Source organism: Mesorhizobium loti, assembly GCA_014189435.1.
GTDB classification, from domain to species: Bacteria; Pseudomonadota; Alphaproteobacteria; order Rhizobiales; family Rhizobiaceae; genus Mesorhizobium; species Mesorhizobium loti_G.
This window is the reverse complement of sequence record CP050293.1, coordinates 2300023-2356243: the sequence shown is the minus strand read 5'-3', so window position 1 is coordinate 2356243 and position 56221 is coordinate 2300023. Positions and strand designations below refer to the sequence as shown.

The window sequence follows — 56221 nt, the reverse complement described above, 5'->3', positions numbered from 1 at the left end:
GCGCGCGATCTCCGTGATGACGGTGAAGGCCATATCGACATCGGCGGCGGCCGCCTCGAACTGGCCGACCTGGAAACGGATCGCTATCAGTCCATCGACCTTCGTCTGCGTCAGGTAGATGCGGCCATCGTCGTTGATTGCATTGACCAGCAGCAGATTGTGCGCGTCTGCGTCAGTGCCAGTTGCGGTCTTGTGCCGGAAGGAAAACAGCGACAGCATCGGCTCGCTGACGATCTCGAAATCGGGCTCCCTTGCCAACCGCGCGGCAAGCCCTTCGCTCCACGCGACATGATTGCGGATCATCATGCGCAGGTTTTCCAGACCATGGGCGCGCAACAGAAACCACAATTTCAGGGCGCGGAAGCGCCTGCCGAGCGGCACCGACCATTCCGAATAGTTGATGATGCCGTCATGACCGTGCGTCTTCAGATAATCCGGCTTGATGGCCAGCGTCTTCACATGGCTTTCGGGGTCGCGCAGGAACTGGATCGAGCAGTCGAACTGGGCGCCCAGCCATTTGTGCGGGTTGAAGACGATCGAATCAGCGCCTTCGACGCCTGTCCAGAAATGCCGATACTCCGGACAGATCATCGCCGATCCCGCCCAGGCGGCATCGACGTGGAGATAGAGCCCATGCCGCCGCGCCACCTCTGCCACCGCGGCAATGTCGTCGGTGCCGCCGGTGCTGGTGCCGCCGACGCAAGCGATGATGCCCGCCGGCAGCATGCCGGCTTCCCGGTCGGCGACGATTGCCGCCTCGAGCGCCGCCGTATCCATGGCGCGAAAGCGGCCGTCGACAGGAATGCGCACGAGATTGTCCTCGCCGATGCCGGACACCCAGATGGCCCGGTCGATCGAGGTGTGCACCTGGTCGGAGGAATAGATGCGCAGCCGCGCCTGCCCCGCCAGGCCTTGTTTGTTGCCTTGCCACTCGAGTGCCCGCTCGCGCATGGTCAGCACCGCGGCCAGTGTCGCCGACGAGGCCGAATCCTGGATCACCCCGGAAAAACCTTCCGGCAGGCCGAGCGCCTGGCGCATCCAGTCGACGGTGCGCGTTTCCAGCTCGGTCGCCGCCGGCGACGTCTGCCAAAGCATGCACTGTGCGGCCATCGCCGAAACCAGATATTCCGCCACCACCGAAACCGGCGCCGCATTGGCCGGGAAATAGGCGAAAAAGCGCGGATGCTGCCAATGCGTCATCCCCGGCAAAATCTTCTCTTCGAAATCGGCGAAGATCCGGTCCATCGGTTCGGCGTCTTCGGGCGGCGAAGCCTCGATACTTTTGAAGATGTCACCGGGTTCGACCAGCGGTCGCACCGGACGGTCGCGCAGTGTGTCGCGGTAGTCGGCGCCCCAGTCGGCGGCGCGCCGCGACCATTGCCGGAAATCATCGTTGTTCATCCTGTCCTCCCGACGCGATCCATCATCGCCAACCGCTGGGCTGGCTTCTTAAGATCCAACACTATTTAACATGTGAAATATATGCAATCGCCAGCGAATGCGGCACGCGTCAGCCAGGGAAATCCGGCAGGCTGGCAAAAGCCGTCTTCAGCGCGTTCGACCAGCCGTCCGAGATCGTGCGATAATACTGGTCGTCCTGGCTGATCCGCTTCTTCAATCCGACCTTGAAGGCGTCCTTCTCCAGGAAGAGCAGATCGAGCGGCAGGCCGACGGACAGGTTCGACTTCAACGTCGAATCGAACGACACCAAAAGCAGCTTCACCGTCTCGGCGAGGCTCATCGTCTTTTCGTAGGCGCGGATGATGATCGGTTTGCCGTATTTGGTCTCGCCGATCTGGAAAAACGGCGTGTCATCGGTCGATTCGATGAAATTACCCTCGGGATAGATCATGAACAGGCGCGGTTCGCTGCCCTTGATCTGGCCGCCGAGGATGAAGGAAGCGTTGAAGTAGGAATCCGCCTTCTCGCCGGCAGGCGACGAGCTGGCGATGACCTCCTTGACCGTATCGCCGACCAGCCGCACCGTCTGATACATCGACGGCGTCTCCAGAAGCGTGGCGTGACGGTCGGCAATTGCCTTGGTGCGTTCGTCGAGCAGGCTGACCACGGCCTGCGTCGTCGCCAGATTGCCAGCCGACATCAAAACGATGACGCGCTCGCCCGGCTGCTCCCAGATATGCATCTTGCGGAAGGTGGAAATCGAATCCATGCCGGCATTGGTGCGGGTGTCCGACATGAACACGAGCCCGCGATCGATCTTCAGGCCAACGCAATAAGTCATGAAATCTCTTCTAGAGCAATTCCAGGAGAAGTGTGAAGCGGTTTTCCGTCCGGAATTGCGTTAAAACAAAGGGATAGAGCGGTTCGGCGTTTCCTTGAAACGATGAATCGCTCTGGCAGCAATCTTGCGAAGGATTACTGCTCCACCGTGACGGTGACCGCAAGCCGTTCTTCCGCCAGTCCCAGCCGAATTCCCGACACCGGCGTGGCGTCGCGGTAGTCGCGGCCGGTTGCCACCTTTACATAGCGCTCGTCGGGCGAAATGCCATTGGCGGCATCGAAGGCAACCCAGCCGAGACCAGATACATGCGCTTCGGCCCAGGCGTGACTTGCGGCCTGCTCGACTGTCGCATCCAGCATCAGGTAGCCGCTGACATAGCGGGCCGGAAAGCCCATGGCGCGCGCCGCGGCGGCAAAGATATGCGTGTGATCCTGGCAGACACCGGTCTTGAGCGCCAAGGCTTCCTCCGCAGGCGTCGCCGCATTGGTGGTGCCGGGCGTGTAGGCAACGCGCTCGCCGATGACAGCCATCAGCCGGTGAAGTCTTTCAATGTCGGTGCCCTTGCCGATCGATGCCGCAAGTTCGCGAACACCGCTGCCAATCGTCGTCAATGGTGTTTCATGGCTGTACAGCCAGAGCGGCGTAAAGCCCTGGTGTGGTCCCGAGACACCCGCGGTGTCGCGCGTCACCACTTCGCCCGATGCTTCCACCGTGATGAAGTCGCGCTCGCCCTCGACGCTCAGCAGCCTTGTGTCGTTGCCGAAATGGTCGACAAAGCGAACCTCTTCGCGCGCGCCTTCGATGGTCAACGCCCAGGACAGAACGGTCTGCGTCGATCCGCTGACCGGAAGCAGCCGCAGCCGCTGCAACAGATAGTGCACCGGCGCATCGTAGCGGTATTCGGTCCGGTGGGTGATCTTCAGTCGCATGCGCTATGTCTCGCTTGTGAGCATGATCTTGTCCCACTTTTCGGAGCCATTCTCAATTGAACCGGTAATCTTGCGCGATTTCTTCGCCAAGCTTGGTGTTGTCGCGGATGAAATTGGCCAGGAATTCATGCAGGCCGGTATCGAAAATATCCTTGATCGACCCGGCTCTCAGCATTGTCTGCGTCTTCTCGGCCGTTGCGTGGCAGGCATGGCGCTCGCCGTAGTCGTCGCCGAGGAACTTCAGATGCTCAGACAGGAAGCGATAGCAGAAGGTCAGCGAGCGCGGCATGCGGACATTGAGGATCAGATAGTCGGCGATGTTGGTCGGCTTGTAGTCGGCATCATAGACCCAGCGATAGGAGCGATGTGCCGACACAGAGCGCAGGATCGATTCCCACTGGTAATTGTCGAGTGTCGAGCCGACCCAGGAGATCGAGGGCAGGAGCACGTAGTATTTCACGTCGAGGATGCGCGCCGTGTTGTCGGCGCGCTCGACATAGGTACCGAGCTGCGAGAAATCGAAAATCTCGTTGCGCAGCATGGTGCCGTAGAATGAGCCGCGGATCAGCGCCGTCTCGCGCTTGATGGCGTCGAGCACGCTGGGCAGGTCGCGCTCGTCGATCGGCCTGGCCAGCATCCGCTTCAGCGCCATCCAGGCCTCGTTGATGCTTTCCCAGGTCTCGCGCGTCAGCGCCGTGCGCACCATGCGGGCGTTGTTGCGGGCCGTCTCGATCGACGCCATCGTGCTCGACGGGTTCGACGTGTCGCGCAACAGGAAGTCAGCGACATTGGCGGCGGTATAGTCAGAATATTTCTGGCTGAAAGTGACGTCGGAACCAGCGCTGAGCAGCACCGAATTCCACTCTTCCGAGGCGCTCTGGGTACGAGTCAGCGCCATGCGCAGGCCGGCATCGACCAGCCGCGCCATATTCTCGGCCCGCTCGATGTAGCGGTTCATCCAGTAGAGCCCGTTGGCGGTGCGGCCGAGAAGCATGTCAACGTGCCCCGATTTTGAGCGAGTAGCGAATAGGGAGTAGCGAATAGGGAAGAATGCGTCTCATGATTGCTGCGTCCCCCCTGCTCGTCTCAATCATCCAACACCCAAGTATCTTTCGTCCCGCCGCCCTGAGACGAGTTCACAACCAGCGAACCTTCCTTCAGCGCGACACGTGTGAGGCCCCCGGGCACGATCTGGATGCGGTCGGAGACCAGCACATAAGGCCTGAGATCGACATGGCGTGGCGCCAGCCCCTTTTCCGTCAGGATCGGGCATGTCGACAGAGCCAGCGTTGGCTGGGCGATGTAATTCGAGGGTTTTGCCGCCAGTTTCTTGGCAAACGTCTCGCATTCCTTCTTGGTTGCCGCCGGCCCGACCAGCATGCCGTAACCGCCGGAACCGTGCACTTCCTTGATCACCAGCTCGTCGATGTGTTCGAGCACATATTTCAGGCTGTCCGGCTCCGAGCAGCGCCAGGTCGGAATGTTGCCGAGGATCGCCTTGCGGCCGGTGTAGAATTCGATGATCTCGGGCATGTAGGAATAGATCGCCTTGTCGTCGGCGATGCCGGTGCCCGGCGCGTTGGCGATGGTGATGTTGCCGGCGCGGTAGACATCCATGATGCCGGGCACGCCAAGCGCCGAGTCGGGCCGGAACGTCAGCGGGTCCAGATACAGAATCGTCCACGCGCCGGTAGAGCACATCGATCTGCTTGTAGCCTTCGGTCGTGCGCATGGCGACATGGCCATCGACGACGCGCAGATCCTGGCCCTCGACCAGTTGCACGCCCATCTGGTCGGCAAGGAAGGCGTGTTCGAAATAGGCGGAGTTGTAACTGCCGGGCGTCAGCACCGCGATGGTCGGCGCGCCCTTGGTGCTTTGCGGCCGCACGGCGGCCAGCGACTGGCGCAGAAGCTGCGGGTAGTTCTCCACCGGCCGCACCTTGATCTTCTGGAACAGCTCGGGGAACAGCTGCATCATCGTCTCGCGGTTCTCCAGCATGTAGGAGACGCCCGACGGCGTGCGTGCATTGTCTTCCAGCACGTAGAATTCGTCCTCTGAGATGCGAACGATGTCGACGCCGATAATGTGGGTATAGACGCCGGCCGGCGGCCTGACCCCTATCATTTCCGGCAGGAATGCCTCGTTCCTGGCGATCAATTCCCTGGGAACGCGCCCTGCCCGCAGGATCTCCTGGCGATGGTAGATGTCGTCGAGGAAGGCGTTCAGCGCCTGCACACGCTGCTCGATGCCTTGCGTGAGGCGGCGCCATTCATTGCCTGAAATGATGCGGGGAACGATGTCGAACGGGATCAACCGCTCGGAGGCTTCCTGCTCGCCATAGACGGCGAAGGTGATGCCGGTCTTGCGGAAGACGCGTTCGGCGTCCTGCATTTTCTCGGTCAGCCTGGCCGGATCCTGCTCCTTCAGCCAGCGATCATAAGCCGAATACGGTCTTCTCAATCCGGAGACTTCCGGAAGCATTTCATCGAACGCTGCCAATCGCATACTCCCCTGTGACGCCATTTCACTGGCGTCGCCGGAGAAAATCAAGCGCAATCGGTGATTTGGGAGATACGGGCGATCAGTATGTTGCGCCTGCCTAAAATTGAGGCAGTCGAAATATGACAGTAATCAGGCTTTGCCTCGTGTCCGGGCAAGTGCGTTTTGGCGGCTGGGGCATGATCCCGAAAAGTGGAATCCGGTTTTCGGAGAAGATCATGCTCAAACAAACAGATAGAGCCCCATCCCGATTCTATCGGGATGGAACGGGCTCTAGAAAGCGCGGAACGTCACCACGGTGAACGTGTCCTTGATGCCGGGGAGAATCTGCACCTTCTCGTTGACGAAATGGCCGACATCTTCCTCGTCGTCGACATAGAATTTGGCGAGCAGATCGTAGTTGCCGGCAGTGGAGTAGATTTCCGAAGCGATCTCGGCATCGGCAAGCGCGCTGGCAACCTCATAGGATTTGCCGAGCTCGCATTTGATCTGCACGAAAAACGCCTTCATGGCTTCGTCCCGCTAAACGTCCAAGTCCAGCGGCCCTTCTGGCAGACTGGAGGCGGGCTTTCAAGCGCTGGAATGAATGCTCAGCCGGCTCGGACCTGGGCTACGACCTCGCGCAGCTCCGCCACCGACATGCCGCGCGATGCTCGGAATCCGTCGAGGCGAGACGAATATTCGCCATCGCTGAAACCGCGAAGCACCGCCAAGCGTATGTTAGAATGCCTCCTGGACGGCATTTTTTGGAGAGGCAGCCTTCGAGGGACAACGGAGACAGGCCATGCGCCGCATGTTTTTCGCGTTCGCGTTCGTTCCACTCATTATGGCGTCGTCGGCATTCGCCGGTGATGCCGAGATCAAGGCAGGGCAGTCCGTCATCGATGGCCAGTTGAAGGCCCTTATCGCCAATGACGGCGCCACCGCCTACAGCTTCGCCGCCCCGAATGTGAAACGGATTTTCCCGACCGTCGACGCCTTCATGAACATGGTGACAAACGGCTACCCGCCGGTGCGCAAGCCGCAAACCTATTCCTTCGGCAAGGTCGAGGAGACGGCTCCGGGTTCGATCGTCCAGCAGGTGCTGATCGTCGGCCCCGACGGCAAGGACTACGAAGCGGTCTATACGTTGCAGCAACAGCCCGACGGCACGTTCCAGATCACCGGCTGCAGCCTGCGCGCCTCGAATTCGCTCAGCACTTGAAGTCTCACAGCAACGGGATATCGCCCTTCGCCCAGCCCTCGGTGATTTCCGCGCCGCGCGCTTCGAAGGTGCCGGCCTCGATGGCGGCGCGGATGTCCTGCATCAGCTTTTGATAGTAGGAAAGGTTGTTCCACGTCAAAAGCATGGCGCCGAGCGCCTCCTGCGAGCGCACCAGATGGTGCAGGTAGGCGCGCGAATAGTCCCGCGCGGCCGGGCAGTCGCTTTCCTCGTCCAATGGACGCGGATCGTCGGCATGGCGGGCGTTGCGCAGATTGACCTTGCCGCGCCTTGTGTAGGCAAGGCCGTGCCGACCGGCCCGCGTCGGCATCACGCAGTCGAACATGTCGATGCCGCGCGCCACCGATTTCAGGATATCGTCAGGCGTGCCGACGCCCATCAGATAGCGAGGCTTGTCATCAGGCAATTCCGGACAGGTGATGTCGAGCATTTCGAGCATCACCGCTTGCGGCTCACCAACGGCCAGGCCGCCAACCGCATAGCCCTTCAGCTCCATGGCGCTCAGCGCCTGCGCCGAACGCACCCGCAACGCCGCGTTGTCGCCGCCCTGCACGATACCGAACATCGCCTTGCCCGGCTGGTCGCCAAACGCCGTCTTGCAGCGCTCGGCCCAGCGCAGCGACAGCTCCATGGCGCGCTCGATCTCCTTCACCTCGGCCGGCAGCGCCGTGCATTCGTCGAGCTGCATCTGGATATCGGAATCGAGCAGTCCTTGAATCTCGATCGAGCGCTCCGGCGACATCTCGTAGGCGGCGCCGTCGATATGCGAGCGGAAGGTGACGCCCTTTTCGGTCAGCTTTCTCAGCTTCGACAGCGACATCACCTGGAAACCGCCGCTATCGGTCAGGATCGGATGCGGCCAGCGGGCGAATTCATGCAAGCCGCCGAGCCGCGCCACACGCTCGGCGCCGGGCCGCAGCATCAGATGGTAGGTGTTGCCCAGGATGATGTCGGCGCCGACACCGCGCACCTGGTCCATATACATCGCCTTGACGGTGCCGCCGGTGCCGACCGGCATGAAGGCCGGCGTGCGGATTTCGCCGCGCGGCATGTCGATCACACCGCGCCGCGCCTTGCCGTCAGTCGCCAGAACCTTGAAGCTGAACGGCTTAGTCATTGAATTCCTTGTCGTGGACCGGAGTGCCCGGTGCCTGCTTGTCGAGCGACTGGCGGTATTGGATGCAGCCGCGCATGAATTTGGGCCAGGGCGGCACGGCGATCGATGGTTCGGTCTTCTCCGGCAAAAGGTCCCACAGATCGGGGTGGTGCCAGCACAGATCATGGCCGGTCGCATCGCGATGCTGGCGAATGCCGGCGCGCAGTTTTTTCACCTCCGCGATCAGGGCATCGCGGTCCAGGCTCTCGAGATCATCGTCCATCGCTCGTCTCCGCTCGGAAAAGCAGGCTTGCGTCGCCATAGGAATAGAATCTGTAGCGGTTCTCGATCGCATGCGCATAGGCCGCACGCATCGTGTCGAGGCCGCTGAAGGCCGAAACCAGCATGAACAGCGTCGAGCGCGGTAGATGGAAATTGGTCATCAGCATGTCGGCGGTGCGAAAACGATAGCCGGGCGTGATGAAGATATCGGTCGGGCCGGACCATTCGGCGAGCGTGCCATCTGTCAGGGCGGCACTCTCCAGCAGGCGCAGCGAGGTCGTGCCGACGGCAATGATGCGTCCGCCCCTCGCCTTGGCCGCATTGAGCGCGTCAGCGGTTGCCTGACTGACCGAACCGGTCTCGGCATGCATCTTGTGGTCGGCGGTGTCGTCCGCCTTCACCGGCAGGAACGTACCGGCGCCGACATGCAAGGTGACAAAGCGGCGTTCGATGCCCTTGGCGTCAAGCGCTGCAAAAAGCTCCGGCGTGAAATGCAGGCCCGCTGTCGGTGCCGCGACGGCGCCTTCCTCGCGGGCATAGATGGTCTGGTAGTCGGCCCGGTCGCGTTCGTCGTCGTCGCGCTTCGAGGCGATGTAGGGCGGCAGCGGAATGTGGCCTACCGCGTGCAGCGCCTCATCAAGGAAAGGCCCCGACAGGTCGAAGCCGAGCAGTGCTTCGCCGCCCTCGCCTTTCTCGATCACCGTGGCGTCGAGCTGGCCAAGGAAACAGGAATTGCCGTCATGGCCGAAATGGATGCGATCGCCGGCGGCAATGCGCTTGCCCGGCCGCATGAAGGCCAGCCAGCGGTCCGGCGCCATGCGCATGTGCAGCGTGGCTTCGACCTGCGCCGCCGCCTCGCCGCGTCGCCTGACGCCCTTGAGCTGCGCCGGAATGACCTTGGTGTCGTTGAACACCAGCACGTCGCCAGCCCTGAGCAAGGACGGCAGGTCGCCAACCCTGCGGTCGTCGAGCTCTTCGCCGGGTTCGACCACCAGCATTTTGGCACTGTCGCGCGGCTCTGCCGGGCGCAGTGCGATGCGCTCCTCCGGCAGGTCGAAGTCGAAAAGATCGACGCGCATCAGTAGAGCCGGACGAGCAGCGCTCCGGCCAGCAGCAGCACCGCGCCGGCGACGCGGCCGAGCGAGATTTCACGCACCGCAACGCCAAGGAAGCCGATGCGGTCGATGAGCATGCCGGCCAGCAACTGGCCAGCGACCAGAAATGCCATCAGCGCGGCAGCGCCGATGCGTGGCGTCAGAATCGTCGACAGCGTGACATAGAAGCCGCCGAGCATGCCGCCGGCCACGAACAGCCAGGGCGCCGGGGCCTTCCAGTCGAGCGAGATGCCTTGCAGCTTCACCACCGTGACGGAGATGATACCGAGCACGATCGCGCCCGACAGGAACGAAAACGCAGCCGCCGCGACCGGGAGACCCAGGCCGCGCGCCAGCTGCGAATTGATCGGCGCCTGAATGGCAATGAAGGCGCCGGACAGGATGCCGAGAAGCGACCAGACGACGCCCATCATTGTCGTTTACCCTTACTTGACGTCGGCCGCGACCTTCAGCGACACGATCTTGTCGGGGTCCTGCACCGGCTCGCCGCGCTTGATCTTGTCGACATTGTCCATGCCTTCGATGACCTGGCCCCAGACCGTATACTGACGGTTGAGGAAGGCGGCATCGTCGAAGCAGATGAAGAACTGCGAATTGGCCGAGTTCGGGTTCTGCGACCGGGCCATCGAGCAGGTGCCGCGGCCATGGTTGGCGTTGGAGAATTCGGCCTTCAGGTCGGGCTTTTCCGAACCGCCCATGCCCGCGCGCGACGGCGCGAAGGAGGGCTTGCTGGAATTGCCAAACTTGACGTCGCCGGTCTGCGCCATGAAGCCCTCGATGACGCGGTGGAAGACCACGCCGTCATAGGCGCCTTCCCTAGCCAGTTCCTTGATGCGGGCGACATGGCCGGGCGCCAGGTCGGGGAAAAGTTCGATGACGACCTTGCCCTTGGTCGTTTCCAGAATGAGCGCGTTCTCGCGATCCTTGATCTCAGCCATGTCAGATATCCTTTTTCAGAAAAACAGAGTTATTTGACAATTTTACTTGTCTGCGGCGATGCGCACCTTGATCATCCGGTCGGGGTCGCTGACCGTGCCGTTGTCCGCCTGGTCGCCCTTCTTGATGTGGTCCACCAGTTCCATGCCGCTGACGACATTGCCGACGATGGTGTACTGGCCATCGAGCGGCGGCGCCGGCGCGAACATGATGAAGAACTGCGAATTGGCGGAGTTGGGGTCCTGCGAGCGGGCCATGCCGACCACCCCGCGCTTGTAGTGTTCGGTCTGCGAGAATTCAGCCGGCAGGTCGGGCAGGTCGGAACCGCCGGTGCCGACGGCCTCGGCGCTGAAACCCTTTTTCATATTGCCGAACTTGACGTCGCCGGTCTGCGCCATGAAACCGTCGATGACGCGATGGAAGGCGACATTGTCATAGGCGCCCTGGCGCACCAGCTTCTTGATCTGCTCGACATGCTTGGGCGCCAGATCGGGCCTCAGCGCAATGGTGACGTCGCCGTCCTTCAGCGTGATGATCATGGTGTTTTCCGGGTCGGCGGCGAAAGCCGAGACCGATGCGGTCACAAGACCGGCAAGCACAATGAGGAACGAGGCGAGCTTTTTCAGCTGCATATCTGTCTCCGGGGTCTTATTTCGTGAATTTGGCGGTGAGCGCGCCAGCGACAGCCGCCGGCACGAAGGGGCGGATGTCGCCTCCCATCGAGGCAATCTGGCGGACAAGTGTGGCGGTAATGGTGCGCACGGAAGGGCTGGCGGGCAGAAAAACCGTCTGCAGTTCAGGCGCCATGGTCTCGTTCATGCCGGCCATCTGCATCTCATAGTCGAGGTCGGTGCCGTCGCGCAGGCCGCGGATCATGATCGAGGCGCCCTGCTTCCTGGCCGCGTCGATGACCAGCCCGTCGAAGGCGACGACCTTGATGCGGGCGCCGTCGCTGCCGAATTCCGCCTTCGTCGCCGTCTCGATCAGCTTCACCCGCTCCTCAAAGGAAAACAGCGGTTGCTTGCCTGGATGGATGCCGATCGCCGCATAGACGATGTCGGCCACGGCCAGCGACGCCTTCAGCACGTCGAGATGGCCATTGGTCAGCGGGTCGAAGGAGCCGGCATAGAGGGCGATGCGTTCAGTCATGGCAGGTGCTTCTAATGCATGATCCCAAAAAGTGGAAACCGGTTTTTGGAAAAGATCATGCTCAAATGAAAGCTAGAGCCTGTTCCATCTTCCGTCCATCAAGATGGGACAGGCTCTAGCGAGCCTCTCTCGCAAAGGCAAATCCGATCGGCGCGCCGGCCGTGAACCTTTTCCGGCACATGAACGACAGATGAACACGCTGATCACGAAGCCTTCACGCAGCGTTCACTAGGTTGCACCTTAATAAGATGAAACCAAAATCCCATCTACCCGTTGTTAGGCGCAGGAGAACACGCACATGCTGATCTACATGCTCGCCACCGCAATGACCGTCGCCATGCTGATCGCCACCGTATTTGGGCTGCACCAGGAGGCACAGCGCGTCCGCGTCAGGGCAAACACCAAGCGCTTCGAAGGCTTCGGCCCCCGCAAGCCGTATCGTCACTACTGATAAAGCCTGAACTTGCTGCCGCGCCGGCCGATGGGCCGGCGTTGCTATGTCAAAACCTGGGTGCCGGACTTAGTCCGCACCCTCCGGACCGGCGTCAGGCGCCGGAGCGGCATCAGCACCGCCCTCGACGGTCTCTTCGCTTTCTTCGTCCGATTGCGGTTCCGAGATCCGCTCGACCGAAACCACCTTTTCACCTTCAGCCGTGTTGAAGATGGTCACGCCCTTGGTGGCGCGGCTGGCGAAACGGATGCCGTTGACCGGAACCCGGATGACGGTGCCGCCATCCGAGACCAGCATGATCTGGTCGTCATTGCCGACCGGGAAGGTCGCCACCAGCCGGCCGATCTCGGCTACCTTCGACACGTCGGTGGCACGGATGCCCTTGCCGCCGCGTCCCGTCAGCCGGAAATCATAGGACGAAGAGCGCTTGCCGTAGCCGAATTCGGTCACCGTCAGCACGTACTTCTCATGCGCCTTGAGGAACTCGTAGCGTTCGTCGGAAAGCTCCGTCTCCTCGCCGACCTCTTCATTGGTCAGCGCGATCTCTTCCTCTTCGCCGGCAGCGATTCCGGCGGCAAGCCGCCGTTCGGCCGCCGCCCGCTTGAGATAGGCTGCGCGCTCGGCCGGCGGCGCATCGACATTCTCGATCACCGACATCGAGATGATGCGGTCGGTCTCAGCCATGGTGATGCCGCGCACGCCGACCGAATTGCGGCTCTGGAAGACGCGCACGTCGCCGACCGAGAAGCGGATGCACTGGCCGGAACTGGCGGTCAGAAGCACGTCGTCATTGTCGGTGCAGGTCTCGACGCCAAGAATCTCGTCGCCATCCTCCTCCAGCTTCATGGCGATCTTGCCGTTGCGGTTGACCTGGACGAAGTCGGAAAGCTTGTTGCGGCGCACGGTGCCACGCGTGGTGGCGAACATCACGTCGAGCTCGCCCCAGCTGGTCTCGTCCTCGGGCAGCGGCATGATGGTGGTAATGCGCTCGCCCTGCTCCAGCGGCAGCATGTTGATCAGCGCCTTGCCGCGCGACTGCGGATTGCCGATCGGCAGCCGCCAGACCTTTTCCTTGTAGACGATGCCGCGCGAGGAGAAGAACAGCACCGGCGTATGCGTGTTGGCCACGAACAGCCTTGTGACGAAATCCTCGTCCTTGGTCGACATGCCGGAGCGGCCCTTGCCGCCGCGGCGCTGCGCCCGGTAGAGCGACAGCGGCACGCGCTTGATGTATCCGGAATGGCTCACCGTCACGACCATGTCCTCGCGCTGGATCAGGTCCTCGTCTTCCATGTCCGACCCACCATCGGTGAGCTCGGTGCGGCGCGGCGTGCCGAACTCGTCGCGCACGGCGGCAAGCTCGTCCTTGACGATCTGCTGGACGCGCGCGCGGGACGACAAAATGTCCAGATAATCAATGATTTCGGCGCCGATCGTGTTCAACTCGTCGGCGATTTCGTCGCGGCCGAGCGCGGTCAGGCGCTGCAGGCGCAGTTCGAGGATGGCGCGCGCCTGCTCCTCGGACAGATTGTAGGTGCCGTCCTCGTTGATGCGATGGCGCGGATCGTCGATCAGAAGGATCAGCGATTCGACGTCGCCGGAGGGCCAGCGCCGTTCCATCAACTGTTCGCGTGCCGTCTGCGGATCCGGCGCGGTGCGGATCAGCTTGATGACCTCGTCGATGTTGGCGACAGCGATGGCGAGACCGACCAGCACATGGGCGCGGTCGCGCGCCTTGCGCAGCAGGAATTTCGTCCGCCGGGTGATCACCTCTTCACGGAAAGCGACGAACGCCTTCAGCATGTCGGTCAGGTTCATCACTTCCGGCTTGCCGCCGTTCAGTGCCACCATATTGGCGCCGAAAGAGGTCTGCAGCGGCGTGAAGCGATAGAGCTGGTTGAGGATGACGTCGGCAACGGCGTCGCGCTTCAACTCGATGACGACGCGGTAGCCCTGACGGTCGCTCTCATCGCGAATGTCGGAAATGCCCTCGATGCGCTTGTCGCGCACCAGTTCGGCCATCTTCTCGATCATCGACGACTTGTTCACCTGGTAGGGAACTTCGGTGATGATGATCGACTCGCGGTCATTGCCGCGCTGTTCGATGTTGACGCGCCCACGCATGACGATGGAGCCGCGGCCGGTCGAATAGGCGCTGTAGATGCCGGAACGGCCAAGCACGATGGCGCCGGTCGGGAAATCCGGTCCCGGAATGATCTCCATCAGCGCCGGCAGGTCGATCGCCGGATTGTCGATGATGGCGATCGCGCCATTGCAGATTTCGCCGAGATTGTGCGGCGGGATGTTGGTCGCCATGCCGACGGCGATGCCGCCCGAACCGTTGACCAGAAGGTTGGGGAATCGTGCCGGCAGAACCTTAGGTTCGCTGCCGGACGCATCGTAAGTGTCCTGGAAATCGACGGTGTCCTTGTCGATATCCTCCAGAAGCTCATGCGCGACCTTGGTCAGCCGCGCTTCGGTGTAGCGCATCGCTGCCGGCGGATCGCCGTCGATGGAGCCGAAATTGCCCTGCCCGTCGATCAGCGGCACGCGCAGCGACCAGTCCTGCGCCATGCGCACCAAGGCGTCATAGATGGAAGCGTCGCCATGCGGATGGTATTTACCCATCACGTCGGCGACCGGACGCGCCGACTTCACATATTTGCGGTTCCAGTGGTAGCCGCTCTCATGGGCAGCGAAGAGAATGCGGCGGTGCACCGGCTTGAGGCCGTCGCGCACGTCGGGCAGCGCGCGGCTGACGATCACGCTCATGGCGTAATCGAGATAGGAACGCTGCATCTCCTCGACGATGGATATCGGCTCGATGCCGCTGGGGCCGCCGTCGGCGCCGCGCGGTGTCTTCTGGTCGGTCAAATCGGATCACAATCTAATCAGGAATCACTTGGTGCTTATATAGGAAGCAAGGCTGAAACTCCAACATGTCAGGCACTTTTCCAGTGTCATTTTTGGTGGTAATTTCAAATGGATACCACTGATTGCGACGATATGGCCAAGGCGGTTTTCGCCGCACTGAGGCAAAAGCCTGCAATGGACCGTTTTCCCCTGCGAAAGCCACGAGCGCGATGAATTGGACCCCGTGGCTGCCTTTGCGAGCACTGAGCGGTTGGCGAGCGCGGGACCTCAACAGCGATCTGGTCGCGGGCGTGACACTGGCGGCGATCGCCATTCCCGAACAGATGGCAACGGCCCGGCTGGGCGGCTTTGCCCCAGAGATCGGTTTCTTCGCCTTTGTTGCTGGTTCGGTGGCATTTGCCCTGTTCGGGGCCAATCGGCATCTCTCGTCCGGTGCGGATTCGACCATCACGCCCTTGTTTGCCGGTGGCCTCGCGATGCTCGCGGCATCCGGGTCGCCGCATTATCTGGCGTTGGCAGCCATGCTGGCGCTGATGGTCGGGCTGATCGTAACCCTGAGCGGTGTCTTCCGCCTTGGCTGGATCGCCGACCTTTTGTCGGTGCCGGTCACGACGGGTTTCCTGGCCGGCATCGCCGTCCACATCATCGTTTCGCAATTGCCTGGACTGCTCGGCCTGCCCTCCGAGAGCGGCGGAACCTTGCGGCGCATCGGTGAGATCGCCGGCAATCTCCATCTGACCAACCCCTGGAGCCTCGGGCTTGGTCTCAGCGTGTTCGCGATCGTCTTCTGCGCCGACCGGATCAGCGCCCGCATCCCCGGCGCGCTGATCGGAATGGTGCTCGCCACATCAGCGGTTGCCGCCTTCGGCCTTAGGGATCGCGGCGTCGAGGTGCTCGGCGCCTTGCCCAACGGCCTGCCACGGGCCGGCCTGCCGCTTGCCAGCCTCGACGATGTGCAGGCGCTGTTTCCACTGGCATTGCTGATCGCCATCGTCGTCATGGTCCAGACGGCGGCCACCTCCCGCTCCTTCGCGCCGCAGCAGGGCGAGGCTCCCGACGTCAATCGCGATTTCGTCGGTGTTGGCGCCGGCAGCATCGCATCCAGCCTGTTCGGCGCCTTTGCCGTCAATGCCAGTCCGCCGCGCACCGCAATCGTCGCCCAGTCGGGCGGCCGCTCGCAATTGTCCGGCCTCATTGCCGCGGCCATCGTGCTGGCGCTCGGTGCTTTCGGCGGCGGCCTGCTTGCCGATGTTCCGCAAGCCGCCCTTGCCGGTGTTCTGTTGTTCGTGGCGCAACACATTCTGCGCTGGAAGGTATTCGCCAATGTCTATCGGCAGGCGCCGGTCGAATTCGCACTGATCCTCATCACCATGGCGGCCATCGTCGTGCTGCCGATCGAGACTGGCGTGGCGATCGGCATCGGGCTGTCACTGCTGCACGGAATCTGGAGCGCGACCCGCACGCTTCCGATCGAACTGGAACAGGTGCCGGGCACTTCGGTGTGGTGGCCGCCCGGCACCCCGGCTGTCGGCGAACAGCTCTCCGGCGTGTTGGTCGCGGCATTCCAGGCGCCGCTGTCCTTCGTCAACGCTGACCGCTTCAAGCGCGGCCTTTGCGATCTCATCGACGCCAGGAGCGAAACCGTGAAGCTGGTCGTGCTGGAGGCCAGCAATATCGTCGAGATCGACTATACCGCCGCGCAAGCCCTGATAGACACCATCACCCATTGCCGCCAGTCGGGCGCGATCTTTGCTATCGCGCGATTGGAATCGCTGCGTGCCCAGGCGGCGCTGGCACGATTTGGCATTGCTGAAATGGTCGGCACGCAACGCATATTCCACAGCGTCGACGCGGCGATTAAATCACTTGGTCCGGGGAAACAGCAGCAGCAAGAACAGGATGGAGTGCCATGATTGACCCCCGAGAACCCATTGTCACACCGGTTCCCGTCGAGGAACTGAGGCCGACGCAGATAACGGTCGGCATGAGAGAAGTTGCGTTGAAGCGCCAGATGATCCGGGCGCAAGACGCCAAGAAGAAGACCGGCACTTTTCTCGGCAAACACATGGTGCCGGTCGTATTGGGTCCCAAAAATCGCAACTACGTTACCGATCACCATCACCTCGCTCGCGCTCTGCTCGAGGAAGGCGTCAAGGACGTGCTTGTGACCGTGATCAGCGACCTGTCCGCGCTCGACAAGGACGCGTTTCTTTTCGTGCTCGATAACAGAGGCTGGATGCACCCGTTCGATGAGAACGGCCGGCGCCGCGATTACGCGGCAATTCCGAAGACAATCGGCGAGCTGATCGATGATCCCTACCGGAGCATGGCGGGCGAACTACGTCGGATGGGCGGCTTTGCTAAGGACACGACGCCGTTCAGCGAATTCATCTGGGCGGATTTCCTTCGTCGGCGCATCGACCGCGATGCGGTGGCGAAGAACTTCGACAAGGCGATGAAAGAGGCGTTGGCGCTCGCCAAGGGCAAGGACGCGGACTATCTGCCGGGCTGGTGCGGGCCGACATCGGACTAAGCTGCAATGATATTCAGGTGATGCCGGCCTGACCTGAATCTCAACGCAGCTTATGCTGCAAGCTTCAGCGGGCCGCCGCGCGACGGCTGCGATACTGGCCCGGCGTCTCCCCCATGATCCGCCGAAAACGACGATTGAAGGTCGACAGATCGTTGAAGCCGGCCTCGAAGGCGATCGCCGAGACCGCATCGTCAGACATGCGCAGCCGCACCGCGGCCCTGTGCAGCCGCGTCTTGAGCAGGAATTGGTAGGGCGTCATGCCCGCGACCTGCCGGAAAATGCGCAGGAAATGATAGGGGCTGGTCGCCGTTTCGCCGGCAAGCGCCGAAAGCGAGACCGATCCGTCGGCGTCCAGTTCGATCCGCCGCACGGCCTCGGCAACCCGTTTCTGGTCGCGGCGGCTCGGCGCGCGCCTGACATGCGTAGCGCCGGTGGCAGCCGTCACGGCAGCACCGGAAATGCGCAGGGAAAGTTCCTCGAAGGCGTCGGTGTCGGCCATGTCGCGTGCGGTTTCCGCCTCGGCCAGCAAGGGCGCCAGGACCGGCAAAGGCGGCAGGCGCGCCGCCTCGAAGGCCAGCGTCCTGGCGCCCGGCACGCCGGCCGCGATCCGTTCCATGTAGGACGGCCCGAAATGGAACGAGAGGCAACGGTCGCCGCTGCCATGCTCGTGCCCGCATTCGTAACAGGTGCCGGGATTGCCGAGCAGGAGCGCACCCGGCGCCAGCATCGCCGTGCCCTGTTGGGCGCGGTAGCGAAACGTGCCGCTGGTGACCGCAGCGATGCAGAAATCCTGATGCGCTTCCTCGAACGGTCGGTCGCCGGCGCCAGCCGTGCAGACCACATCCGTCACGTGCCAGCCGGGTCCGGATGCGAGCGTATGCGTGGTCGCTGTCATGGCCGGAATATAGCAATTTTTCCCAAGCCCAGAACCCCGTCACGGCCTACTCCTAATGGTCTCCTGACAAGAAGAGACCGCAAGCCATGTCCGACCCCTTTGCCGAAGCCCTGCACAGCCCCGGACCGGCAGAAGGGCTTGCCGAAAAACTGAGCCTTTACGGCCGCTTCGTCGGCGCCTGGACATTCGACGCCTCGCGCCATCTCGAGGACGGCACGGTGCTGACCGGGCGTGGTGAGGTGCATTTCGGCTGGGTGCTCGAAGGCCGGGCGATCCAGGATGTCTGGATCCTGCCCGCGCGAAACACTGGCTCCCAGCCTTCGCTCGGCAAATGGACTTTCTATGGCACGACGCTGCGCGTCTATGATCCCGGCGTGGATGCCTGGCACATCTTCTGGAGCGATCCGCGCAACCAGTATTTCAGCCGCCAGCTCGGCCGCGCCGAGGGCGACAGGATCGTGCAAGTGGGCGCCGACGGCACCGGTTCATCGGTGCGCTGGAGCTTTTCCCGCATCACCGAAGACAGCTTCCGCTGGCTTGGCGAGCGCTCGAACGACAATGGCGCGACATGGCGGCTGGAAGTCGAGTTCCTGGCGCGCAAAGCAACAACAAGCTGATGCCGCAAAACATTGTAACAATGGAGAAAATCATGTTCGATCATATCTCGATCGGTGTCCGCGATGCCGCTGCCTCCAAGCGTTTCTACGACGCTGCCCTGAAGCCGCTCGGCTACAGCTGTCTGAGCCAGTCACCGGGCTCGCTTGGTTATGGCGCTCAAAACGTCGTGTTATGGGTGAACGAAGCGGCTCGGCCTGTGCCGTCAGACGATAAATCAGGCCTGCATTTCTGCTTCGCCGCGCCAACGCGGGCCAGCGTCGACGCTTTCCATGCCGGCGCCTTGCGCGAAGGCGCCAGTGACAATGGCGCGCCGGGCCTGCGCGCCGACTATGGCGACAATTACTATGCCGCCTTTGTCGTCGACCCGGACGGCTATCGCATCGAGGCCTATTGCGGCGCTGCCGGATAAACCCGGTTTCGTTGTCCTGACAGTTCCCACCGACCGGGCTTTGCTCTACCAATATGCTGGTACGGGCTCGGCCCGGCGGGAGGGTCAGAGATGCCGAGTTTCGACAGCCTGTTCAACGCCTTCGTCACCATTCTCGTGACCATCGATCCGCCCGGCCTGGCGCCGCTGTTCCTCGCCGTGACGCGAGGCATGAACCGCGAGGAGCGCCAGCAGGTTTCCGTCCGCGCCTCGATCATCGGTTTCCTGGTGATGGCACTGTTTGCGGTTGCCGGCGCCTCGATCCTGTCGGTGTTCGGCATCACGCTGCCGGCCTTCCGCGTCGCCGGCGGTTTTCTCTTGTTCTTCATCGCCTTCGAAATGGTGTTCGAGCGTCGGCAGGACCGCAAGGAGAAGATCGGCGACGTCGCCATCACCAAGGACATGATCCACAACATCGCCGCCTTCCCGCTGGCGATCCCGCTGATTGCCGGACCCGGCGCCATTTCGGCGACGGTGCTGCTCTCCGGTTCGTTCCAGGGCTTTGCCGCGCAGGCCGCACTTGTCGGCATCATCTTCGTCTGCCTCGCCATCACCTATCTGGTGTTCGTGCTGTCGGAACGGATCGACCGCATCCTCGGCCAGACCGGCCGCTCGATCCTGACCCGGCTGCTCGGCGTCATCCTGGCGGCACTTGCCGTGCAGTTCGTGGCGGATGGCATCAAGGCGCTGATGGCCGGCTGACCGATAGTGCCTACTGCCTACTGCCTACTGCCTACTTCACCGTCGTGTCGATCACTTCAAAATCATGCGTGATCGTGGCGGTCTTGGCCAACATCGCCGAGGCCGAGCAATATTTTTCGATCGAGAGGTCGATTGCCCGTTTGACCTTGTCGGGCGAGAGCGCCCTGCCCTTGACGATGAAATGCATGTGGATGCGTGTAAAAACCCTGGGCTCGGTTTCGGCCCGGTCGGAGTCGAGTTCGACGACGCAGTCCTCGATCGCCTCACGCCCCTTTTCCAGGATATGGACGACATCATAGGCCGAACAGCCGCCGGTGCCGATCAGCACCAGCTCCATCGGGCTCGGTCCCGGCGTCTTGCCGTCCGGTCCGTGGGCGGTTCCGAGCACGACCTTGTGGCCGCTGCCGGACTCGCCGACGAAGGTGCGCTCCTCGACCCATTTTACGCGTGCTTTCATCGAACTCGTCCTTCGCCATATTTCGTTGATCGCCAAGTCAGGGTTCAATTCGACAATGCAAAACCCCGAAAGTCCATGACGGACTCTCGGGGCGCAATGTTTGACTTAAGCCAAAAATAACATCTGCTGTTGCGATCAGAACGGGATTTCGTCGTCCAGTTCGCGCGACGAGCCGCCACCGCCGCCGCCCCTCGGCGCGCTGCCGCCGCCACCACGATTGAAGCCTTCACTCGGGCTGGACTGGCCGAAATCGGAACCACGGCTGCTGCCGCCGCCGGCATAGCCGCCGACCTGACCGCCCTCACCCTGTCCGCGCGCGTCGAGCATCTGAAGCTCGCCGCGGAATTTCTGCAGCACGACTTCGGTCGTGTACTTGTCGGCGCCGGTCTGGTCCTGCCATTTGCGCGTCTGCAACTGGCCCTCGACATAGACCTTCATGCCCTTCTTCAGATACTGCTCGGCGACCTTGGCGATGCCCTCGTTGAAGATGACGACGTTGTGCCACTCGGTCTTTTCCTTGCGCTCGCCCGAATTCTTGTCGCGCCAGCTTTCCGACGTCGCAATACGGATGTTGACGACCGGCTCTCCCGAGTTCAGCCGGCGGATTTCAGGGTCCGCACCGAGGTTGCCGACCAGAATGACCTTGTTGACGCTACCCGCCATGATATTTCTCCGCGCTCATCCGAAACAAATTTTTGTCGCAGCACCTTACAGGCTGCAGACGTCAGCCGCCTGCCATGGCTGCCTTTACCCACAAGGTTTTTGTTCCCTGTTCGTTCTTATCCGCATCCCTGCATATTGTCAAGGAATGGCAGCAATGTCCGAAGCCCTCATATGGGTCCGAAAAGAACGCTTGCCAAATCAATAAGTGTAGACTTATGCTTTGGTCATGATCGAAGCAGAGATTTTCCGCGCCCTGGCCGACCCGACGCGTCGCGCCGTCTTTGAGCGGCTCGCCGCCGGCGAGATGAGCGTATCGGAATTGCGCACCGGCATGACGGTGTCGCAGCCGGCGGTGTCGCAGCATCTGGCGGTGCTGCGCGGCGCCGGCCTGGTGGTCGAGCGGCGTGCCGGCCGCAACGCCTTTTACCGCGCCGACCCGCAGGGGCTCGCCCCCTTGCTCTCCTGGATCGAACGCTACCGGACCTTCTGGCCGGAACGCATCGAAAGGCTGAAGACGGTTTTGAAGGACATGGATCAATGACCCACGAAGGCCCGAGCGAAATAAGCCCGGACGCACTCGAGTTCGAGTACGACCTTGCCGAGCCGCCGGAAAAGGTCTGGCGGGCCCTGACAGTGCCGGAGCTGCTCGCCGCCTGGATGATGCCGAACGACATCCGCCCCGAGATCGGCAACCATTTTGCCTTCGCCGGTCCGGATGCGCCGATCGAATGCGAAATCCTCGACGCCGAGCCCGAGAAGCTGCTGCGCTATTCTTGGCGGGAGCAGCCGGGCGACGCCGCGCGGCAAGATCCGCTCGACAGCACCGTCACCTTTACGCTTGCGCGCACCGTTTCCGGCGGGACGCATCTGCGCATCGTCCATGACGGCTTTGCCCGCAAGGCCATGCCTGCCGTCGCCATGGCAGGCGCCGGCTGCCGGCTTTCGCTCGATGCAAACAGGTCACCTAGGCCAATCGCCGCAAACACGCCTCGCCTCCTGCTGCGCGCGGCCTGAAAACAAAACAGACGGAGAGAGACAATGAGCGGTGTTGCCAATCTGGTGCCGATGGTGATCGAGCAATCGAGCCGCGGCGAACGTGCCTTCGACATCTTTTCTCGGCTGCTGCGCGAGCGCATCGTCTTCATCAACGGCGAGATCAACGACGACATCTCGGCGCTGGTCTGCGCGCAGCTGCTGTCGCTGGAATCCGACAACCCCGATAAGGAGATCTCGCTCTATATCAATTCGCCGGGCGGCGTGGTCACCAGTGGTTTCGCCATCTACGACACGATGCAATATATCAGCTGCCCGGTATCCACCGTGTGCATGGGCTTTGCCGCCTCGATGGGTTCGTTCCTGTTGATGGCCGGCACGCCGGGGCGTCGCATCTCGCTGCCGAACGCCACCATCCTGCTGCATCAGCCGCTGGGCGGGTTCCAGGGCCAGGCCTCCGACATCCAGCGCCATGCCGAGCGCATCGGCCAGACGAAACGGCATATGGCCGAACTCTACGCGCAGCATTGCGGCCGCAGCTATGAAGAGGTCGAGCGCACGCTGGACCGCGACCACTTCATGACGGCCAGAGAGGCCCAGGCATGGGGCATCGTCGACCATGTTTTCGACACCCGCAAAAAGGCGGCATAAAGCCAGGCCGGATAGGAATCCGGCTGGTTGCCGAAGATTTGACGATGCCGGTCTGGTTCCATCGGCGGCGCGCCACTATAATCAGGCGATGACCGACACTCATCCGTCCAGACCATTGCACCGCGTCATCGCCGTCGGGCTGCTCGCTTTTGCCGGCCTCGTGAGCGCCGCGGCTTTTGCAGAGGACAGTTCGCCGGCACAGAAAGGCGCCCTGCCCGGCGTGACCGGCGACTATCGCATCGCCAAGCCGGCTCCCAAGCCCGAACCCGACGACGCGTTTCCCAGCAACGGTAACGGCCAGTTCAAGATCGGCGATACGGATGTCAGGATTTCCGGCAGCATCACGGTTGATGTCGGGGTGGGCGCGATCAAGCCGTCCAATCGGTAGGGTTTGAACCTTACGAGCGTCGGCGCCGCCCCTCACCTGCCTGCCGGCATCCTCTCCCCGTATAGTGACGGGGAGAGGGACGCTATCATCGACGCTTTCGCCAATCGCCAGCGCTGCAAGAAGGGTACCAAGGTTGCGGCCAGCGTCTTTCTCCCCGTCACTATACGGGGAGAAATGCCCGACAGGGCAATGAGGGGCGGCGCCGACGCTCGCAATTGGCTGCCTCAATGAAATTTGATTACGCGATTGCTGCGCAGGCACGAGATGATCTCGAACATAAAAACGGCCCCGCCGTGCTTTGCGCAAACGGACGGGGCCTTTTGGATCTCAAATCCAATTTTGCCGGGAGTGTACTGCCGGCGTTTGATTTCGGATGCATCGCGGCATTCCGCCGTCGATCCGACTAGCAGTCTCTGATTTTTACGGGAGATGGCAGGTCACGGTTTGCCGGCTGGCGAAAACGCTAAACCCTGGCACTTATGCCTGCCGCGGCTCCAGTGACAACTGGAACCCTAGGGGACGATCCGGTGGCGTCATGGCTCCGCTCCTGTGTCCGTTGCGACGTTGTTGTCCCGAAGCACAAATCGCAAATGCCTGCGGCGTCTCGCAGGCCGCCTGTGGGCGGCGAGGCCATCGAAAGACGGCCGGCTTCGTTGACTGTTGGAGTCTGCTCCCCTGAGTCGGGGACGTCAACCATCAATAGCCGGTTACCGAAAAACGTGATCGCCGGGAGGTTACGTACAAGTCAAGTTTTTTGCACAGCTTTGTCAGGAGCGTGTTCGGCCTTTGTTCTTTCCGCTTGCCCGTGCACGCGAAAGACGGTTAAACGCTTTTGTCGGGAATTGTGGCGTCTCTCGACGTGGCGGCAAAACTACCTACATAGGGGATGGCCGGGAAAACCCGCCATTCCAGGAAATTCCAGATTCTGAGGCGGCGACCGGCTATGGCCGACCATAAATATCTTTCCATTCGCGGGGCGCGCGAACACAATCTGAAGAATGTCGATCTCGACCTGCCGCGTGACAGCCTGATTGTCATGACCGGCCTGTCGGGTTCCGGCAAATCGTCGCTTGCCTTCGACACCATCTACGCCGAAGGCCAGCGCCGCTATGTCGAAAGCCTGTCCGCCTATGCGCGGCAATTCCTCGAAATGATGCAGAAGCCTGATGTCGACCAGATCGACGGCCTGTCGCCTGCCATTTCCATCGAGCAGAAGACCACCTCGAAGAACCCGCGTTCGACCGTCGGCACCGTCACCGAGATCTACGACTACATGCGGCTTCTGTTCGCCCGCGTCGGCATTCCCTATTCGCCGGCCACCGGCCTGCCGATCGAGAGCCAGACGGTTTCCCAGATGGTCGACCGCGTGCTGGCGGTCGAGGAAGGCACGCGCCTGTTCATCCTGGCGCCGATGGTGCGCGGCCGCAAAGGCGAGTACCGCAAGGAATTGCTGGAACTGCAGAAGAAGGGCTTTCAGCGCGTCAAGGTTGACGGCGTCTTCTATGAGATCGCCGACGTGCCGGCGCTCGACAAGAAGTACAAGCATGACCTCGACGTCGTCGTCGACCGTATCGTCGTGCGCGGCGATCTGGCGACGCGGCTCGCCGATTCCATCGAGACGGCGCTGAAACTGGCCGATGGGCTGGCGGTCGCCGAATTCGCCGACAAGCCGCTCGATTCCAGCCAGACCGGCGAGGACTCGGTCAACAAATCGAAGAACGAGACGCATGAGCGCATCCTGTTCTCGGAAAAGTTCGCTTGCCCGGTCTCCGGCTTCACCATTCCGGAAATCGAACCCCGGCTGTTCTCGTTCAACAACCCGTTCGGCGCCTGCCCGACCTGCGACGGTCTCGGCAGCCAGCGCGCCATCGACGGCAATCTGATCGTGCCGGACGAAAACATCTCGCTGCGCGACGGCGCCGTCAGCCCGTGGGCGAAGTCGACCTCGCCCTACTACGCGCAGACGCTTGAAGCGCTGGGCAAGGCCTATGGCTTCAAGCTCGGCGACAAGTTCAAGGATCTGACCACGGAAGCGCAGGAGGCCATCCTGCGCGGCACCGGCGAGCGCGAGATCACCTTCCAGTATGATGACGGCCTGCGCTCCTACAAGACGACGAAAACCTTTGAAGGCGTCATCCCCAATCTCGAGCGGCGCTGGAAAGAGACCGAATCCGCCTGGATGCGCGAGGAGATCGAGCGCTTCATGTCGGCCACCCCATGCCCGGTCTGCAAGGGGTATCGGCTGAAGCCCGAGTCGCTGGCGGTGAAAATCGCCGGCAAGCACATCGGCGAAGTCACCGAGCTGTCCATCCGCAAGGCCGACCAGTGGTTCACCGACCTGCCCGCGTCGCTCAACGACAAGCAGAACGAGATCGCGGTGCGGGTCTTGAAGGAGATCCGTGAGCGGCTGCGCTTCCTCAACGATGTCGGGCTCGACTATCTGACGCTGTCGCGCAATTCCGGCACGCTGTCGGGCGGCGAGAGCCAACGCATCCGGCTGGCGTCGCAGATCGGCTCCGGCCTTACCGGCGTGCTCTATGTGCTGGACGAGCCGTCGATCGGCCTGCATCAGCGCGACAATGCCCGCCTGCTCGATACGCTCAAGCACCTGCGCGACATCGGCAACACGGTGATCGTCGTCGAGCACGACGAGGACGCCATCCTGCATGCCGACTATGTCGTCGACATGGGTCCGGCCGCCGGTATCCATGGCGGCGAGATCATCGCCCAGGGCACGCCGCAGCAGGTGATGGCCAATCCCAATTCGATCACCGGCAAATATCTGTCGGGCGCACTCGAAGTGGCGACGCCCGGCGTGCGGCGCGAAGCCAAGAAGAACCGGCGCCTGAAAATCGTCGGTGCGCGCGGCAACAATCTGAAGAACGTCACCGCCGAAATCCCGCTCGGCACCTTCACCGCCGTGACCGGCGTGTCGGGCGGCGGCAAGTCGACCTTCCTGATCGAGACGCTATTCAAGGCTGCGTCGCGCCGCATCATGGGTTCGCGCGAACATCCTGCCGATCATGACCGCATCGAGGGCCTCGAATTCCTCGACAAGGTCATCGACATCGACCAGTCGCCGATCGGGCGCACGCCGCGTTCGAACCCCGCCACCTATACCGGCGCCTTCACGCCAATCCGCGACTGGTTCGCTGGCCTGCCCGAAGCCAAGGCGCGCGGCTATCAGCCGGGACGCTTCTCGTTCAACGTCAAGGGCGGTCGCTGCGAGGCCTGCCAGGGCGACGGCGTCATCAAGATCGAGATGCATTTCCTCCCCGACGTCTACGTCACTTGCGACGTCTGTCACGGCAAGCGCTATAACAGAGAGACGCTCGATGTCGTGTTCAAGGGCAAGTCGATCGCCGACGTGCTCGACATGACGGTCGAGGAAGGCGTCGACTTCTTCGCCGCCGTGCCCGGCGTGCGCGACAAGCTCGAAACGCTGAAGCAGGTCGGCCTCGGCTACATCCACATCGGCCAGCAGGCGACGACGCTGTCGGGCGGCGAGGCGCAGCGCATCAAGCTGGCCAAGGAACTGTCGCGCAAGGCGACCGGCAAGACGCTGTACATCCTGGACGAGCCGACCACCGGCCTGCATTTCCACGACGTCGCCAAGCTGTTGGAAGTGCTGCATGAACTGGTCGACCAGGGCAACACGGTGGTCGTCATCGAGCACAATCTCGAGGTGATCAAGACCGCCGACTGGGTGCTCGACCTCGGCCCCGAAGGCGGCGACGGCGGCGGCGAACTGGTCGCACAGGGCACACCGGAAGCCATCGTGCGCGAAAAGCGCAGCTACACCGGCCAGTTCCTCAAGGAACTGCTGGAGCGGCGCCCCGGAGGCAAGCGCGAAGCGGCGGAGTGATGATCGGACCGGTTGGCGCCTGGAGAGCTTTTGAATGACAATCAGAAGAGCGCTTGCCGGTGATCTCCAAGCTATCGTCTCGCTGACGGAAGCGGCCTATGCGCCCTACACCGCCTTGTTCGGCGCGCCGCCGATCCCGGTCACCGAAGACTATGCGCCGCGCATCGAGGGCGGCGAAGTCTGGCTTCTCGAGGACGGCGACAGGTTAGCCGGACTGCTCACCCTGGAGCGGCACGACGACCACGCGATGATCTTCTCCATCGCGGTCTCCCCTGACTTTCAGGGCAAAGGCTTCGGCATTGCGTTGCTGAAACACGCGGACGAACAGACGCGGCTGTGGCGCCTGCCCGAGGTGCGGCTCTACACCAACGCCAGGATGGAGCGGAACATCGCGCTCTATCTGGCCTATGGTTTCCACGAAACGGGTCGCCGGCCCAATCCCTACCGGCCAGGATGGGTGCTCGTCGACATGGCCAAAACCGTCGATGAGATCACCGCGGCCTGATCTTTTTCAGCATTTGGGAGGATGACAATGAGCACATCGGGAACAATCCGCGCCGGCATGGGCGGCTGGACCTTCGAGCCCTGGGATACGTCCTTCTATCCCGACAAGCTTTCCAAGGCCAAGCAGCTGAACTACGCCACTCGCCAGGTGCCGAGCATCGAGGTCAACGGCACTTATTATTCCAGCTTCAAGGAGCCGACCTTCGTCAAATGGGCCAGCGAGGCGCCAGACGGTTTCGTCTATGCGCTGAAGGGCAACCGCTTCGTCACCAACCGGCGCGTGCTCGGCGAGGCCGGCGAATCGATGATGCGTTTCCTCGGCTCGGGCGTGGCCGCACTCGGCGAAAAGCTCGGGCCGATCCTGTGGCAGTTCGCGCCGACCAAGAAATTCGATCCCGACGATTTCGAAGCCTTCCTGAAACTCTTGCCGGAAAAGCAGGACGGCGTTGCGCTGCGCCATGCGCTTGAAGTACGCAACGACAGTTTCATCGTGCCGGAATTCGCTGCCCTGGCGCGCAAATACAAGACGGCAATCGTCTATGCCGACCATGCCAAATATCCTGATATTGCCGACATCACCGGCGATTTCGTTTATGCCCGGCTGCAGACCGGCAGCGACGACAATCCCGACTGCTACACTCCGAAGGGCCTCGATGAATGGGCCGCACGTGCGAAGGTCTGGGCGGAAGGCAAGGTTCCTGCGGACCTGCGGCGCGCCGATCCTTCGACCGAGGCGCCGGTCAAGCCGCGCGACGTGTTCGTCTACTTCATCACCGAGGGCAAGGTGCGCGCGCCGTTCGGCGCCATGGCGCTGATGAAGCGCGTGGCAGACTGACGAGCAAAGCGCGTCTCCTATGCGTTTTGCGCGTAGCAAAGCGCCTGATCGTGGCGCATTCAGCGCCATCGTAACCATATCGACACTTCCTTGCTGCATGAATCCGGCACGCCAAGTTGCAGAGCTGGAACCGCCGCCGGCAAGGAAACGAGGGGCATGTCGCTCGACTACACTTCACTTCTGCTGGCTGTCGGTTTTTCCGCCGCCTGCCTGAGCCTGACATTGTTTGGCATGTGGCTGACCGCTCGCACGGAGAAGTTCCTGCTGACATGGGCGATCAGCCTGGTGTTCGTGGTCGGCGATATTTTTGTCTATGACGCCTATATCGACATGCCCGGGCGCCTGCTGGGCATCGCCACGCTGGCTTTCCTTCTGCTCGGTTTTTCGACAATGCTGGGCGCCGCTTACCAGTTCAGAACCGGCGGCTCGCCAATGCCGCGACTGGTGCTTGTCAGCGTCATTTCACTGGTGGTGACGTTGCCTCCCATGGCTCTTGGCTATGACGGGCTGGGCTTCATGTTCGAAAACGCCTTCGCCGCATTGCTTCTGTTCGCAACGGCGCTCGAATACTGGAAAGGCCGCGACGAAGCCCCTGCCCTGACGATCGGCATCACCGCGCTCTATTCGGCCACGGCCACGTCCTTCGCTCTGTGCGCCATGGTTCTCGTCTGGGATGGAAAGCTGATCCTTGGCCATGCGCCCAGCAATTGGGCCGAGGAGCTGAGCCTCATCATCGTCATCGCCAGCATGACCGGTATCGGAGCGCTTTCCCTGGCGCTCAATCAGGGGCGCCTGGCCAGGCATCACCGCCACAATGCGCTGACCGACCCGCTGACCGGCCTGCTCAACCGCCGCGCCCTGTTCGACCTGCACGGCGGTGCCCCGGTCGGCGCCTTCACGGCCGTGGTCGTCTTCGACCTCGACAGCTTCAAGGCCATCAACGACGAATTCGGCCACGCCGCCGGTGATGAAGTGCTGAAGGTGTTCGCCAGGGAGCTCGCCGGCAATCTTCGCCCCGCCGACGTCGCAGCACGCATGGGCGGCGAGGAATTCGCGCTGGTGTTGAAGCGGACCTTGCCCGAAACGGTGGAAGCCGCCGCCGAGGCCATACGGGCAGCTTTTGCCGCGCGTCGCATCGAAACCGAGATGGGTTCACTGACATGCACGGTCAGTGCCGGATTTGCCTTCGGCACCAAGGAGGGTCTCAGCTTCGATAAGGTGCTCAGCGCCGCCGACAAGGCGCTCTATGCCGCCAAGCGCGGCGGCCGCAACCGCGTCACCGCTTCGGCATTCCGGCGCGCGGGCTAGTCCTGAGAAGAGAAGGCTGCCTTACGCCGCCATGACGATTTCATTGAAGGCATCCAGGTCGACATAGAAGACCTTGGTGATCTCCTCGATCAGGTCGTCGTAATCGCAGCCCTGTGACCTCAAGATGTTGATGGCAGCGATGATGTCGACGCGTTCGGTAAGCCGCCGCTTTTGGTAGTCCTCGACGTAACGTTCCATGGCTGTCCCTTAGCCTGTGTGCCCAAACGCGTTTGAACGACAGAGATCGCAGGAGGGAAGCTAGGAAGCCTTGCTTGCGTGAAACTTGCCCGGTGCTAGCCGCGCCCTCGATCTGCGATAACCAGACTGATACGGAAGCGGCCGACTCACAAAAGCCTTGGGAAAGACTAGCACGCAGCCCATGGTGCGCCAGTGACGCGGATGGCTGGATCGGAGAAATATTAGACTTGCCAAGGATTTCGGACCGTCAACTGAAGTCCAATGCCGATTCTAGACCGTCAGGAACTTCCTGACATCAGCACGGTCCAAATCTTCCGCCGGGCCGGTATGGACGATCAGACCCCGGTCCATGATGTTGACCTCGTCGGCGAGCTCGCGGCAGAAATCGAGATATTGTTCGACCAAAAGCACGGCGATGCCGGCCTGGTCGCGCAGATAGCGGATGGCGCGGCCGATATCCTTGATGATCGATGGCTGGATGCCTTCCGTCGGCTCGTCGAGCACCAGCAGCTTCGGCCGCATCACCAACGCCCTGCCGATGGCAAGCTGCTGCTGCTGCCCGCCGGAAAGATCGCCGCCACGGCGGCCGAGCATCTGCTTCAACACCGGAAACAGCTCGAAGACATGCGCCGGTATGTTGCGGTCGGCGCGCTTCAGCGGCGCAAAACCTGATTCCAGGTTCTCCCGCACGGTGAGCAGCGGAAAGATTTCCCTGCCCTGCGGCACGAATGCGATGCCCGACCGGGCGCGGTCATACGCCGCGCTCCGGTCGAGCGCCTTCCCCTCGAAGGCAACGCTTCCGCTCGTCAGCCGGTGGTGGCCGACGATCGATCTCATCAAACTGGTCTTGCCGACGCCGTTGCGGCCGAGCACGCAGGTGATCTTGCCGGCGCCGGCCTTCAGCGACACGCCGCGCAGCGCCTGGGCGGCGCCGTAGTGCAGCGTGGCATTGGAAACTTCGAGCATGTCAGCGCCTTCTCCAGAATCGGAGAAACGACAGATCGAAGCGATGGAATTGCACCCGCCAGACCATATTCATCTCCCCAGATAGACTTCGACGACGCGCTCGTCGGCCGATACGAAATCAAGTGTGCCTTCGCTAAGCACCGAGCCCTCATGGAGGCAGGTGACCTTGACGCCGAGCTCGCGCACGAAATGCATGTCGTGCTCGACGACGATGACCGAATGGTCGCGCGCGATATCCTTGAGCAGCCGTGCTGTTTCCTCGGTCTCTGCGTCGGTCATGCCTGCGACCGGTTCGTCGACCAGAAGCAGCTTCGGATCCTGCGCCAAGAGCATGCCGATCTCGAGCCACTGCTTTTGTCCATGGCTGAGATTGGCCGCCAATTCGGCACGTTTGTCGCCAAGCCGGATGATGCCGAGGATGTCGTCGATCTGCCGCGCCTCGGCGGCCGAGCGGCGATGAAACAGCGCCGGGAAGATCGAGCGCGGCCCCTTCAGCGCCAGCATCAGGTTTTCCTCGATCGTGTGGCTTTCGAACACGGTCGGCTTCTGGAACTTGCGGCCGATGCCCATCATGGCGATCTCGGCCTCGTCATGCTTGGTGAGATCGACATGGCCGTCGAAGAACACCTCGCCCTCGTCGGGCCGCGTCTTGCCGGTGACGATGTCCATCATCGTCGTCTTGCCGGCGCCGTTGGGGCCGATGATGGCGCGCATCTCACCCTTGTCGAGCACCAGCGACAGACTGTTGATGGCGCGAAAGCCATCGAAGGAGACCGAGACGCCGTCGAGATAGAGGATGGTGTTCGACTTTGACATGGCCGCTCACTCCGCCGGCTGCGGTTCGGGGCTGGATGCGGACCAGTCGCCGGGCTTTGTCGCCGCGCTGCGAACGATTTTCGCCGGCGGCGGGACGTCGGCATCGGTGCCGGTTTCCTCGGCAATCGAGGCTGCCCGCAACGCCCTGGCGTTGCCGCGCCAGGAATCCCACATGCCGATGATGCCCTTGGGCAGCAGAAGCGTGACGGCGACGAACAGCCCACCCAAGGCAAACAGCCAGAATTCCGGCAGCACGCCGGTGAACCAGGATTTGCCGGCATTGACCAGCAGCGCACCGATGATCGGCCCGACAATGGTGCCGCGTCCGCCGACGGCGGCCCACACGACGACCTCGATCGAATTGGCCGGCTCGAACTCGCCGGGGTTGATGATGCCGACCTGCGGCACGTAGAGCGCGCCGGCAATGCCGGCCATGACGGCCGAGACGGTGAAGGCGAACAGTTTTACATTCTCCGCCCGCCAGCCAAGGAAGCGCGTGCGGCTCTCGGCATCGCGCACCGCCATCAACAGCTTGCCGTATTTCGAGCCGACGATGGCCCAGGTGACGAAGACGGCGAGCGCGAGCATCACGGCGCTGGCCGCGAACAGCGCCGAACGCGTCGCGTCGGCCTGCACGTTGAAGCCAAGAATGTCCTTGAAATCGGTCAGGCCGTTGTTGCCACCGAAACCCATGTCGTTGCGGAAAAAGGCAAGCAACAGCGCATAGGTCATCGCCTGGGTGATGATCGAAAGATAGACGCCGGTCACGCGGCTGCGGAAGGCGAACCAGCCGAAGACGAAAGCGAGCAGCCCAGGCACCGCCAGCACCATGATCGCCGCAAACCAGAAATGGTCGAAACCGGTCCAGAACCACGGCAGTTCCTTGTAGTTCAGGAACACCATGAAGTCGGGCAGGATGGGGTTGCCATAGACGCCGCGCGAGCCGATCTGGCGCATCAGATACATGCCCATCGCATAGCCGCCGAGCGCGAAGAAGGCGCCGTGCCCGAGCGAGAGAATGCCGCAATAGCCCCAGACGAGATCGAGCGCCAAGGCGAGCAGCGCATAGCAGAGATATTTGCCGGTCAGCGCGACGATGTAGGATGGTACGTAGAACGCGCTGGTCGGCGAAACAGCCAGGTTCAGCAGCGGCACGATGACGGCCACCGCCAGCAGGATGAAGATCGTGATGGCGATGCGGCGGTCCGCGCCGGCGGCGAAGAAGCGTCCCGTGATCATGCTTCCACCGCCCTGCCCTTGAGCGCGAACAGGCCGCGCGGGCGCTTCTGGATGAACAGGATGATCAGCACCAGCACGACGATCTTGCCGAGCACCGCGCCGGCATAGGGCTCGAGGAACTTGTTGACGATGCCGAGCGAGAACGCGCCGACCAGCGTGCCCCACAGATTGCCGACACCGCCGAAGACGACGACCATGAAACTGTCGATGATGTAGCCGCGGCCGAGATTGGGCGAGACATTGTCGATCTGGCTGAGCGCGACGCCGGCAATGCCGGCAATGCCAGAGCCAAGCGCGAAGGTCAGCGCGTCGACCCATGGCGTTTTGATGCCCATGGAAGCCGCCATGCGCCGGTTGGCGGTGACGGCGCGCATCTGCAGGCCCCAGGGCGTGCGCTTCATCACATAGAGCAGCACCGCGAACACGGTAAGCGCGAAAACCAGGATCCACAGCCGGTTCCAGGTGATCGCCAGTTGCCCGATATTGAACGAGCCCGACATCCAGGAGGGGTTGCCGACCTCCTGGTTGGTCGGCCCGAAGATCGAGCGCACTGCTTGCTGCAGGATCAGCGAAACGCCCCATGTCGCCAGCAGAGTTTCCAGCGGCCGCCCGTAGAGGAAGCGGATGACGCCGCGCTCGATGATCAGGCCAACCAGAGCCGAGACGAGGAAAGCCAGCGGCAGCGCGATGACCAGCGACCAGTCGAACAGGTCGGGAAAGGACGTGCGGATCACTTGCTGGACGACGAAGGTCGTGTAGGCGCCCAGCATGACCATCTCGCCATGCGCCATGTTGATGACGCCCATGACGCCGAAGGTGATGGCAAGGCCGATCGCCGCCAGCAACAGCACCGAGCCCAACGAAATGCCGTACCAGATGTTCTGCCCGGCATCCCAGAAGGCCAGTGTCGAATTGATGTTGGCGATCGCGGCCGTGGCAGCTTCCTTGACCGCGTCAGTGGAATTCGCCTCGACAGACGTGAGCAGCGAAACCGCATCGCGGTCGCCGCGCGCACCGATCAGCGCGATGGCAGCCAGCTTGTCGGCATCCGGGCGGTCGGAAACCAGTACGGAGGCGGCACGGGCCTGTTCGAGCAGCGCCTTGACGCTGGCCACGGTCTCGTTGGCAATGGCCGCGTCGAGCGGTCCGATGTTTGCGGCATCGGGTGTCTTGAACATGGTGTCGGCGGCGGCAATGCGCACCGCCGGGTCCTTGGCGCCAAGCGTCAGCGTGCCCAACGCGTCGCGGATGACGCGACGCAGCGTGTTGTTGACCTTGATCTTGGTGATGTCGTCCTTGGCCGCCTCGCCCGAGGCCTCGCCGCTCAACGGGTCGGAGAGCTGAACGCTCTCGCCCGCTTCCTTGCCGGTAAACACCAGGGAATCGGCCTTGCGGACATAGAGGTTGCCGTCGGCGAGCGCCGCAAGCGGCCGTTCCACCGCCGGATCGCCTGTAGCCGCCAGTTCATGGACGACGGCTCCGATCTCCGAAAAACCCTTGGCCGTCGCGAATTTGGCGATGATGCCGCGCAGATCGGCTTCGCCAGCGCCCGATGACGACAGCGTCGCCAGCAGGAACAGCAGCGTCAAGCCTGCGCGGATAAAGGTCATCGGCTTCTATTAGCCCCTTGAAGGTTTGAATGGGCGTCCGGACGACGGGAAAAGCCGTCCGGACGCGCGCGGTCATGGGCATGGACCTGAAGGTCCAGCCCGGGGAGGATCAGTTCGTTCCCTTGCCGCCGCACTTGCCGGTGGCAACGTTGAAGTTGCCGCACGACAGAGGCGCACGCCAATCGGAGATCAGGTCCTTGGAATCCGGCAAATAGTCGGACCATTCGTCGCCCATCACCAGACCCGGCGTCCGCGACACGGTTTCGAACTGGCCGTCGGCCTGGATTTCACCGATCAGCACCGGCTTGGTGATGTGGTGGTTCGGCATCATCGTCGAATAGCCGCCGGTCAGGTTCGGCACCGACACACCGATCATGGCGTCGATGACCTTGTCCGGATCGGTGGTGCCGGCCTTTTCGACCGCCTTCACCCACATGTTGAAGCCGATATAGTGGGCTTCCATCGGGTCGTTGGTGGTGCGCTTGTCGTTCTTGATGAACTTGTGCCAGTCGGCGATGAACTTCTTGTTCTCGGGCGTGTCGATGCTCTCAAAGTAGTTCCAGGCGGCGAGATGGCCGACCAGCGGCGCGGTGTCGAGACCGGCAAGCTCTTCCTCGCCAACCGAGAAGGCCATGACCGGAATGTCCTCGGCCTTGATGCCCTGGTTGCCGAGTTCCTTGTAGAACGGCACGTTGGCGTCGCCGTTGACGGTCGAGACGACGGCGGTCTTCTTGCCGGCCGAACCGAACTTCTTGATCGCGGACACTTCGGTCTGCCAGTCGGAGAAGCCGAACGGCGTGTAATTGACCATGATGTCTTCCGCCGCGACGCCCTTGGCCTTCAGATAGGCCTCGAGGATCTTGTTGGTGGTGCGCGGATAGACGTAGTCGGTGCCTTCGAGCACCCAGCGCTTCACCGAACCGCCATCCTCGCTCATCAGGTAGTCGACCGCCGGGATGGCCTGCTGGTTCGGCGCCGCACCCGTGTAGAACACGTTGCGCTCGCTCTCCTCGCCCTCATACTGGACGGGATAGAACAGGATGTTGTCGAGCTCGGAGAACACCGGCAGCACCGACTTGCGCGACACCGAGGTCCAGCAGCCGAACACCGCCGCGACCTTGTCCTTGGAGATCAACTCGCGCGCCTTTTCGGCAAACAGTGGCCAGTTGGAAGCAGGATCGACGACGACCGCCTCGAGCTTCTTGCCGAGCAGGCCGCCTTTGGCGTTCTGCTCGTCGATGAGCATCAGCATGGCGTCCTTCAGCGTCGTCTCCGAAATCGCCATAGTCCCCGACAGCGAATGGAGAATGCCGACCTTGATCGTATCGTCGGCCGCCCTGGCCGGAGCGGCCATCAACAGGCCGGCGGCAACCACGCTCGCCGAAAACATTTTTGTTATGGTCGAGAAATTACCCCTCATATTACAGACTCCCAAGCTGGTTGATTGCACCGCAACACTACAATGCAACCCCCATGCCAATCGCTTGGCGACGCCAAAGGAGGGCCAATAAATCCAGTATTATCAGCGGCTTGAAATATCAGGTTTATAAAAGCAAAGAGAGCTGGTTAAAAATTGATTGAGAGAAATTTGCGCAGTGCACGTGCCTTTTGCCTAATTTTAGCCCATTTTTGCAAAATGCCTAGATTTTGACCTTCGCAGACGGATCACCGACGACCGATGTTGCGGCACGGCGCAAAAATAGGGCAAGCTCGTTCCTCAAACGAGCGACGTCATGGCTTCAGGCACTTCACGCATCTTTATCGGCATACTGCTTCTGGCGACAGCAACCGGGGCCGCACGAGCCGACTTCAGCGACGGCAAGATGCCCGATGGCACCTATCACTGCGAGGTCTACCTGCTCGGCATGTTCCTCAGCCTCGGCGACATCACCATCAAGGGGAGCCTCTACAGCGGCCCGGTCTACACCAGCCTCGGCACCTTCGGGACCGCGCAGCAGGGGTACAATTATCAAATGGATGCGAACGGCGTGATCTCATGGCTGGGACCACTGGGCGGCTACACCGCCGGCGGCAACGCGCTGTCGCTGACCCAGGCAACGCTGGACGGCCAGAGCACGCCCTCCTTCGACATCATCATGAAGCAACCCGACGGCGCCTTCACCGCCTCGACCTGCACCAGAGGAAACCAGTAGGCGATTCCCTGGGCAACAGCCGCTGCCTCAGCGGCCTGCCCTTCTCTCATGTCATCTGGATGTTGCTGAAGCTGGATAGGCAGCGGTGCGCCGTCCCATCCACCTTGAGAGGCAGACACCATGGCCAATTCCCCGTCTTCATCTTCCCCTGTCATTCGCGACGTCATCGCCGAGCGTGTCTCGCGCCGGGATCTCCTGAAAGGCAGCCTTGCATCCGGTGCGCTGATTGCCGGCGGCAGCTTCGTCGGTTCATTGTTTGCCGGCGAAACCCATGCCGCGGCAGCGCTTTCCACGCTCGGCTTTCCCGAACTGAAGCGCGTCTACGATAAGACCCACGCCGCCGCCGAGGGCTATGAGACCACGATCGTCGCACGCTGGGGCGACCCGATCGTCGCCGGCCTTCCGGATTTCGACGGCAGCAAGGTCGTCGCCGACGAGCAGGAAAAGCGTTTCGGCTACAATTGCGACTACATCGCCTTCCTGCCACTGCCGAAAGGCACGGTGAATTCCGACCACGGCCTGCTTTGCGTCAACAACGAGTACATTTCGCCCAATGTCATGTTTCCCGGCATGACCGAGGACGACGCCGGCAAGACGATGAGCAAGGAACAGGTCGACCTCGGCATGGCCGCCATGGGTCATTCGATCGTCGAAGTGCTGCTGAAGGACGGCAAATGGGCAATCGTCGAGGACAGCCCGCTCAACCGCCGCATCACGGCAAACACCGAAATGACCGTTTCCGGCCCCGTTGCCGGCCACGCACTGATGAAGACATCTGCCGACGCGACCGGCACGAAGGTGCTCGGCACCAGCTACAATTGCAGCGGCGGCTTCACCCCTTGGGGCACGGTGCTGACCTGCGAGGAAGGCGTTTCCGACCTGTTCGGCGGCGACCCGAAGAAGGCGCCGGCCGCTGACATTCTTGACCGCTATGGCTTCGACGGTTCCGACATCTATGGCCGCGGTCGCTTTCATGACCGCTTCAACATCGACAAGGAGCCGAATGAACCAAACCGCTTCGACTGGGTGGTCGAGATCGACCCCTACGATCCGGCTTCGAAGCCGGTGAAGCGCACGGCGCTTGGTCGCATGTCGCACGAAGCATCCACGGTCGTCCTCAACAAGGATGGCCGGGTCGTGGTCTATATGGGTGACGACGACTATTTCGAATACATGTACCGCTTCGTCTCGAACAAGGCCTACGATCCAGCCAAACCAGCCTCCGGCAACGGCCTGCTGGATGACGGCGTGCTGTCGGTCGCCCGTTACGATGCCGATGGCTCCATGACCTGGCTGCCGCTGGTTCACGGCCAGGGCAAGCTCACCGCAGAAAACGGCTTTGCCGACCAGGCGGAAGTGCTGCTGAAGACACGGCTGGCGGCGGACGCACTGGGCGCCACGCCGATGGACCGCCCCGAGGACATCGAGACCAATCCGGTGACCGGCCGCGTCTACGCGGTTATGACCAAGAACAAGAAGCGCGACCAGTCGAAGGTCAATCCGGCCAACACGCGTCCGGAAAACCTCTGGGGCCACATTGTCGAGCTGATCCCGCCCGGCGGCCGCGGCGCAGACGCCGACCACACGGCCGACAAATATGCCTGGGACCTGTTCGTGCTGTGCGGCAACCCGAAGGACGCCAAAGTCGGCGCCACCTTCCACCCGGACACATCGGACAATGGCTGGTTCGTCTGCCCCGACAACATCACCTTCGATCCGGCCGGCCGGCTCTGGGTGGCGACCGACGGCGCCAATGATTTCGACCTGCCGGACGGCGTCTATGGCGTCGACACCGAAGGCCCGGCGCGTGGCCTGCCGAAACTGCTGTTCACCTGCCCGCATGGCGCGGAGGCCACCGGCCCCTGTTTCACGCCGGACGGCACGACCTTGTTCCTGTCGGTCCAGCACCCGGCCGAAGACGCCGAGATGCTCGACAAGGTACAAACGCTGTGGCCCGACTTCAGGGATGGCCAGTTGCCTCGCCCGTCCGTGGTCGCCATCCGCCGCAAGGACGGGCAGCCGGTCGGCGCCTAGCCTTGCCCCCACAAAAAGGCGGAACGCGCGTTACGCGTTCCGCCTGGCGGTCCGGGAGGACGCTGGAATTCCACACCACCCCGGTCACCGGGGTGGTGTTTTGTCGGCTCAGATCGTCTTGGCCGACATCTGCGCGGCGATGTAGTCGGCCTGGCGGATCGCCAGCGACACGATCGTCAGGGTCGGATTTTCCGCCGCACCGGTCGTGAACTGGCTGCCATCCGACACGAACAGGTTCTTGATGTCGTGCGCCTGGCCGTGCTTGTTGACGACGCCGTCTTCCGCCTTCTCGCTCATCCGGTTGGTGCCGAGATTGTGGGTCGACGGATAGGGCGGCGTCGGGAAGGTGCGCGTGGCGCCAACCGCATCGTACAGTGCCGTGGCCTGCTTGTAGGCGTGGTTGCGCATCGCCGTGTCGTTCGGATGGTCGTCGAAATGCACGTCGGCGATCGGCATGCCGTGCGCGTCCTTCTCGTCGACATGCAGCGCGATGCGGTTCTCCGCGCGCGGCATGTCCTCGCCGACGATCCACAGGCCGGCCATGTGGTCGTAGTGGTCGAGTGCGGTGGTGAACGAGCGGCCCCAGGCGCCGGGATCGAGGAAGGCCGCCATGAACGGCAGGCCGAGTGACAGCGTCTCGAACTCGTAGCCGCCGACGAACCCGCGTGACGGATCATGGCGCGCCTCGTCGCGGATGATGCCGGCCATGGTGGTGCCGCGATACATGTGCACCGGCTTTTCGAAGATGGCGTAGACCGAGCCGGTGGTGTGGCGCATGTAGTTCTTTCCCACCTGCCCCGACGAGTTGGCTAGACCATTGGGGAATTTGCCCGACGCTGAATTGAGCAGCAGCCGCGGGCTCTCGATCGAGTTGCCGGCAACGGCGACGATGCGGGCCTTCTGCTCCTGCAGCTTGCCGTCCTTGTCGGCATAGACGACGCCCGTCACCTTTCCGCTGGCGTCATGGTTGATCTTGATCGCCATGGCGTTCGGCCTGACTTCGAGATGGCCTGTCGCCTCGCCCTTGGGGATCTCGGTGTAGAGCGTCGACCATTTGGCGCCCCATTTGCAGCCCTGGAAGCAGAAGCCGGTCTGCTGGCAGGAATTACGATCGTCGCGCTCGACCGAATTGATCGCCATGTTGCCGGTGTGGCATTCCTTGTAGCCGAGCTTGTCGGCGCCGGCCTTCAACACCTTGAAATTGTTGTTGCCCGGCAGCCGCGGCCAGTCATTGGTGCCGGTGACGCCCAGCTTGGCTTCGGCCTTGGCGTAATAAGGCTCCATCTCGGCCAGCGTGATCGGCCAGTCGAGCAGGTTGGCGCCTTCCAGTTTGCCATAGGTCGACAGCGTCTTGAACTCGTGCTCCTGGAAGCGCAGCGAGGCTCCCGCCCAATGCGTGGTGGAACCGCCGACCGACTTGACGATCCAGGCCGGCAGGTTCGGAAAATCCTTGGCCACACGCCAGTCGCCGGAGGTGGTGCGCTTGTCCGTCCAGGCGAGCTGGGCGAACGAGCCCCACTCGTCATTGATGAAATCCTCATATTCGTGGCGCGCGCCGGCTTCCAGGATGACGACGTCGACACCCTTCTGGGCGAGTTCGTTTCCGAGCGTGCCGCCGCCGGCGCCCGAGCCGATGATGACGACCACGCCGTCGTTGTTCAGATCAAATGAAGCTGCCATGGTTTCCTCCCATGATTTCTGTTTGCGGGTTCGGGAACGACGGGGCTCAGAGCCACTCGATGTCGTCGAAACCGCGCGCGATGTAGCCGCCCTTGGAGTAGGACTCGCCCTCGTAGCCGAAGATCGGCCACACCTCTTTCTGGTTGTAGAGGCTGACGACGAGGCCACCACGGATGGCCTGGAAGAACGGCGTCGCCTCGATCTGCTTCAGCACGCCGACGCGCTGGTCCTCCCAGCCGAGGCCGCGGTAGCCGCCGTCACCGGACTTCTTGTCGAGGTCGGCGATGCCGTCTTCGATCGTCGCCTTGTAGGCGGCGTCCTTGCCGGCCTGCTCGTCATGGCCTTTCACGGCAATGGCGTAATATTTGTCGGGAACCTGATCGTGCGGATAGATGTCGCGCGCCATCTGGATCAGCGTCGCCATGGTTTCGGGCTTGAGCGTCGATGTCTCGAGCCCCCAGGCATGTTCGGGGCTGATGACGGCGCTGCCGGAGATGACGAGCAGCGCGCCGATGCCACCACGTTTGAGAAGCTCGCGACGTGAAAGCCCGGGCTTCGCGTCATAGATCGTGACCATTTTATTCCTCCCTGCTTGCTATGTGCACTTTTGAGAGTGCCGTTGCTGGCGCCGCACCTGCCGGTGCGGTGGCTATGTCTCCTATTGGAAGCGACCTGCGCGTTGCAGAACCTCGATCTTGTAGCCGTCCGGATCCTCGATGAAGAAAAAGCGAGCGATCAGCGACCCGTCGCGGTTGAACTCGACGATCTTCTTCGGGCTGAGGCCGAGCGCGCCGAGACGGTCATGTTCGCTGTCGAGATCGACGACCGAGACCGCAAGGTGGCCGTAGCCATCGCCGAGCCCGTAAGGTCCCTGCCGATCCTTGTTCACGGTCAGTTCGAGTTCGAATCCGGTTTCGGCATTGCTGAGGTAAATGAGCGTGAATGTCTCGAAGTCCAGCCTATCGGCGATATCGAGCCCGAAGGCATTTCTGTAGAAATCGACGGATCGGGCCTCATCGAGAACCCGGATCATGGAATGGATCGCCTTTGCCAAATCAGTCTCCGCTCTGGTGTGTGGAAACGATTATGGGCAGCGCGGGAAAAAGGTGGTGGCAGCCGGTTACCACGCTCAAGGCTCGTGAATTGTCCTGCTTCGGCGACGCGGACGAAAGTCCGATTGCCGTTCCACCAATTTTGCCCGACAATGCATGTGGGGACAGGTTGAGCAGTGTCAGGCTGAACGCCCGTCCACCCAAGACCAACAATCATGGGAGGTTTGTCGGATGTGCAGGGTTTTTGCGGGCCAGGATCCCGAAGGCTATCGCCAGATCAACCGGTCGATTCGCATCGACGGCCACTCGACCAGCATCCAGCTTGAAGCGACATTCTGGGCTTTGCTGGACGAAATCGCCGAAAACCAGGGTTTGACGACGCCAAAATTCATCTCGAAACTTTACGACGAAGCCATCGAGATCAACGGCGCCATTCCAAACTTTGCGTCGATGCTGCGCACCACCTGCGCACTCTACCTGCGCGGCCACCGGCCGGGGATGGATGAGCAGATGGTGCCGAAGCGCGAAGCCGCCTAGAGCAATTCTAGGAAAAGTGTAAAGCGGTTTTCCGTCCAGAATTGCGTCAAACAAAGAGTTAGAGCAGCTCGCCGTTTCCGTGAAACGGTGAAATGCTCTAGCCCGCTTCCACAGCGACAGCGAGCGCCAGACGGCTCATGTCGGTGAAAAGCGCCTGGCGCTCGGAATAATCGGTCAGTTCACCGGTCTCGATGTTGTCGACCACGACACACATCGACAGCGCACGAGCCCCGAAATGCTCTGATATGCGATAGAGTGCGCTGGTCTCCATATCCACGGCCAGAGCTCCGGCCGCCTGCGCGTCGGCAAAGCGGCCGCGTCCGTCAGGGTGATAGAAGATGTCGCTGCAAACCGTCAGGCCGGCATGATGGTCGATGCCAAGCTCTGCTGCCTTGGCCAGCGCGCAGGCGAGAAGCGCCGGATCCGGGCCGGCGGCTCCATAAAGGCCGAAAACCTGACCGCTCTGGGCGCTCTCCGCCTGTGCCGATTGCGAGATGACAAGGCTGCGCAGTTTTGCCGTGGCGGTCAGGCTGCCGCAGGTGCCGGTGCGGATCAATGTTCGCGCACCAAAATGCTCCAGCAATTCATGCGCATAGATCAGAAACGATGAAACGCCGATGCCCGTCGCCTGAATGCTGACGGGTTTGCCGCCAAACAGCCCGGTGAAGCCAAGCGCGCCGCGTCGGCGATTGATGCAGCGCGGCGCCTCCAGAAACGTTTGCGCCATCCACTGGGCGCGCTGCGGATCACCCGGCAACAACACTGTGTCGGCGTAGTCGTCCTTGTCCGCTTCATTGTGTGGCGTCACCAGTTGCTCCCCCAAGCCGCCTGCCGTTTCACCCGCAATCATGGCGTTGTCGCGGCGCAGCGCAAGGAAAGAACTGAAGGAAGTTCTAGGACTCCAGCACGTCCTTGACGATCGTCGCCAGTTGCTTGAGCGAGAACGGCTTCGGCAGGAAGCCGAAATGCGCGTCGGCCGGCAGGTTTCTGGCGAACGCGTCCTCGGCATAACCGGACACGAAAACGAACTTGATATCCGGCTGGCGCTTGCGCAATTCACCAAGCAGCGTCGGTCCGTCCATTTCCGGCATCACCACATCGGAAACGACGATGTCGACCTTGCCGCCCAGCGCCTCGAACACTTCCAGCGCCTCGACGCCCGACGACGCCTCGTGCACGGTGTAGCCGCGCGAGGTCAGCGCCCGCATGCCGCCCATGCGCACGGCATCCTCGTCTTCGACGAGCAGCACCGTGGCCGAGCCGGACAGATCCTTGGCCGCATCGGCGATCTTTGCCGGGGCCGCCGGCACATCGCCGGGCTCTCCTGCTTTTTTCGCTTCCGCAATATGACGCGGCAGGAAAATGCGGAAAGTCGAGCCTTTGCCGACTTCGGAATCGCAGAAGATGAAGCCGCCGGTCTGCTTGATGATGCCGTAGACCATAGACAGGCCAAGGCCGGTGCCCTTGCCGACTTCCTTCGTCGTGAAGAAGGGCTCGAAAATCTTCTTCAGCACGTCAGGCGCGATACCGCTGCCGGTGTCCTCGACTTCGACCACGACATAGTCCGCCGGGGTGAGTTCGCGGTAGGAAAAGGCCTTGCACTCGTCGGCGGTCACATTGCGGGTGCGCACGGTGAGATCGCCACCCGCCGGCATTGCGTCGCGCGCGTTGACCGCAAGGTTGACCACCACCTGTTCGAACTGCCCGATATCGACCTTGACCGGCCACAGGTCGCGGCCATGGTCGACCTTCAGCTTGATGTCGTTACCCACAAGACGGGCCAGCAGCATCCTGAGATCGGCGAGCACGTCGGTCAGGTTGAGCACTTCCGGCCGCAATGTCTGCTTGCGCGAGAAGGCGAGCAGCTGCCGCACCAGCGAAGCCGCCCGGTTGGCGTTCTGCTTGATGTTCATGATGTCGGGGAAGGACGGGTCGGATGGACGGTGGTTGGTCAACAAAGGTCCGACGCCATGATGATGGCGGTCAGAACATTGTTGAAATCATGCGCGATGCCGCCGGCAAGCTGGCCGACCGCCTGCATCTTCTGGCTTTGCGCCATCTGCCCTTCGAGCGCCTTCTGCTCCGTCGTCTCGACGGCGTAGACGATGGCCGACTCCTCGGCACCCTCGCCGCCGGTGCCGTCGGCGACCGCGTTGACGTAGAAACGGATGTGCCGGTCGTCGTTGCCGGGCAGAAGCGTGTCGATCGGCTCGATATCGGCCTGCCGCTGCTGCGCCTTTTCGAAGGCAGCCGCGAAGGCCGGCCGGTCGCGTTCATGGATCACCGTGTCGAGCCGCACACGGCGATCGACGGCGTCGCGATCGACGACGGATGAAAACAGCGACAGGAACGGCGCGTTGGTGCGCAGGATGCGCCCGTTGTGGTCGACGCCCGCTATCGCCATCGGTGTCGAGTTGAAGAAGCGGGTGAAGCGCACTTCCGAGGCCCGCAAATCGGCCGAGGAGTCCTCGCCTTGCGTACGGTTGAGCACGATCGTGCGCGTCGGCCCGTTGAGGCCTTCGCGGCTGGCCGAAACGCGATGCATGAAGCGCACCGGCAGCGCCTCGCCCGTCATCGTCGTCAAATCGAGATCGATCACCGCGTTGCGTGTCGTGCCGGGATCGGCCTTGACCGAGCGGACCAGCGCCATGCCGTCGCCGGCGACGATCTCCGAAAGAGAGACGGCGCCGGGCGTGAAGCTGGTGAGGTCGATGCCCAGCCATTCGGCGAGCGTGGCGTTGATGTAGGTGACGCGGCCCTCCTGGTCGGCCGAAAAGAAGCCGGCAGGCGCGTGGTCGAGATGGTCGATCGCCTTTTGCAAATCGAGGAAGAAACGCTCCTGCTCGGCCCGCTCCTGCGAGATGTCGGCCAATTGCCAGGCCAGCATCGGCAGCCGCTGGCCCGGAACGCTGAAGGTGCGCGCCCGCGCCCTGTACCAGCGGGCGCCGGGCTCGGCGCCGGGCCGAATGGATTGCGCGAGCCGAAACTCGCCGTCGCCCGGTTGGGCGTCGCGCAGGCCCGAGGCCAGGCGATAGATCGTCACCGAAGCTTCGGGAACATCCGAGAGCAACCCCTCGACCGTCTTCAGGTCGGCCGCCGACGACGCTCCGGTCATGTCGGCATAGGCGCGATTGGCGTAGACGACACGGCCCTTGGTGTCGGTGACGAGAAGGCCCTGCGACATCGAATCGACAAAGGATTTAGACAGTTCATCGCCTGTCGAACGCGGCGTGACCTGCACGAAGCCGATCGCCGTGGCAAACAGGAAGCCGACGCCGATCATCGCCAGCACGCCGAGCATGCCGAGCAGGAAAGGATCGCCGAGGCGCTCGCGGAACAGGCCGAAGACGATCGCCGCCCCCGTCAGAACGACGATGAAAATGATAAGCCGGGTGACCGCGCCCGGTCGCGTATTCTGGTCGACGATCGGTACCGGATAGAAATCGCCGCGCGCTTCCTTGGCCATATGCCCCCTGCTCGTGAATTCCGGTGTTCCGACACCCGCCCGTACCGGGTTGAATCACATTCTCCTAGTCCGGAAAAGGCCTGGGCGGCAAATGTCGGATAAAAATGATGTCTTGCGGCCTTCGGAGTTTTTCTAGCTGTTCACCAGCGTGAAACGCAACTTGCGGTGGCCCGCCGCAACGGTCTAGTGTCGCATCACTTCCAAGGGCAATCAGGGGTAACCGATGCAATGGCTGGATAGCGTGGCGGGCCCTGGTTATGCCGCAGCACTGTTGTGGACGTTTGCAGCACTTGTCCTGCTGGTCATCGTTCTCATCATCATCAAGCTGGTGCGCAATCTGACGTTCGGAACCTTCGTTGCCGGCGGCCGGAACCGCAAGACGCGGCTGGCTGTCATGGATGCCACCGCCGTCGACAGCCATCGCCGGCTGGTGCTGGTGCGCCGCGACGACATCGAGCACTTGCTCTTGATCGGCGGCCCGACCGACGTCGTCGTCGAGCGCGATATCCGTCTTTCGGCGCTACGCCGTCCGGCACTGACCGGAGACGGCGGCTTGCAGCCGGTCCCGGCCACCGCGGCTCCGGCAGCAAGGCCGCGTCCGCCGCAACCCGCTCCACCGCCGGCAAGACAGGCACCCGCTCCGCAGCCGGTGAACACGGCGCCGCCCGCCCGCCCGCGCCAAATGGCACCGGCACCGGCACCCGCGCCAAAGCCGGTGGCGCAGCAAAGCTACCAGCCGACCAATGTCACGCCGCTGCCCGCATACGGCTCCGCCAATGCCAATGTCGTCAGGCACGCGCCACCGCCTCCACCTGTGCAGGACAGCATCGACGACACGCTGATGAGGGAACTCGAAGTGTCGCTCGACCAGCCCCGTTCGGGCGGCCCGGTGGGCAAACCGGTGGCGAAGGCGCCGCAATCGCTCGACGATGAAATGACCAAGCTTCTCGGCGAACTCTCCAGCCAGAAGAGATGAGCGGCCGCTGAGTCGCTACCCCACGCGAAAATCATAACCGGTTTGGCTGCCGAACCACCTTTTGGAAGGCCCATACGTCAAGGGCTTGTGGATTTCGTGCGCCTGAACGGTGGATGCCGCGCCAAAAGAAATGGCCGGAAAACCGGCCATTTCAAAATCAACGTCGCTCATGACGGCTGGTCGTGCGCTGCCGACCTTGGCCCTCAGTCGTCGCGGTAGACTTTTTCGCGGCGCTCATGCCGCTCCTGCGCTTCGATCGACAACGTCGCGATCGGACGCGCATCGAGCCGCTTCAGCGCGATCGGCTCGCCGGTTTCCTCGCAATAGCCGTAGGTGCCTTCGTCGATCCGCTGCAGGGCGGAATCGATCTTCGCAATGAGCTTTCGCTGACGGTCGCGGGCCCTGAGTTCGATGGCACGGTCGGTTTCCGAAGAGGCGCGATCGGCCAGATCGGGGTGGTTGGCGTTCTCTTGCTGCAGGATTTCCAGTGTTTCGCGCGCTTCGCGCAATATGTCGTTCTTCCAGGTGACGAGCTTTGAGCGGAAGTAGGATTTCTGCCGCTCGTTCATGAACGGCTCGTCTTCGGAGGGTACGTAATCGGCGGTAACGATGTCGTTCATTCGACTCACCCAAACTGCCCCAAATTTTGCGCCTATATATTCGTCGCCCGACGCCTGCACAAGCGCAATCGGCCGCTGTCTCACGCAATTGTTAATGTGCACCGGCGCGCGCCTTTGCAGCAGCGTACGGTCGCTTTGGTACCAAACTACGCTGCGACACTTTGGATCCGGCGAAACATGCTTTCCGAAGATCGACCGTGATCTTCGGGCCGATGCACAGGCGCTTCTGCGGCACCACAGCATGGTGATTCGCTGTGTTCGAAGCACACGGGCCATTGTGCGCAACGCCGTTCTCGTGGCTAATCCCGGAAGGCTTCGGCATTCGGAGGTTGGGTGAGCAGGCTTTATTTGTTGCGACATGCCAAGGCTGGCTGGGCGCTGCCCGGCATGCGCGATTTCGATCGCCCGCTCGATGCATCCGGCCGCGCCGATGCCGAAATGATGGGCGCCGCCATGCGCTCCCGCTTCTATGTTCCGGACCTGACGCTGTGCTCCAATGCCAAACGTGCCAAGGAGACGCTGGAAGGCCTGGCCGGCCAGACCGACACCGGCCGGGTCCTGTTCTTCGACACGCTCTACAGCGCGGACGCGGCCGGTTACCTCCACCTTATCAGGGACAATGGCGGGGTGGGTTCATTGCTGGTCATCGGCCACAACCCGATGACGGAAGATCTTGCCATGGCGGTTTCGGGCGACGGCGAAGAGACGGCGCGGGTCACGCTCAACCATGGGTTCCCGACCTCGGGCCTGGCGGTCGTGCGCTTCGACGGTGACCTCGCAAAAGCCGCCCAGGGCGCCGGCTATCTCGAAGCGTTCCTGACGCCGGCCGATCTCTGAAGCCATTTCAAAGCCCTGATACAGAGCCTATATCGGACGGACCGAAGTCCGAGAGAGCATATTTTGGCATCATCGCTGACCACCTTCACCGACGAGGCGAGGATTGCCCTCGACACGCTATCGGGCCGCGCCACCGGGCTTTTTCCCCATCGCTGCGCCTCGGCGTGACCGGATTGTCCCGCGCCGGCAAGACGGTGTTCATATCGGCCCTTGTCCACAATCTGATCCATGGCGGGCGCCTGCCGCTGTTCGAGGCGCAGAAATCGGGGCGCATCGCCCGCGCCTTTCTCGAGCAGCAGCCGGACGACGCCGTGCCGCGCTTCCAGTACGAGGATCACATCGCCGCTCTGGTCAACGACCGCGCCTGGCCCGATTCGACGCGCGCCATTTCGGAACTGCGGCTGACCATCGAATATGAATCGGCCTCCGGCTGGAGCCGCATGTTTTCCTCAGGCAGACTGTCGGTCGATATCGTTGATTATCCCGGCGAATGGCTGCTCGATCTGCCGCTGCTCGGCAAATCCTTCGCCGATTTTTCGCACGAAGCCTTCGAAATGGCCGTTCTGCCGGTGCGCGAGGACCTGTCGCAGGCCTGGCGAGGGCTGTCGGCCGGGATCGACCCGAACGCCGATGCCGACGAAATGACGGCGCGCCGGTTGGCCGAGAGCTTCGCCGCCTATCTGAAGGCGTGCAAGCTCGACGAGCGCGCGCTTTCGACCTTGCCGCCCGGCCGCTTCCTGATGCCCGGCGATCTCGAAGGCTCGCCGGCGCTGACCTTCGCGCCCCTGGCTGGGATTGGCGACAGGCGTCCGCGCCCAGGGTCGCTGCACGCCATGATGGACAGGCGCTACGAGGCCTATAAGACGCATGTCGTCAAACCCTTCTTCCGCGAACACATCACCCGCCTCGATCGCCAGATTGTGCTGATCGACGCCATGCAGGCGCTGAATGCCGGCCCCGGCGCCATGGCCGACCTGGAGCGCGCGGTGACCGAGATCCTCAGCTGTTTCCGTCCCGGCCGGGGCAGCTTCCTCACCGACCTGTTCTCGCGGCGCATCGACCGCATACTGGTTGCCGCGACCAAGGCCGACCATCTGCATCACGAAAGCCATGACCGCCTGCAGGCGATCGTGCGGCGGCTTGCCGACCGCGCCGTGGCCCGGGCGAATTTCACCGGCGCCGATGTCGATGTCGTGGCCATGGCGGCGGTGCGCGCGACGCGCGAAGGCACCGTCAAGCAGGGCCGGGAGACGCTTCCCGTCATCATCGGCACGCCGATCGCCGGCGAGAGGATCAACGGTGAAACCTTTGATGGAAAGACAGAAACAGCCATATTTCCCGGTGACTTACCGGAAAACATTGATGCTGTTTTCGATGTTTCGGGAGCCGATCACAAGCAGGACTCCGCGGACCCGGCGATCCGCTTCGTCCGTTTCCGTCCCCCAAAGCTCGAACGCACGGCCGAAGGCGTTACGCTGTCGCTGCCGCATATCAGGCTCGACCGTGCCTTGCAGTTCCTGATCGGAGATCATCTGGCATGACCGCGCCCCGCAAGCCGGCTGCATTCCGCATCGAGCCGGAAGCCACATCGAGACAAGAAGCGCCGGAGACGCACCGCGCCCAGACCGGTAGCCGTGTCCAGGCCGACACCCAGCGCAAACCCCGCGCGATGAAGACCGATGTCGCGATGGTCATACCGGCGGAAGTCGACGTCTTCGACGAGCCTGACATCATTGCCGCGGAGCCGCCACCGGCCGTCGCCCCCAGGAAACGCTCGCTGCTTGGCAGCATCTTCTTCGGCGCCTTTGGTGTGCTGGTTTCGCTGGCTGTCGGCCTGTGGACCGATCAGCTCATACGCGACCTCTTTGCACGCGCCGAATGGCTGGGCTGGCTGGCCGCGGGCATGGCCGCCATCGCCGTGCTGGCGCTTGTGGTGATCCTGATTCGCGAGTTCCTGGCCATCGCCCGCCTCGCCGAGGTCGAAAAGCTACAGAAGCGGGCGCTCGATGCGATCGCCCGTGACGATCCCAAGGCGGCACGATCGGTCGTCGACGAATTGTCGGCCTTTGTCGCGGCCAAACCCGAGACCGCGGCCGGCCGGCGCGCGCTGGCCGAACTGCGCGGCGAAATCATCGACGGCGGTAACCTGGTGCGTCTGGCCGAAGCCGAAATTCTCGGGCCACTCGATGCCAAGGCAAGGGTGATGATTCTCGAGGCCGCCAAACGCGTCTCGCTGGTGACGGCGGTCAGTCCGCGCGCACTTGTCGATGTCGCCTACGTCGTGTTCGAGGCCGGGCGGCTCATTCGCCGCCTGTCGGAGCTCTATGGCGGACGGCCAGGAACGCTGGGTTTCTTCCGCCTGGCGCGCAGCGTGCTGGCGCATCTGGCGGTCACCGGTTCGATCGCGGTCGGCGACAGTTTCGTCCAGCAGATCGTTGGTCACGGCCTGGCGGCGCGCCTTTCGGCCAAGCTCGGCGAGGGCGTCGTCAACGGCATGATGACGGCGCGCATCGGCATCGCGGCGATGGAGACGGCGCGCCCCCTGCCCTTCAGCGCCGCGAAGCGTCCCGGACTGGGCGATTTCCTCTCGGCGCTGACATCGTTTGCAACCAGGAAAGATGGTGAAACAACCTCGTCCGGCAAGTGAGCCGGGCTGGAGCGTTTGGACCTGCGGAATTGTCACCGGACTGCTTTGCGGCGGCGCCGCGGTGACGAAGCATTAACCAATCTTGTTCATGGTCAGACGGGTTCCAAACAGCCTCTTTGTTGCCGGGTGTCGTCGATGAAAAGTGTAATACTATCCAGCGTCCTGCCCCTGGCAACCGTGATCACAGCTCTCGTCGGCATTGCCGGAGCGGCCTCCGCGGCGGAGCCGGACAAGCAGTTCTTCCAGTCGGCGGAAGGCAAATGGATCGGTCCCGGCGAAATCGTCGCCGGCAAGTACAAGGGCACCAAGTTCAACTGCAGCTTCACCGGCTCGACGCCGGACGGCAAGGTCGGCATGTCGCTCGACGGCGGCTGCCGGGTCGGCATGTTCACCCAGCCGATGTCGGCCAAGATCGAGCGCAAGGGCCGCGAGGGCTACAAGGGCAGCTTCATGGGTGGCGCGACCGGTTCGGGCCTCGACATCATCGGCGGCAACGTCGTCGATGCCCGCAAGGTGGTCTTCACCATCAACCGCAACCAGCTGCGCGGCGTCATGCAGGCTCGCATCCCCGACGACAATTCGATGACGGTGACCATTGCAGTGCGCGTCGACGACCAGTTGGTGCCGGTGATCGGCATGAGCCTGAAGCGCGTCGACGCCGTCGAAGTCGGCTCCATCACGCCGAACTGAACAATCATCGATCCCTGAAAACAAAGAAGCGGCGACCCAACGGTCGCCGCCTCGTTTGAACCGGTAGAATCAGGGCGTTAGCCCTTGATTGCGGCCGTCACTTCGTCATACGCCTTGCAGGCGTCGGCCAACGTCGTGGCGCCCTGATACTTGGTTGTCACCGCCTGGACCTTGGCGGTCAGATCAGCCGCCTTGGACGGGTCCTTGGTGATCGCTTCCTGCAGCGCGGCAGCCATGTCCTGCGCCTTCTTGGTCGCGATCTCCGCCGTGCACTCAGGCGCCTTCGAGCAAGCCGAACCGGCAAGCACCGCCAGGCCGACGGCAACAAACAAAAACTTCTTCATGTCAGTCATCTCCTCAAAAGGGCGCGACTTGATCGTCGCTCACCCTCCAATGGCCGAAGCCGAGCGTCCTTAGCCTTCGATTGTGGCAAGATGCAACGTGTTCCCGGTGTCAACTTGTGTATCGCGCCTGCAACATCGCCAGCGGCAGGATTCAGGCTATTGTGTCGGCGGCAGCAAAGTTCAGCTGCGTGGCTGCAGCAGCGCCAAGACGGCTGTCGATGCGGCAAGGATAGCAGTCAGAGTCAAAGGCGCTGTAGGGCCATAGGTGTCCACAACATAGCCGCCGACAACCGCGCCGATGGTGATGGCGATCTGGAAAGAGGCGACCATCAGGCTGCCCGCCGCTTCCAGCGCGTCAGGAGCTGCGCGAGACAAATTTGTCGGCAGCACCACCGGCGCCATGCCGAAGGCGAAGCCCCACAGCGTAGCGAAGCCAAAGGCAACGCCAATGTGCACGCCCCAGAGAACCAATGCCAGCGCCGCAAACGCCATCAATGCGGCGGTAGCCACGAGAGCAACGTGGATATTGGCGTCGGCCATGCGGCCACCGGCAATGTTGCCGATCACAGCGGCGATGCCAAATCCCAGCAACGCCAGGGCAATTGGCCCGGTTGCAAGGAGAGTCACGTGTTCGAGGAAAGGACGCACATAAACCGAGCCGGCAAAATGCCCCGTCATCAGCAAAAGGATAGCAAGCATACCGAGTTGAATGCCACGCCGCCGTGTCAGCCGAAGGACGTCTGCAAGACTATTGCTTGCTGTTGCAGGCAAGGTCGGCAGACTAAGCAATTGCAGCAGCATGGCAAGCAAGGCCAACCCCGCTGTCATGGCCATGGCGCTGCGCCAACCCAGCCAGTCGCTGATCAACGCGCCCATCGACGGTGCGGCAATGGTTGCGAGCGAGACGCCGAGGGTGACGATAGCCATGCCCCGCCCTGTCGCATTCGCGCCAACCAGCCTTGCCACGACGGCGACCGAAAGTGCCCAGAAAGCGCTGAGAGCGATTCCCAGCCCGGCCCGGCCCAGCAACAACAGCCAGAAATTGGGCGCCAGCGCTGCGAGAACATTGGAACCGACTGCCAAGGCGCTAAGGCCAACCAGCACCGTCTTGCGGTTCAATCGGCCGATGAGAACATTGCTCAACATGGCCGTCACGGCGCCGACGGAAGCGGTGGCGGTGACGACCTGCCCGGCCGTCCCCTCGCTGATGCCGAGATCGCGTGCCATTGGCGTCAGCAGACCTGCGGGCAGGAATTCGGCCGACACCAGGGCAAAGCTGGTGGCCGCCAATGAAACGACCGCGAACCAGGTGGCTGCGCTCCACGCGGCTGGCGCACCGGCATCGACGTCTATCGCCGCGTCTTCAAGCTGTAATGTTGTGTCTGTCACGGAAAGATCTCCAAAGTTTGGAGGTCTTCATAGACGAGCCACTTCGGATGATATGTACCTCAAAATCCGAAATTCATGTCTATTCGTCCGGGAATTGTGCGACGCACAACGCCCGGCGAGACACTGGTGATGCGCTTGAACGCGCGAGCGAAGGATGCCTCGGAATCATAGCCTAAACGGGTAGCGACCTCGGCCACCGACAAGCCGTTTTGCCCTAACAACTCGCGGGCAAGCTGCATGCGCAGACGGGCGAGATAGCGTGCAGCACCCTCCCCCAATACAGCGCTGAAGCGTTCGGCGAAAATCGAGCGCGATTGGCCTGCCAGGCTGGCGAGGCTTTCCAGCGTCCAGTTATGGCCGGGGTCTCGGTGCATGGCTGCCAGAGCGCGGCCAATATGAGGGTCGCGGATGGCTGCGAGCCAACCGGTGGTCGAGGCTCCCGTGCAATTGACCCAGCAGCGAATGAGCCGGGCTGTCAGCAAGTCCGCCATACGCGACAAGATGGTGGCGCTGCCCATCTGCGGTTGCGCGGCCTCCACGGTCATAGCCGCCAGCAAAGGACCAACGACCGGGTCATTGCCGGCCACGTCGCAACCCTTGATGATAGGCGGCATCAACATGATCAATGGGTTAAGCGCACAGGCGCCCAAGGCCATGGAGCCGCAGAAGAGGGTGCTTGTCGCGCCTGTGCCTTCCCGTACCACTTCGCAGACGTTGCTTCCCAACTTGGTCACCTGGCAATCATCGAGCGAGCCGCCTGCAACGTCCGGCGCGCTGGCCAGCCGATGGGCGATGCCTTGCGGCAGCAGCGCCAGATCGCCATCGCGCAACTCCTGCCAGCCTTGCGCTTCGCTATGGATCCAGCATGGACCCTGACCGACAAAGTGAAAACGAAGCAGCGGTTGTTCCGGGAAGGCGATGCTCCATGGATGTCGAAGCTCGCAGCGGCCATAGCTGACGCCACTCAAGCGAAAGTCTTGTAGGACTTCGCTGAGCGCATCCATCGGAATATGTGGCGCCGAAGACGGTCGGGACGAATAGTCAGGCATTTCATAATTATAGATACCGAACGTCCGGCAGGCAAGCGGAGACCTGAGGCGTTTGCCCCGACCTGTTCTACACAATCGTCTTTCCGGCCACTTTCAGCGCGCGCCGTACTTAACCCGTCTTATGCACGACGTTGCGTCTGAGAGGTTGGCGGATGTAGCCTAAGCGATTGATTTAGCGTAGGATTCGGTTGTCTAAGCCAACCCTGCCACCGCCTCTCGCGAGCCACACCCGCCATGACCGATGATACGTTGCTGCCGCTCTCATTTCCAGCCGTTGGACGCAAGAAGATCACAGCTGCGTTTGACGGCGGACGCATCACCTCGGATGGTGGCGTCATGCTTTTGGCAGCGGCCGAGCGACGCCTGCAACTGGCCGACAGGCTGGCCGCCGCGATCCACGATCCGCGCGATCCAGCGCGGGTGACGCACGCCATGGCCGACATTGTGCGCGCCCGCATCTTTGCGATCGCATGCGGCTACGAGGATGCCAACGATCTCGACCGGCTGCGCACCGACCCGGCCTTCAAGCTCGCCTGCGGGCGGCTGCCCGACAGCGGGATTGATCTGTGCTCGCAGCCGACATGCTCGCGCCTCGAGAACCTGCCCGACCTGCGCACCGTCATCCGGCTCGGCTGGGTGCTGGTCGATCTGTGGCTGTCGAGCTATGCCGCGCCGCCCAAAAGCGTCACGCTCGACATCGACGACACGGTGGATGTCGTTCACGGCCATCAGCAGCTCTCGCTGTTCAACGCCCATTACGACGAGCGTTGCTTCCTGCCGATCCACATCTACGACGCCGCGACAGGACGCCCGGTCGCCATGATCCTGCGTCCTGGCAGGACCCCGGCGGGCAAGGAGATCCGCGGCCATCTGCGCCGGCTTGTCCGGCGCATCCGCGCCCGCTGGCCGACCACCCGCATTCTGATCCGCGGCGATGGCCACTATGGCCGGGCGCAAGTCATGGCATGGTGCGAGGACAATGCGGTCGACTACCTCTTCGGATTGCCCGGCAACAAGGTTCTCCAGCGTCTCGTTGATGAAGCCGCCGACGATATCCGCACCCGCCGCGCGCTCGAGCAGAAGCCGGTGCTGCGCGGCTATGCCGAGACCCGATACAAGGCGAAATCCTGGAGGACGGAACGCCGCGCCTGCGCCCGCATCGAGGCAACCACCCTCGGCCTCGACATCCGCTTCGTCGTCACCAATCTCGACAAAGGCTCCGCCGAGCATGTCTACGATGTGATCTACTGCGCCCGCGGCCAGGCCGAAAACCTGATCAAGATGCACAAGAGCCAGCTCGCCTCCGACCGCACCAGCTGCCGCTCACCGATTGCCAACCAGGTCCGTCTCGTCCTGCACACCGCCGCATACTGGTTGATGCTCACCCTGCGCGAGGCAGTGCCCACGACCCATCATCTGTGCAACGCCGAGTTCTCTACACTGCGGCTCAGGCTTCTCAAGCTCGGCGCCCGCGTCACCGAAACCGTCTCGCGCATCCGTCTGGCCTTCGCCGCCGCCTGTCCCGAAGCAAGTCTGTTCCGAACGATCGCCATCACGCTGCAGCCCGCAGGGCCATGAGCGCCGGGGCATCAAAGCCCCACCGAACCCGATACCTTGACCCTCCAGCGCGTTCCAAAGTCCAGTCTCAGCTGCGGTGAAAAAGACGCCTCACACCTTCATGACCGAACGCCAAGCGGCAAGGAACCAGGCCGCTCGTGAATAGGACGGGTTAAACGCAGGAATGCGCCAGCGCGTGTCTGGCAGTCCTTTGGGGCGGCGACAAAACGCTTCCAGACCATAGGTTTAATGAGAACAAACTGAGATTATGAGCCCAAGAAGATGCTGTAGTAATCTAAATGAACGAATCGGCCCTCGAACAAGCGGAATGGCGGCATGGCGGTAGAGGCATCGAGCAGCGATCTGGTTCAAGTGGTGGCGCTGCTTGCGGCCGGCGTCGTCGCCGTTCCGATCTTCAAGCGCATGGGCCTCGGCTCGATCCTCGGCTATCTGGCCGCGGGCGTGGTCATCGGCCCATTCGGCCTCGGCGTCTTTTCCGAATCGGAAGCCATTCTTCATGTCGCCGAGCTCGGCGTGGTAATGTTCCTGTTCATCATCGGGCTGGAAATGCAGCCGTCGCGGCTGTGGGGCCTGCGCCGCGAGATCTTCGGCCTCGGCGCGCTGCAGGTCGGCGTCTGCGCGCTGCTGCTGACCGGTGTCGGCGTGGCGGGAGGGTTTCCGATCGCGCAATCCTTCGTCGCCGGCGCCGGCTTCGTGCTGACTTCG

The 56221-nt window shown here is 62.5% G+C and carries 56 protein-coding genes and 3 pseudogenes (2 of these 59 running past the window's edge); 26 read left to right on the top strand and 33 right to left on the bottom strand.

Annotated elements, in window-relative coordinates; genetic code table 11:
- The 6 genes and pseudogenes from HB777_11290 to HB777_11265 form a co-directional block, all read right to left on the bottom strand.
- Positions 1–1401, bottom strand: the 5' portion of a protein-coding gene (locus HB777_11290) for an aspartate aminotransferase family protein (GenBank protein QND64438.1). Its footprint begins 12 nt before the window's first position; only the first 1401 of its 1413 coding nucleotides appear in the window; the start codon lies at positions 1399–1401; its stop codon lies off the left edge, out of view.
- A 109-nt stretch (positions 1402–1510) separates the two neighbouring features.
- A complete protein-coding gene (locus tag HB777_11285; protein QND64437.1) occupies positions 1511–2242 on the bottom strand; it encodes a peptidase in 732 nt (243 codons plus the stop codon).
- A gap of 134 nt (positions 2243–2376) precedes the next feature.
- The gene (locus tag HB777_11280) at positions 2377–3171 is read right to left on the bottom strand and encodes a transglutaminase family protein (GenBank protein ID QND64436.1); all 795 of its coding nucleotides are present in this window, start codon (positions 3169–3171) and stop codon (positions 2377–2379) included.
- 52 nt (positions 3172–3223) lie between these two features.
- Complete coding sequence (locus HB777_11275) at positions 3224–4165, bottom strand: alpha-E domain-containing protein (protein QND64435.1); 942 nt, start codon at positions 4163–4165, stop codon at positions 3224–3226.
- 92 nt (positions 4166–4257) lie between these two features.
- Positions 4258–5671 (bottom strand): annotated as a pseudogene (locus tag HB777_11270) (circularly permuted type 2 ATP-grasp protein).
- A gap of 273 nt (positions 5672–5944) precedes the next feature.
- Positions 5945–6181, bottom strand: a complete 237-nt coding sequence (locus HB777_11265; GenBank protein ID QND64434.1) for an Lrp/AsnC family transcriptional regulator — start codon at positions 6179–6181, stop codon at positions 5945–5947.
- Between the two features lie 274 nt (positions 6182–6455).
- Between HB777_11265 and HB777_11260 the strand changes: the two genes are divergently transcribed.
- The gene (locus HB777_11260; GenBank protein QND64433.1) at positions 6456–6875 is read left to right on the top strand and encodes a DUF4864 domain-containing protein; all 420 of its coding nucleotides are present in this window, start codon (positions 6456–6458) and stop codon (positions 6873–6875) included.
- Positions 6876–6879: 4 nt separating this feature from the next.
- On the opposite strand, the gene tgt is transcribed toward HB777_11260, so the two are convergent.
- From tgt to coaD, 7 genes are read right to left on the bottom strand one after another with little or no spacing between them, the layout of a single operon-like run.
- Positions 6880–8010: a tRNA guanosine(34) transglycosylase Tgt gene (tgt, locus tag HB777_11255; protein ID QND64432.1), complete on the bottom strand. Its 1131-nt coding sequence runs from the start codon at positions 8008–8010 to the stop codon at positions 6880–6882.
- A complete protein-coding gene (locus tag HB777_11250; protein QND64431.1) occupies positions 8003–8272 on the bottom strand; it encodes a hypothetical protein in 270 nt (89 codons plus the stop codon). Before HB777_11250 ends, tgt begins: the two co-directional genes overlap by 8 nt.
- Positions 8262–9350, bottom strand: a complete 1089-nt coding sequence (queA, locus tag HB777_11245) for a tRNA preQ1(34) S-adenosylmethionine ribosyltransferase-isomerase QueA (protein QND64430.1) — start codon at positions 9348–9350, stop codon at positions 8262–8264. The genes HB777_11250 and queA overlap by 11 nt, the downstream gene beginning before the upstream one ends.
- Positions 9350–9799: a DMT family transporter gene (locus tag HB777_11240; protein QND64429.1), complete on the bottom strand. Its 450-nt coding sequence runs from the start codon at positions 9797–9799 to the stop codon at positions 9350–9352. Before HB777_11240 ends, queA begins: the two co-directional genes overlap by 1 nt.
- Positions 9800–9811: 12 nt before the next feature.
- Entirely contained in the window at positions 9812–10324 is a 513-nt protein-coding gene (locus tag HB777_11235; GenBank protein ID QND64428.1) for a peptidylprolyl isomerase, read from the bottom strand.
- Between the two features lie 42 nt (positions 10325–10366).
- Complete coding sequence (locus HB777_11230) at positions 10367–10954, bottom strand: peptidylprolyl isomerase (GenBank protein ID QND64427.1); 588 nt, start codon at positions 10952–10954, stop codon at positions 10367–10369.
- A gap of 16 nt (positions 10955–10970) precedes the next feature.
- A complete protein-coding gene (gene coaD / locus HB777_11225; GenBank protein ID QND64426.1) occupies positions 10971–11471 on the bottom strand; it encodes a pantetheine-phosphate adenylyltransferase in 501 nt (166 codons plus the stop codon).
- 298 nt (positions 11472–11769) lie between these two features.
- Here coaD and HB777_11220 point away from each other — a divergent pair, with 298 nt between their 5' ends.
- Positions 11770–11922: a hypothetical protein gene (locus HB777_11220; GenBank protein QND64425.1), complete on the top strand. Its 153-nt coding sequence runs from the start codon at positions 11770–11772 to the stop codon at positions 11920–11922.
- Between the two features lie 69 nt (positions 11923–11991).
- Here the strand turns inward: HB777_11220 and gyrA are convergent, their stop codons facing one another.
- On the bottom strand, positions 11992–14796 hold the full coding sequence (gyrA, locus tag HB777_11215; GenBank protein ID QND64424.1) for a DNA gyrase subunit A: 2805 nt from the start codon (positions 14794–14796) through the stop codon (positions 11992–11994).
- A 209-nt stretch (positions 14797–15005) separates the two neighbouring features.
- Here gyrA and HB777_11210 point away from each other — a divergent pair, with 209 nt between their 5' ends.
- Together HB777_11210 and HB777_11205 are read left to right on the top strand one after the other, a co-directional pair.
- A complete protein-coding gene (locus tag HB777_11210) occupies positions 15006–16709 on the top strand; it encodes a SulP family inorganic anion transporter (GenBank protein ID QND64423.1) in 1704 nt (567 codons plus the stop codon).
- A complete protein-coding gene (locus tag HB777_11205; protein QND64422.1) occupies positions 16706–17329 on the top strand; it encodes a chromosome partitioning protein ParB in 624 nt (207 codons plus the stop codon). Before HB777_11210 ends, HB777_11205 begins: the two co-directional genes overlap by 4 nt.
- Before the next feature lie 64 nt (positions 17330–17393).
- Here the strand turns inward: HB777_11205 and HB777_11200 are convergent, their stop codons facing one another.
- Positions 17394–18224, bottom strand: a complete 831-nt coding sequence (locus HB777_11200) for a helix-turn-helix transcriptional regulator (protein QND64421.1) — start codon at positions 18222–18224, stop codon at positions 17394–17396.
- An 86-nt stretch (positions 18225–18310) separates the two neighbouring features.
- On the opposite strand from HB777_11200, the gene HB777_11195 reads away from it, so the two are divergent.
- The 3 genes from HB777_11195 to HB777_11185 all read left to right on the top strand — a co-directional run bounded on the left by HB777_11195 (position 18311) and on the right by HB777_11185 (position 19971).
- Entirely contained in the window at positions 18311–18841 is a 531-nt protein-coding gene (locus HB777_11195; GenBank protein QND64420.1) for a hypothetical protein, read from the top strand.
- A gap of 32 nt (positions 18842–18873) precedes the next feature.
- Positions 18874–19251 carry a VOC family protein gene (locus HB777_11190; GenBank protein ID QND64419.1) on the top strand — a complete coding sequence of 126 codons (378 nt, stop codon included), beginning with the start codon at positions 18874–18876 and terminating at the stop codon, positions 19249–19251.
- Between the two features lie 90 nt (positions 19252–19341).
- Positions 19342–19971, top strand: a complete 630-nt coding sequence (locus HB777_11185; protein ID QND64418.1) for a MarC family protein — start codon at positions 19342–19344, stop codon at positions 19969–19971.
- Positions 19972–20002: 31 nt separating this feature from the next.
- Here the strand turns inward: HB777_11185 and HB777_11180 are convergent, their stop codons facing one another.
- Positions 20003–20428, bottom strand: coding sequence for an OsmC family protein (locus HB777_11180; GenBank protein QND64417.1), 426 nt, complete (start codon positions 20426–20428; stop codon positions 20003–20005).
- Positions 20429–20563: 135 nt separating this feature from the next.
- Positions 20564–21091, bottom strand: a complete 528-nt coding sequence (locus tag HB777_11175) for a single-stranded DNA-binding protein (protein QND64416.1) — start codon at positions 21089–21091, stop codon at positions 20564–20566.
- Between the two features lie 226 nt (positions 21092–21317).
- Between HB777_11175 and HB777_11170 the strand changes: the two genes are divergently transcribed.
- From HB777_11170 to HB777_11130, 9 genes are all read left to right on the top strand, one after another.
- A complete protein-coding gene (locus HB777_11170; protein ID QND64415.1) occupies positions 21318–21632 on the top strand; it encodes a winged helix-turn-helix transcriptional regulator in 315 nt (104 codons plus the stop codon).
- Positions 21629–22105, top strand: a complete 477-nt coding sequence (locus HB777_11165; protein QND64414.1) for an ATPase — start codon at positions 21629–21631, stop codon at positions 22103–22105. The genes HB777_11170 and HB777_11165 overlap by 4 nt, the downstream gene beginning before the upstream one ends.
- Before the next feature lie 24 nt (positions 22106–22129).
- Positions 22130–22735, top strand: a complete 606-nt coding sequence (locus HB777_11160) for an ATP-dependent Clp protease proteolytic subunit (GenBank protein QND64413.1) — start codon at positions 22130–22132, stop codon at positions 22733–22735.
- A gap of 88 nt (positions 22736–22823) precedes the next feature.
- Positions 22824–23123 carry a hypothetical protein gene (locus HB777_11155; GenBank protein ID QND64412.1) on the top strand — a complete coding sequence of 100 codons (300 nt, stop codon included), beginning with the start codon at positions 22824–22826 and terminating at the stop codon, positions 23121–23123.
- A gap of 227 nt (positions 23124–23350) precedes the next feature.
- The gene (locus HB777_11150; protein QND64411.1) at positions 23351–23530 is read left to right on the top strand and encodes a hypothetical protein; all 180 of its coding nucleotides are present in this window, start codon (positions 23351–23353) and stop codon (positions 23528–23530) included.
- 536 nt (positions 23531–24066) lie between these two features.
- The gene (gene uvrA / locus HB777_11145) at positions 24067–26988 is read left to right on the top strand and encodes an excinuclease ABC subunit UvrA (protein ID QND64410.1); all 2922 of its coding nucleotides are present in this window, start codon (positions 24067–24069) and stop codon (positions 26986–26988) included.
- A 34-nt stretch (positions 26989–27022) separates the two neighbouring features.
- Positions 27023–27493 carry a GNAT family N-acetyltransferase gene (locus HB777_11140; GenBank protein ID QND64409.1) on the top strand — a complete coding sequence of 157 codons (471 nt, stop codon included), beginning with the start codon at positions 27023–27025 and terminating at the stop codon, positions 27491–27493.
- A 27-nt stretch (positions 27494–27520) separates the two neighbouring features.
- On the top strand, positions 27521–28327 hold the full coding sequence (locus HB777_11135) for a DUF72 domain-containing protein (protein ID QND64408.1): 807 nt from the start codon (positions 27521–27523) through the stop codon (positions 28325–28327).
- Positions 28328–28483: 156 nt separating this feature from the next.
- On the top strand, positions 28484–29635 hold the full coding sequence (locus HB777_11130) for a GGDEF domain-containing protein (GenBank protein QND64407.1): 1152 nt from the start codon (positions 28484–28486) through the stop codon (positions 29633–29635).
- 21 nt (positions 29636–29656) lie between these two features.
- Here the strand turns inward: HB777_11130 and HB777_11125 are convergent, their stop codons facing one another.
- The 6 genes from HB777_11125 to urtA all read right to left on the bottom strand — a co-directional run bounded on the left by HB777_11125 (position 29657) and on the right by urtA (position 35884).
- Positions 29657–29833: a hypothetical protein gene (locus HB777_11125; GenBank protein ID QND64406.1), complete on the bottom strand. Its 177-nt coding sequence runs from the start codon at positions 29831–29833 to the stop codon at positions 29657–29659.
- Positions 29834–30103: 270 nt separating this feature from the next.
- Positions 30104–30799, bottom strand: coding sequence for an urea ABC transporter ATP-binding subunit UrtE (gene urtE / locus HB777_11120; GenBank protein QND64405.1), 696 nt, complete (start codon positions 30797–30799; stop codon positions 30104–30106).
- A 69-nt stretch (positions 30800–30868) separates the two neighbouring features.
- Positions 30869–31615, bottom strand: a complete 747-nt coding sequence (gene urtD, locus HB777_11115; protein QND64404.1) for an urea ABC transporter ATP-binding protein UrtD — start codon at positions 31613–31615, stop codon at positions 30869–30871.
- Positions 31616–31621: 6 nt separating this feature from the next.
- Entirely contained in the window at positions 31622–32854 is a 1233-nt protein-coding gene (gene urtC, locus HB777_11110; protein ID QND64403.1) for an urea ABC transporter permease subunit UrtC, read from the bottom strand.
- Positions 32851–34464, bottom strand: a complete 1614-nt coding sequence (gene urtB, locus HB777_11105; GenBank protein ID QND64402.1) for an urea ABC transporter permease subunit UrtB — start codon at positions 34462–34464, stop codon at positions 32851–32853. Before urtB ends, urtC begins: the two co-directional genes overlap by 4 nt.
- A 109-nt stretch (positions 34465–34573) precedes the next feature.
- Positions 34574–35884, bottom strand: a complete 1311-nt coding sequence (gene urtA, locus HB777_11100; GenBank protein ID QND64401.1) for an urea ABC transporter substrate-binding protein — start codon at positions 35882–35884, stop codon at positions 34574–34576.
- A 313-nt stretch (positions 35885–36197) separates the two neighbouring features.
- Between urtA and HB777_11095 the strand changes: the two genes are divergently transcribed.
- Together HB777_11095 and HB777_11090 are read left to right on the top strand one after the other, a co-directional pair.
- Entirely contained in the window at positions 36198–36617 is a 420-nt protein-coding gene (locus tag HB777_11095; protein QND64400.1) for a hypothetical protein, read from the top strand.
- Between the two features lie 120 nt (positions 36618–36737).
- Positions 36738–38651, top strand: coding sequence for a PhoX family phosphatase (locus HB777_11090; GenBank protein ID QND64399.1), 1914 nt, complete (start codon positions 36738–36740; stop codon positions 38649–38651).
- A gap of 108 nt (positions 38652–38759) precedes the next feature.
- On the opposite strand, the gene HB777_11085 is transcribed toward HB777_11090, so the two are convergent.
- The 3 genes from HB777_11085 to HB777_11075 all read right to left on the bottom strand — a co-directional run bounded on the left by HB777_11085 (position 38760) and on the right by HB777_11075 (position 41385).
- Positions 38760–40331 carry a GMC family oxidoreductase gene (locus HB777_11085; GenBank protein ID QND64398.1) on the bottom strand — a complete coding sequence of 524 codons (1572 nt, stop codon included), beginning with the start codon at positions 40329–40331 and terminating at the stop codon, positions 38760–38762.
- Between the two features lie 46 nt (positions 40332–40377).
- Positions 40378–40908 (bottom strand): gluconate 2-dehydrogenase subunit 3 family protein, encoded by a 531-nt coding sequence (locus tag HB777_11080; protein ID QND64397.1) that lies wholly within the window; start codon positions 40906–40908, stop codon positions 40378–40380.
- An 81-nt stretch (positions 40909–40989) separates the two neighbouring features.
- On the bottom strand, positions 40990–41385 hold the full coding sequence (locus HB777_11075; protein ID QND64396.1) for a lactoylglutathione lyase: 396 nt from the start codon (positions 41383–41385) through the stop codon (positions 40990–40992).
- Between the two features lie 229 nt (positions 41386–41614).
- Here HB777_11075 and HB777_11070 point away from each other — a divergent pair, with 229 nt between their 5' ends.
- Positions 41615–41920: a ribbon-helix-helix domain-containing protein gene (locus HB777_11070; protein ID QND64395.1), complete on the top strand. Its 306-nt coding sequence runs from the start codon at positions 41615–41617 to the stop codon at positions 41918–41920.
- Positions 41921–42017: 97 nt separating this feature from the next.
- Here HB777_11070 and HB777_11065 read toward each other — a convergent pair whose 3' ends face one another.
- Complete coding sequence (locus HB777_11065) at positions 42018–42728, bottom strand: purine-nucleoside phosphorylase (protein QND64394.1); 711 nt, start codon at positions 42726–42728, stop codon at positions 42018–42020.
- Between the two features lie 85 nt (positions 42729–42813).
- A pseudogene (locus tag HB777_11060) lies at positions 42814–45386 on the bottom strand (response regulator).
- Positions 45387–45609: 223 nt separating this feature from the next.
- Here HB777_11060 and HB777_11055 point away from each other — a divergent pair.
- A complete protein-coding gene (locus HB777_11055; GenBank protein QND64393.1) occupies positions 45610–46362 on the top strand; it encodes a hypothetical protein in 753 nt (250 codons plus the stop codon).
- Between the two features lie 15 nt (positions 46363–46377).
- Here HB777_11055 and HB777_11050 read toward each other — a convergent pair whose 3' ends face one another.
- Positions 46378–46533, bottom strand: coding sequence for a hypothetical protein (locus HB777_11050; protein QND64392.1), 156 nt, complete (start codon positions 46531–46533; stop codon positions 46378–46380).
- Between the two features lie 32 nt (positions 46534–46565).
- Entirely contained in the window at positions 46566–46982 is a 417-nt protein-coding gene (gene dksA, locus HB777_11045) for an RNA polymerase-binding protein DksA (GenBank protein QND64391.1), read from the bottom strand.
- Positions 46983–47315: 333 nt separating this feature from the next.
- Here dksA and HB777_11040 point away from each other — a divergent pair, with 333 nt between their 5' ends.
- From HB777_11040 to HB777_11025, 4 genes and pseudogenes are all read left to right on the top strand, one after another.
- Positions 47316–47819 carry a histidine phosphatase family protein gene (locus tag HB777_11040; protein QND64390.1) on the top strand — a complete coding sequence of 168 codons (504 nt, stop codon included), beginning with the start codon at positions 47316–47318 and terminating at the stop codon, positions 47817–47819.
- A 63-nt stretch (positions 47820–47882) separates the two neighbouring features.
- Positions 47883–49360 (top strand): annotated as a pseudogene (locus HB777_11035) (GTP-binding protein YcjX).
- Positions 49357–50466, top strand: coding sequence for a TIGR01620 family protein (locus HB777_11030; GenBank protein ID QND64389.1), 1110 nt, complete (start codon positions 49357–49359; stop codon positions 50464–50466). Before HB777_11035 ends, HB777_11030 begins: the two are co-directional and overlap by 4 nt.
- A 135-nt stretch (positions 50467–50601) precedes the next feature.
- Positions 50602–51156, top strand: a complete 555-nt coding sequence (locus HB777_11025; GenBank protein QND64388.1) for a hypothetical protein — start codon at positions 50602–50604, stop codon at positions 51154–51156.
- Positions 51157–51233: 77 nt separating this feature from the next.
- Here the strand turns inward: HB777_11025 and HB777_11020 are convergent, their stop codons facing one another.
- The 3 genes from HB777_11020 to HB777_11010 form a co-directional block, all read right to left on the bottom strand.
- Entirely contained in the window at positions 51234–51500 is a 267-nt protein-coding gene (locus HB777_11020) for a hypothetical protein (protein QND64387.1), read from the bottom strand.
- Positions 51501–51680: 180 nt separating this feature from the next.
- Positions 51681–52889, bottom strand: coding sequence for an MFS transporter (locus HB777_11015; GenBank protein ID QND64386.1), 1209 nt, complete (start codon positions 52887–52889; stop codon positions 51681–51683).
- A 59-nt stretch (positions 52890–52948) separates the two neighbouring features.
- Positions 52949–53893 carry an AraC family transcriptional regulator gene (locus tag HB777_11010; protein QND68736.1) on the bottom strand — a complete coding sequence of 315 codons (945 nt, stop codon included), beginning with the start codon at positions 53891–53893 and terminating at the stop codon, positions 52949–52951.
- Positions 53894–54172: 279 nt separating this feature from the next.
- On the opposite strand from HB777_11010, the gene HB777_11005 reads away from it, so the two are divergent.
- A complete protein-coding gene (locus HB777_11005) occupies positions 54173–55516 on the top strand; it encodes an IS1380 family transposase (GenBank protein QND64385.1) in 1344 nt (447 codons plus the stop codon).
- Between the two features lie 315 nt (positions 55517–55831).
- Positions 55832–56221, top strand: the start of a protein-coding gene (locus HB777_11000) for a potassium transporter (GenBank protein QND64384.1). It continues 1446 nt past the right edge of the window; 390 of the gene's 1836 nt are visible here — the first part of the coding sequence; the start codon lies at positions 55832–55834; its stop codon lies off the right edge, out of view.

Excerpts from the sequence above, each read along its gene's own strand:
- dksA (QND64391.1), bottom strand. The coding sequence starts at position 46,982 with ATGAACGACATCGTTACCGCCGATTACGTACCCTCCGAAGACGAGCCG.
- HB777_11235 (QND64428.1), bottom strand. The coding sequence starts at position 10,324 with ATGGCTGAGATCAAGGATCGCGAGAACGCGCTCATTCTGGAAACGACC.
- HB777_11230 (QND64427.1), bottom strand. The coding sequence starts at position 10,954 with ATGCAGCTGAAAAAGCTCGCCTCGTTCCTCATTGTGCTTGCCGGTCTT.
- urtD (QND64404.1), bottom strand. The coding sequence starts at position 31,615 with ATGTCAAAGTCGAACACCATCCTCTATCTCGACGGCGTCTCGGTCTCC.
- HB777_11220 (QND64425.1), top strand. The coding sequence starts at position 11,770 with ATGCTGATCTACATGCTCGCCACCGCAATGACCGTCGCCATGCTGATC.
- coaD (QND64426.1), bottom strand. The coding sequence starts at position 11,471 with ATGACTGAACGCATCGCCCTCTATGCCGGCTCCTTCGACCCGCTGACC.
- HB777_11180 (QND64417.1), bottom strand. The coding sequence starts at position 20,428 with ATGAAAGCACGCGTAAAATGGGTCGAGGAGCGCACCTTCGTCGGCGAG.
- HB777_11080 (QND64397.1), bottom strand. The coding sequence starts at position 40,908 with ATGGTCACGATCTATGACGCGAAGCCCGGGCTTTCACGTCGCGAGCTT.
- HB777_11265 (QND64434.1), bottom strand. The coding sequence starts at position 6,181 with ATGAAGGCGTTTTTCGTGCAGATCAAATGCGAGCTCGGCAAATCCTAT.
- HB777_11135 (QND64408.1), top strand. The coding sequence starts at position 27,521 with ATGAGCACATCGGGAACAATCCGCGCCGGCATGGGCGGCTGGACCTTC.
- tgt (QND64432.1), bottom strand. The coding sequence starts at position 8,010 with ATGACTAAGCCGTTCAGCTTCAAGGTTCTGGCGACTGACGGCAAGGCG.
- HB777_11055 (QND64393.1), top strand. The coding sequence starts at position 45,610 with ATGCAATGGCTGGATAGCGTGGCGGGCCCTGGTTATGCCGCAGCACTG.
- HB777_11025 (QND64388.1), top strand. The coding sequence starts at position 50,602 with ATGAAAAGTGTAATACTATCCAGCGTCCTGCCCCTGGCAACCGTGATC.
- HB777_11260 (QND64433.1), top strand. The coding sequence starts at position 6,456 with ATGCGCCGCATGTTTTTCGCGTTCGCGTTCGTTCCACTCATTATGGCG.
- HB777_11250 (QND64431.1), bottom strand. The coding sequence starts at position 8,272 with ATGGACGATGATCTCGAGAGCCTGGACCGCGATGCCCTGATCGCGGAG.
- HB777_11030 (QND64389.1), top strand. The coding sequence starts at position 49,357 with ATGACCGCGCCCCGCAAGCCGGCTGCATTCCGCATCGAGCCGGAAGCC.
- HB777_11090 (QND64399.1), top strand. The coding sequence starts at position 36,738 with ATGGCCAATTCCCCGTCTTCATCTTCCCCTGTCATTCGCGACGTCATC.
- HB777_11185 (QND64418.1), top strand. The coding sequence starts at position 19,342 with ATGCCGAGTTTCGACAGCCTGTTCAACGCCTTCGTCACCATTCTCGTG.
- HB777_11155 (QND64412.1), top strand. The coding sequence starts at position 22,824 with ATGACCGACACTCATCCGTCCAGACCATTGCACCGCGTCATCGCCGTC.
- HB777_11210 (QND64423.1), top strand. The coding sequence starts at position 15,006 with ATGAATTGGACCCCGTGGCTGCCTTTGCGAGCACTGAGCGGTTGGCGA.
- HB777_11175 (QND64416.1), bottom strand. The coding sequence starts at position 21,091 with ATGGCGGGTAGCGTCAACAAGGTCATTCTGGTCGGCAACCTCGGTGCG.
- HB777_11170 (QND64415.1), top strand. The coding sequence starts at position 21,318 with ATGATCGAAGCAGAGATTTTCCGCGCCCTGGCCGACCCGACGCGTCGC.
- HB777_11095 (QND64400.1), top strand. The coding sequence starts at position 36,198 with ATGGCTTCAGGCACTTCACGCATCTTTATCGGCATACTGCTTCTGGCG.
- uvrA (QND64410.1), top strand. The coding sequence starts at position 24,067 with ATGGCCGACCATAAATATCTTTCCATTCGCGGGGCGCGCGAACACAAT.
- HB777_11275 (QND64435.1), bottom strand. The coding sequence starts at position 4,165 with ATGCTTCTCGGCCGCACCGCCAACGGGCTCTACTGGATGAACCGCTAC.
- HB777_11195 (QND64420.1), top strand. The coding sequence starts at position 18,311 with ATGTCCGACCCCTTTGCCGAAGCCCTGCACAGCCCCGGACCGGCAGAA.
- HB777_11130 (QND64407.1), top strand. The coding sequence starts at position 28,484 with ATGTCGCTCGACTACACTTCACTTCTGCTGGCTGTCGGTTTTTCCGCC.
- queA (QND64430.1), bottom strand. The coding sequence starts at position 9,350 with ATGCGCGTCGATCTTTTCGACTTCGACCTGCCGGAGGAGCGCATCGCA.
- HB777_11070 (QND64395.1), top strand. The coding sequence starts at position 41,615 with ATGTGCAGGGTTTTTGCGGGCCAGGATCCCGAAGGCTATCGCCAGATC.
- HB777_11020 (QND64387.1), bottom strand. The coding sequence starts at position 51,500 with ATGAAGAAGTTTTTGTTTGTTGCCGTCGGCCTGGCGGTGCTTGCCGGT.
- HB777_11240 (QND64429.1), bottom strand. The coding sequence starts at position 9,799 with ATGATGGGCGTCGTCTGGTCGCTTCTCGGCATCCTGTCCGGCGCCTTC.
- HB777_11005 (QND64385.1), top strand. The coding sequence starts at position 54,173 with ATGACCGATGATACGTTGCTGCCGCTCTCATTTCCAGCCGTTGGACGC.
- HB777_11010 (QND68736.1), bottom strand. The coding sequence starts at position 53,893 with ATGGATGCGCTCAGCGAAGTCCTACAAGACTTTCGCTTGAGTGGCGTC.
- HB777_11140 (QND64409.1), top strand. The coding sequence starts at position 27,023 with ATGACAATCAGAAGAGCGCTTGCCGGTGATCTCCAAGCTATCGTCTCG.
- urtA (QND64401.1), bottom strand. The coding sequence starts at position 35,884 with ATGAGGGGTAATTTCTCGACCATAACAAAAATGTTTTCGGCGAGCGTG.
- HB777_11285 (QND64437.1), bottom strand. The coding sequence starts at position 2,242 with ATGACTTATTGCGTTGGCCTGAAGATCGATCGCGGGCTCGTGTTCATG.
- HB777_11205 (QND64422.1), top strand. The coding sequence starts at position 16,706 with ATGATTGACCCCCGAGAACCCATTGTCACACCGGTTCCCGTCGAGGAA.
- HB777_11165 (QND64414.1), top strand. The coding sequence starts at position 21,629 with ATGACCCACGAAGGCCCGAGCGAAATAAGCCCGGACGCACTCGAGTTC.
- HB777_11160 (QND64413.1), top strand. The coding sequence starts at position 22,130 with ATGAGCGGTGTTGCCAATCTGGTGCCGATGGTGATCGAGCAATCGAGC.
- urtB (QND64402.1), bottom strand. The coding sequence starts at position 34,464 with ATGACCTTTATCCGCGCAGGCTTGACGCTGCTGTTCCTGCTGGCGACG.
- urtC (QND64403.1), bottom strand. The coding sequence starts at position 32,854 with ATGATCACGGGACGCTTCTTCGCCGCCGGCGCGGACCGCCGCATCGCC.
- HB777_11125 (QND64406.1), bottom strand. The coding sequence starts at position 29,833 with ATGGAACGTTACGTCGAGGACTACCAAAAGCGGCGGCTTACCGAACGC.
- HB777_11190 (QND64419.1), top strand. The coding sequence starts at position 18,874 with ATGTTCGATCATATCTCGATCGGTGTCCGCGATGCCGCTGCCTCCAAG.
- HB777_11150 (QND64411.1), top strand. The coding sequence starts at position 23,351 with ATGAAATTTGATTACGCGATTGCTGCGCAGGCACGAGATGATCTCGAA.
- urtE (QND64405.1), bottom strand. The coding sequence starts at position 30,799 with ATGCTCGAAGTTTCCAATGCCACGCTGCACTACGGCGCCGCCCAGGCG.
- HB777_11200 (QND64421.1), bottom strand. The coding sequence starts at position 18,224 with ATGACAGCGACCACGCATACGCTCGCATCCGGACCCGGCTGGCACGTG.
- HB777_11085 (QND64398.1), bottom strand. The coding sequence starts at position 40,331 with ATGGCAGCTTCATTTGATCTGAACAACGACGGCGTGGTCGTCATCATC.
- HB777_11280 (QND64436.1), bottom strand. The coding sequence starts at position 3,171 with ATGCGACTGAAGATCACCCACCGGACCGAATACCGCTACGATGCGCCG.
- HB777_11050 (QND64392.1), bottom strand. The coding sequence starts at position 46,533 with ATGAGCGACGTTGATTTTGAAATGGCCGGTTTTCCGGCCATTTCTTTT.